A 56,117-nucleotide genomic window follows, 5' to 3' on the forward strand; every position below is an offset into this window, starting at 1 on the left:
CCACGCCGAAGTGGAATTTCTACAAGTACCTGATCGGGCGCGACGGCAAGGTCGTGCAGGCGTGGTCGAGCATGACGGCGCCGGACGAGAACGGGTTCGTGAGCGTTATCGAGAAGCAACTCGGGCCGAACTGATCGCCAGCAGTTTTTACCGACCGGTCGATTTTTGCACCACCCCCCAGCCGGCCATCGGGAACAAACGTTTACAAACCAGACGGGAACCGTGCCGCCGATGCCGCGCTCCTAAATCGCGTGGGCAGTGACTGACTACTGACTTTCTGCCCCGCGGTTTTCATGTTGCGAGGTCTTCCGGGCGCTTGCCGTCTGGTCGAAATCCCGAGGCGATTCTTCTCCTCCTCCCTCCCTCCCTCCTTCGCGTCGGGGCGCCTCGCAGCATTTTTGTATTCGGGCCGGGCCAGGGTGGCGCGACAGCGCGAACCCGGTCCGCGCCACCCTCTCTGCTCGTTCCCCTCTGAATCCGGTTCACGCCATTGCGCGCAATCGGGTCATGGCCGAAAACGACAATCTCCACCCGCCGGCAGGACGAGCCCGAGGCGAAGCTCCCGGCTGGGACGTCCTGCGCCGACGCCGGGTTGATACACGCTGCGCGATCGCTGAAAGACAAAAAAGGCGCCTCGCGGCGCCTTTCGTAGGGCCCTGCGAGCTCAGGGCTTGGTGTCGATGAAGCTGGGCCGCAGCATCAGCTTGTCGAAAAGCTTCGCGAGGTTGCCGTAGTCCTTGCGCCAGTCGATCTCGGGGAAGCGCAGGTCCAGCCAGCCCAGCGTGCAGCCCACGGCGATGTCCGACAGGCTCAGGTGGATGCCGCTGCAGAAGGGCTTGTCGCCCAGGCCCTTGGCCATGGCGGCGATGCCGTCCTCGACCTTGGCGCGCTGGCGCTCGATCCAGGCGGCGCTGCGCTCGCCATCGCCGCGGCCGGCCCAGGTGGCTTCCAGGCGCCAGAGCACGCCGGCGTCCATGACGCCGTCGGCCAGCGCCTCCCAGGTCTTGACCTCTGCGCGCTCGCGGCCCTGCTGTGGAATCAGCTTGCCTACCGGCGACAGCGTGTCCAGGTATTCGACGATCACGCGGGAGTCGAACATCGCCTCTCCGCCTTCCATGATCAGGCAGGGGACCTTGCCCAGGGGGTTGGAGTTGGAGATGGTGGTGTCGGCAGCCCAGACGTCTTCGATCACGAACTGGTAATCGAGCCGCTTCTCGGCCAGCACCACGCGCACCTTGCGCACGTAGGGGCTGGCGGCGGATCCGATCAGTTTCATGAAGGCTCTCTCCCTATGTATTGATGACGTTTGTTAATAGTCATTTTAGGTGAACGGGAAAACCAGAGCCCGAATCGACCCCAAAGCGTCGCGCCGGCCCCACCGGGCGGCGGCCGCCTAAAATTGAGGCATGAGCTTTTCCACCGTTTCCGCCCTTTCCCCCCTTGACGGTCGCTACGCGGCCAAACTCGCGGCGCTGCGTCCGCTGATGAGCGAGCAGGGCTATATGCACCGGCGCGTGCAAGTCGAGGTGGCGTGGTTCATTGCGCTGTCCGACTGCGGTTTCGCCGAATTCAAGCCGCTGACCGGCGGCGCGCGCAAGTACCTGATGGGCCTGGTGTCCCATTTCTCCGAGGCCGACGCGCTGGCCATCAAGGAAATCGAGAAGACCACCAACCACGACGTGAAGGCGGTCGAGTACTGGATCAAGTCGAAGTTCGAGGCCCGTCCCGAGCTGCTCGCGGCCGCCGAGTTCGTGCACTTCGCCTGCACCAGCGAGGACATCAACAACACCAGCCACGCCCTGCAGATCCAGGCCGCGCGCGACAAGGTGGTGCTGCCGGCCATCGACGGCCTGATCGCCAAGCTGCGCGAGATGGCGCACCAGTTCGCCGGCGTGTCGATGCTCTCGCGCACGCACGGCCAGACCGCCAGCCCCACCACCGTGGGCAAGGAAATCGCCAACGTGACGGTGCGCCTGTCGAAGGCCCGCGAGCAGATCGCCGCCGTGAAGCTGCTGGGCAAGATGAACGGCGCGGTCGGCAACTACAACGCCCACCTGGCCGCCTGGCCCGACTTCGACTGGGAAGCCTTCAGCCGAAAGGTCGTGGAAACGCCCGCGCCGCTGGGCCTGGGCCTGAGCTTCCAGCCCTACAGCATCCAGATCGAGCCGCACGACTACATGGCCGAGCTGTTCGACGCGGTGGCCCGCGCCAACACCATCTTGATCGACTTCTCGCGCGACATCTGGGGCTACGTGAGCCTTGGCTACTTCAAGCAGCGCCTGAAGAAGGGCGAGATCGGCTCCTCGACGATGCCGCACAAGGTCAACCCGATCGACTTCGAGAACGCCGAGGGCAACCTGGGCCTGGCCAACGCGGTGCTGCGCCACCTGAGCGAGAAGCTGCCGATCAGCCGCTGGCAGCGCGACCTGACCGACAGCACGGTGCTGCGCAACATCGGCGTGGGCTTCGGGTACGCCACGCTGGCCTATGCGAGCCTGGCCACCGGCCTTGGCAAGCTCGAGCTGAACGATGAAGCGCTGGCCGCCGACCTCGACGCCTCGTGGGAAGTGCTGGCCGAGCCGATCCAGACGGTGATGCGCCGCTTCGGCGTGCAGGGCGCCTACGAGCAGCTCAAGGAAGTGACGCGCGGCAAGACCGTGACCGCCGAGGCGCTGCACGGGCTGATCCGCTCGCTGGACATCCCGGAAGCCGAAAAGGCCCGCCTGCTGGCGATGACTCCCGCCAGCTACGTGGGCAAGGCGGCGGAACTCGCCAGTAGAATTTAAGCGTCCTGTATCGATGCAACAGCCGCCTGAAGGCGGCTGTTTTGCGTCGGTGGTTATCCTTTTCCAGCCAACGCCCCGCCGGGCGCCAGCCAGCAACATTCTGCGAGGGGCCCGCCGCCCCTCTGTTGGTCATGCGCGCCCCTCTGAGACGCCTCTGGCTCAAGGTCCATCGCTGGATCGGCCTCACGCTCGGTCCGATCCTCGCACTCACCGCATTGCTCGGCGCCATGCTGGTGGTGGGGCTGCCGCTCGACCGCTGGGCACATCCCGATTTCTTCATCGCCCATTCGGCGCGTTCGACCCCGGCCGGCGACGCCACCAAGGCCGTGCTGCCGCTGGAGGCCCTGCGCCAGCGCCTCGCGGCCGAGTTCGGAACCGACGCCGACTTCACGCTGCGCCCGCCGCGCAAGCCCACCGACACGCTGCAGGTGCGGGTGCGCGGCAAATGGGAAGGCACGCTCTACCTCGACCCCGCCACCGGCGCCGAGCAGGGACGCCGGGGCACGCACGAGGGCGCCTACAACATCCTCTTCGAGCTGCACAGCAGCCTGCTGCTGGACGACACCGGCAAGGGCGTGCTCGCCTTCGCCGCGCTGGCCTACCTGTTCCTGCTGGTCACGGGCATCGTGCTGTGGTGGCCGGTGCGCTGGCCGCCGTCGCTGCGCATCGTGCTCGACCGCGGGCTGCTGCGCGGATTGTTCGACCTGCACCGCACCGGCGGCGCGGTGCTCGGCCTGCTGATCGCGGTGTCGGTGGCCACGGGCGCGTACATGGCGTGGCGGCCGCTGGGCAACTTCATCTCCAGCGCGATGGGCCAGCAGCCCGTCAAGGCGCCGGTGATCCCCAAGGGTGCGGCGGCCGGCCCGCTCCTGCCGCTGGACGAGCTCGTGGCGCGCGCACAGCAGGTCTACCCCGGCCAGCCCATCGGCTTCATACAAGTGCCTGCCAAGGCCGGCCGGCCGATGCGCGTGCGCTTGCGCCTGCCGGACGATCCGCATCCGAACGGCATCGGCTCGGTGTGGCTGAATCCGGTGACCGGCGAGGTGCTCGCCGCGCGCAAGTGGCAGGACCTCGACGCCGGCAACGGCGCGGTGGCGGTGATCTATCCGCTGCACACCGGCGAGCTCGGCGGGCCGCTGCACGAGGCGGTCACTGCCCTGCTCGGCCTCGCGCTCGGCAGCCTGGGCCTCAGCGGCGTCTGGCTCTGGTGGCGCCGACGCGCCATGGCGAGCGCCGCCCGCGGCGACGACACGCTTTCCCAAGGCACGACCGCGCCCTGAGCGGCTCCACGCCGCGCACGACCTGCTTCTTCATCATCAGAAAACCCGTAGGAGGGATCTCCCTTGTCGTTCACGCACAAACGCACAGCCATCGCGATGGCGCTGCTTCCCCTGAGCCTGCAGGGCTTCGCCGCCGAGGCCGAGCCAGCAGCAGCAGCCGACGCGGCCAAGTCGCTGGAAACCATCACCGTCACCGGCGACTGGCTGGGCAGCCCCAGCGAAACCAAGGTGCTCGAGCACCCCGGCGCGCGCAGCATCATCGAGCGCAAGCAGATCCAGGAAAGCGGCTCCTCCAACGTGCGCGACGTGCTGCGGCAGATGCCCGGCGTGCAGGTGCAGGAGAGCAACGGCACCGGCGGCAGCGACATCTCGCTGAACGTGGGCGTGCGCGGCCTGACCTCGCGCCTGTCGCCGCGCTCCACCGTGCTGCTGGACGGCGTGCCGCTGGCCTACGCGCCCTACGGCCAGCCGCAGCTGTCGCTGGCGCCGCTGTCGCTGGGCAACCTCGAAGCCGTCGACGTGGTGCGCGGCGCGGGCTCGGTGCGCTACGGCCCACAGAACGTGGGCGGCATCATCAACTTCGTGTCGCGCGCGATCCCGAAGCGGTTCTCGGGCGAGGTGAGCGTGGGCGTCGAAAGCGCCGGCCACGGCGGCGGCACAAAGACCACGCCCAATCTCTTCATCGGCGGCACCAACGAGAACGGACTGGGCCTGGCGCTGCTGTACTCGGGCACGCACGGCGACGGCTTCCGCCAGAGCAACGACCGCACCAGCATCGACGACCTGATGCTCAAGGGTGCCTACCGCATCTCGAAGACCGACGACGTCGCCATCACGCTGCACCACTTCGAGGGCAAGGGCCGCATGCCCGGCGGCCTGACGACGGCGCAGTTCGCGGCCAACCCCTTCCAGTCGGACCGCCCCTTCGACGAGTTCACCGGCCGCCGCACCGACGGCTCGGTGAAGTACACGCACAACGACGGCGTGAACAAGTTCGAGATGCTGACCTACTACACGGACTCGTACCGCAGCAGCTTCCTCGAGCAGGAAGGCACCGGCGCGAACAATGGCCGCCGGCGCCTCACCTCGGCGCCGCGCAACTACAAGACCTTCGCGGTCGAGCCGCGCTACTCGCGCCTGATCGATTCGGGCAGCGTGGTGCAGGAAGTCAGCGTCGGCTACCGCTACCTGAAGGAAGAGGCATCGGAAGTCGCGACGCGCAGCGCCTACTACCAGCCGCGCCCGGGCTTCAACGCCTTCGGCCTGGCCAACCCCGCCTACCAGACCAGCAAGGGCGGCACGACCGCGCATGCGTTCTACATCGACGACCGCATCGACTTCGGCAACTGGACGATCACGCCCGGCGTGCGCCACGAGTCGATCCGCTCGTTCAACGACGTCTACACCATCACGAACGGCCGGGCCACCGGCGCGATCTATCCGAAGATCGATTCGGACGAATGGCTGCCCACGCTGTCGGTGCTCTATCGCATGAGCGACCGCTGGTCGGTGTTCGCGAACGCGGGCGTGTCGTTCGGGCCGCAGCAGTACGCGCAGCTCGCTCAGTCGACCACCGGGCTGCACCCCGAGAAGGCCAAGACGTACGAGATCGGCACGCACTACAAGGGCGAGGCCTGGAGCGGCGAGCTCACGCTGTTCAACATCAACTTCGACAAGGAGCTGCTGCTGGCGCGCTCCATCACCGGCGACGTCGGCCAGTGGACCGACCTGGGCGCGACGCGCCACCGCGGGCTGGAATCGGCGCTGCGCTACGACCTCGGCACGCTGAGCGAATCGCTCAAGGGGCTGTCGGTATCGGGCACGTACACCTACACGCAGGCCATCTCGAAGGCCGGCGCATTCGCCGGGCGCGACCTGCCCTTCTACTCGCGCCAAGTGGCGACGCTGGGCGCGCGCTACGAGCGCGGGCCGTGGACCTTCAACGCCGACATCTACGCGCAGTCGAAGCAGCGCTCGCCGGGCTCGCCTGACGACGGCGCACGGTACGTCACGCTGGAAGACGCCACCGGCCGGCTGGGCGACATTCCCGGCTATGCCACGATGAACCTGCGCGCGGCCTACGACTTCGGGCCGTCGATGAGCAACCTCAAGGTCGCGGTGGGCGTGAAGAACCTCTTCGACCGCCGCTACTTCAACCGCTCGGTGGACAACAACGGCGGCAAGTACGTGGGGCAGCCCCGCACGGTCTACCTGCAGGCCTCGGTGGCGTTCTGAGGCTTCGCCCGAGGGGTGCCGGCGGGCGCCGGGCCTAAACTCGCGCACCCATGGCCCTCAAATCCACCATCTTCAAGGCCACCCTCGCGGTGGCCGACATCGACCACGGCTACTACGCCGACCATGCGCTGACTCTGGCGCGCCACCCCAGCGAGACCGACGAGCGGATGATGATCCGGCTCGTCGCGCTCGCGCTCAACGCCCACCAGCTACAGGACGTGTGCAACGGCGACGGCACGCTGGCCTTCGGCGCCGGCCTGTCGAACGTCGAGGAGCCCGACGTGTGGCTGCGCGACTTCACAGGCGAGGTCAAGCTCTGGATCGAGGTCGGCCAGCCCGAAGACAAGCCCATCATCAAGGCCTGCAACAAGGCCGACGAGGTGATCGTCTACGCCTTCAACCACGCGGCCGAGATCTGGTGGCGCGGCATCGAGAACAAGCTCACGCGGCCGCAGAACCTCAAGGTGTACCGCGTGCCGACCATTGCCTCGCAGGCGCTGGCCGCGCTCGCGCAGCGCAGCATGCAGCTGCAGGCGACGATCCAGGAAAATACGCTGACGCTGGGCGACGGCGTCAACAGCGTCGACATCGAACCCTTGCGCTGGAAATAAGCCTCCGCGCAGCTAGGCGAGCGGCATCATCTGGCCGCACTGCCAGCACTGCTCGAAACCGCCTTCGACCTGCTCGCCGCACACGCAGCGCCAGCTGCGCTGCGGACGGTGCTGCAACTCGTGCAGCAGTCGCTTGGCAAGATCGAACTGGTTCTCGTCGTCGATCCAGATCTCGGGCAGGCACTGGTCGGGCGGCAGCTGGCCCATCACCGCGCCGAGGAATTCGCGCTGCACGGTGGCGGCCACGCCCTCCTCGCGCAAGGCATGCGCCCACACGGTCGCGATCGCGAGATTGGGAGCTTGCGCGAGGCGGCGCATGGTCAGGGGGCCCAGTTCTTCTCGTCGTCGGGATCGAACTCGGGCTCGTCGGCCGACGCAGACGAAGACGGATCGCGCTCCGCCTCGCGTGCGCGCTCGGCATATCGGTTGAAGCGCCAGGCCGAGTCTTCCATGGTGATGCGGCGCCATGTGGCGCGCTTCTCGACGGGCGACATGCCGGGCCAGAACTGCACTTCGTCGAAGCTGCGGCCGCAGCCCTTGCACTCGTCGTCGCCCTGGCTGGTGGAGCAGATGGCGATGCAGGGCGTGTCGGGCGTGCTGTCGTACCAGGCCATCCAGGCGGCCCAGGCCTTCTGCGGAAAGCCGACCTCGTCGACCTCGTCCTCGTGGTGGAAGACCATGAGCGCGTAGACCTCGGCCAGCGCCCGCAATTCGGGACCCAGCGTGACGCCGTCGGGCGAGGGAGTCCTGTCGCGCCAGTAGTTGATGGCGGCCTCGATGTCGGTGATGTGTATGGCGGCCATGGAGCGTGAAAAAGCAGCGGACGGCGATCATAGTCCGGCAATGTCCCGAAGCATCAAAGGGACATGATCGCTATGAAAACAAGAGCATCACACCTTGTATTCATGCGCATCTTGAAGCGGTTCTCTTTAAATTTCTGAAAACTTTCGATTGCGCCACCTGGAGCTTGGATGCTCTAATCCGCCGCACGAAGGGGAGTAGCTCCCGAGCGCTGTCGGCCACGACGGCGCGAATCGTCAGGTCGTCAATACGAAGCAAAACACTTCCGGCCTGCCGGGCAACGTACGCGCTCTATTTTTCGCGCGCACGCTGTCGAGCAAGACCTTCGATTTGAACCTGTGCAGGTTTGGTCGAAGCGTTCGCAAGTCCCCGGAATCACCCGGCCTTCATTCCTCGCTTTCGACCCGCCCCGCACGGGATGAATCGAAACGCATAGACATGCGCCTTCCGTCGTCACCCCTGAAGGGAGAGGCAGGGGCGCGAAGACAAAAGAGGAAAGCTATGGAAATGTTCATGACCCCGGAGTTCTGGGTCGCAGTCGGTCAGATCATCATGATCGACATCCTGCTGGGCGGCGACAACGCCGTGGTGATCGCGCTGGCCTGCCGCAAGCTCCCGCCGGCCCAGCGCACGCAAGGCATCCTGTGGGGTACCGCGGGTGCGATCGCGCTGCGCGTGATCCTGATCTTCTTCGCTCTGACCCTCCTGGCCATTCCGTTCCTGAAGCTGGTGGGCGCGATCCTGCTGCTGTGGATCGGCGTCAAGCTGCTGGCTCCCGAACACGACGACGCGCACGGCAACATCGCCGGCAGCGACAAGCTGTGGGGCGCCGTCAAGACCGTGATCGTGGCCGACCTCGTGATGAGCGTCGACAACGTGATCGCCATTGCAGGCGCCGCCCAGGGCGCCGGCGACAGCCACCAGATGCCGCTCGTGATCTTCGGCCTGCTCGTGAGCATCCCGATCATCGTCTGGGGCAGCCAGCTGGTCATCAAGCTGATGGACCGCTTCCCGATGATCATCACCGCCGGCGGCATGCTGCTCGGCTGGATCGCCGGCACGATGGCCGTGTCCGACCCGGCTCTGGCGAACACCGCCGCCTGGACCTGGGTGCCGAAGGTGCCGCAGACCGACGTGATCAAGTACGCAGCCGGCGTCCTCGGTGCGCTGCTGGTGCTGGTGATCGGCAAGTGGGTGGCCGCGCGCCATGCCCGCAACAAGCACGAGGAACCGGCGGTGACGACCGGCTGAGCGCCGGTGGTCATTGCCCCCGACCGCGAACGAACTTCCTGTCCAACCCAGTCTCTGTCACTCTAACTACCTGAAGGAGCACGCCATGGAAAAGATCATTCTTTACGTCGACGACGCCACCTACGCCTGCGAGCAGTTCGCCGAACTGGCGCCGGATGCCAACAGCGTCGTGGCGCGCCATTGGGTGCTCGTGGCCTGCGCTCCGCGCATGACGCATCGCATCAGCAAGTGGGTGAGCCACAGCGCCCGCGAGAACTGGCGCGCCAAGTGGTTCAGCAAGGTGCAGGCGCAGATGACGCCGCTGCTGGAGCGCAACGGCGGGCAGGTGACGGCGGTGCTGGCCAAGGGCCCGCTGGCCGAACTCACGGCGCAGCTCAAGCGCGAGCATTCGGCCGCCCACGTGGTCGATGCGCGTCGTCCGAAGGTCGGCGTCGACCTGGAGCCGGTGACGCCGGACCAGACGCCGCCGCACCAGTCGGGCTGGGCATTTCCCGGCGCAGTGATGGGCATGGGCGCGCTGCTGGTGCTGGCGAACGAGCTGGCCGAGTAAGACCGCAGGAAGCAGCCTCCCAAATCGACGAGCCCCGGCGCGGCAACGCACCGGGGCTCGTTGTCTTTTGCGGGCCCTGGTGGGGTATCCTGCCGCCATGCGCATCATCCTCAAATGGCTGCTCAGCGCCGTGGCGCTGCTGGCGGTCGCCTATCTCTACAGCGGCGTCCAGGTCAACAGCTTCGGCTCCGCGCTGATCGCCGCGGCGGTCATCGGCCTGCTCAACATGATCGTGCGGCCCGTGCTGGTGATACTGACGCTGCCCGTCACCATCGTCACCCTGGGGCTCTTCCTGTTCGTCATCAACGCGCTGCTGTTCTGGGCCGCCTCCGGCCTGCTGGGCGGCTTCCACGTCAACGGCTTCCTGGCCGCGCTGATCGGCTCGCTGCTGTATTCGGTGCTGGGGCTGCTGATCGAGTCCGCGCTGGGCGGACTGCTCTCCAAACGCTGAGCGCCCGGGAGCGCTCGAGTCACTTGAGCGGCGGCTCCGCCGCCTGCTCCTTCACCAGCACCTCCACCGCACGAGCGCGGGTGTCGATGATCGACGCCTCGTAGTGATCGACCACCTTGGACTGGCGGACGATCTCCTGCGCGGCCTTGAAGCGGTCGCGCGCCGCGGGGTAGTCGAGGATCGCCACGTTCGCCTCGGCGTCGGCGCGCACCGCGCGCAGCGTGTCGTTCTGCGCGCCATAGAGGTTGCCGAGCGCGCGCCAGACCGTCGCGTCGCGCGGGTTGGCGGCGACCCAGTCGCGCAGCACGGGAATCATCGGCGCTGGCTGGCGCATCGCCGTGGCGGCCTCTGCCGACAGCAGCATCTCGGGCCGTTCCTTCGACCTGGCGTCCAGCAGCGCGGCCGCCCTGGGCGCCGCACCCGCGGCAAGCTCGATCTCCGCGCCGAGCCAGCGTGCCTGCTTTGCCGCGGCAGGGTCGTCCGCCACGCGCGCGGCAAGGCGCTCGGCCAGGGCGCGCGCGGTCTTGTAGTCGCGCATCTCCTTTGCCGACAGCGCCGCCGCGTACAGCGTGCCCGCCTGCTGCGCGGGCGAGCTCTTCGCGAATTCACCGCTGGAGGCCGAATCGATCCATAGCCGCAGCACGTCGACGCCGGGGCGGGTGAGCACGCGGGCGCGCGAGGCGATCATCGCGTGGTCCATGGCCAGCGGCTGCGGCGGCACCGTATCCATGTTGAACTGGAAGCGGCCCTGCATGTCGGAGATGCGCTCGGTCGTCAGCGGGTGGCTGCGCAGATAAGGATAGGAGCCGTTGTCGTTGAGGCGCGAGGCGTACTGCAGCTTCTCGAACATCGTGGCGGCGCCCTGCGGCGCGAAGCCGGCCTGCGTCATCACGCCGAAGCCGATGCGGTCGGCCTCGCGCTCCATGTCGCGCGAGAAGTTCAGCTGGTTCTGCGCGAACATCGCCTGGCTGCCCATGATCATGGCCTGCCCGGCATCGCCGTTGCGGCTCTTGCCGGCGGCGATCATCCCGAGGATCAGGCCGGCGATCATCAGCGGCATCTGCCGGCCCTGCTTCGTCATGATCCGCGAGATGTGGCGCTGCGTGACGTGCGAGAGCTCGTGCCCCAGCACCGTGGCCAGCTCGTCGCGGCTGCCGACCACCGCCACCAGCCCGAGGTTGAGCCCGAGGTAGCCGCCCGGCAGCGCGAAGGCATTGATGTTGCGGTCGCGGCCCAGCAGGATCGTCCAGGCGAAGCGCTCGTCGAGCTCCGGCGTGAGTTCGCCGCGCGCGCGGGCGGCGACCAGCAGGCGCTGCCAGATGTCCTGCACGTAGGCGGCGATCACCGGGTCGTCGATGTAGTCGGTGTCGCGGTAGAGCTCGCGGGCGATCTGGTCGCCCAGATGGCGCTCGGCGCTGGCGGTCATCTCGCCGCCGTCGCCCATGCCGGGGAGCACCTGCTGGATCTGCGCCAGCGCGGGCACCGGCAGCAGCACCTGGGAAGCTATCAAAACACTAGCGCACAAGGCTTGCAGGGTGGGCCTCGGCAGGCTTCTGGAGTGGGGTTGGGGAGTCAAGCGCGGCATTCCTCGTCTGTGGCTCGGGCTCGTATGATGCACCTCCAACCTGATCGTTCACCCATGAGCACCCTCACCCATTTCGACGCCCAGGGCCAGGCCCACATGGTCGACGTCGCCGCCAAGCCCGCAACCCACCGCGTGGCCGTCGCCACGGGCCGCATCGAGATGCAGGCGGCGACGCTCGCGCTGATCGAGTCCGGCACGGCGAAGAAGGGCGACGTCCTGGGCATCGCGCGCATCGCGGGCATCCAGGCGGCGAAGAAGACCAGCGACCTGATTCCGCTGTGCCATCCGCTGGCGCTGACCCGCGTGGCCGTGGCCTTCGCGCTGGCCGACGCGGGAAGCGCGCCCCAGGTGGTCTGCACGGCAACCGTCGAGACCGTGGGGCCGACGGGCGTGGAGATGGAGGCGCTGACGGCCGTGCAGGTGGCGCTCCTGACGATCTACGACATGTGCAAGGCGGTGGACCGCGGCATGCGGATCACCGACGTGCATGTGCTGGAGAAGCACGGGGGGAAGTCGGGGAGCTGGGTGGCGGGAGCCTCCGAGTAGCTCGACGAAGCCTCCTCGAAGCATTCCGTCCCTCGGCCAGGACACGTCGTCCTCGACCGGGTGGCATCGCGCCAGCCACAACAAATGACCGCCCCGGCCAAGCCGCACGCCTGCTGCGCTTGCGCCTGACCTGCCCGGGCAGGCAGAGGCCGCAAGTCGGCTGAAACGCCGATCGTCCCTGAGCCGCTGCACAGCATGTGCTGTGCAGCACGCCCCCTTCCCTTCATCCACTCGCGTCGCGAGCAGGTATCAGCGATGCCTGCGGTACAGCGCCGCCCCCAAATCCGTCGAGCCCGACAACGGATCGACAACGAATGTCTCCTGACGGTTGCCATAGCCCGACGAGCGGCGCACCGATCACGACTCGCGTGCCGCATCATTCATAAACAATTTTAGACAAAGTTAACATCAGTTAACACGATGAAGATCTCTTTTGTTAACAAATCGCTTCCCGATCGATGAACTCCTTTTCCCGTCAAGCAAGAAATGCCGGCCGCGTTGCGGGTTTCACGCTGATCGAGGTGCTCGTGTCCATCGTCGTGTTGTCCTTCGGGCTGCTGGGCATGGTCGCGCTGCAGGCGGCGTCGCTGCAGGCCAATCGCGATGCCCGCCTGCAGTCGACGGCGGTGGTGCTGGCCCGCGAACTGGCGGAAATGATGCGGGGCAACAAGGACCAGGCGCTGCTCGCCACAAACAATCCTTATCTGACTGGCAAGTTGTCGAACCCGTTGGTGGCCCCGAGCGCGTCCTATTGCCTTTCGGTCGGAAGCTCGTGCAACACGCCGGAGAAAGTTGCGCAAGCCGAACTGACCGATTGGCTGGCACGGGTGGACGACGCGCTGCCGGGCGCAAGTGTCCGTATCTGCCGCGACACCGCGCCCTTTGCATCTGACGGCACGGCACAGTGGAGCTGCACCTCCTCCGACAGCAGCGATCCGATCCTGGTCAAGATCGGCTGGAGCCGGCCATCCCTGAAGAGTGGCGACACGAACGTCTGGAAGGCGTCGGACCGGCCTTCCGTGGTGCTGGCGGTGACGCCGGGGAGCACGCTTTGATCGCCTCCTCCCTTCCCGCCTTCTCCTCGTCCCGCCGCGCCGTTCGCGGCCTCACGCTTGTCGAACTGCTCGTGGCCATGGCCGTGGGCCTGGTGGTCGTGCTGGCAGCGGTATCGGCCCTGTCGGTGGCGCAACGTGGATTCACCACGGTCGATGCGGCTTCGCAGTTGCGTGACAACGGGCGGTTCGCGGCGGACATGATCCAGCGCATCGGCGTGCAGGCCGGCTACAAGGATGTGTTCTTCGCGGCGACACGCCCGAAGTCCGCCGCGAGCAACCCGGCGCCCAGCGTCATGGGGTTCAACAACGCCAAGGTCGACCTCTCCGATCCACTGGCCGCATCCAGCGAATGGCCGAGCAGGGAAGCCGGCGCGGGCAGCGACGTGCTCATCCTGCGCTACCAGGTGGCGCAGACCTTCGCTCTCACCGCGGACACCGGTGCCGACAAGTCCATGATCGACTGCGCCGGCAACGCGCCCTCGACGGCGCCGAACGCCAACGACGCGGGTGCGCGGTACACGCGCATGGCCAGCATCTTCTCGGTGGGGCAGAGCCAGGGCGAGCCGTCGCTGCTTTGCACCTACTACGACGCGGCGACGAGTGCGTGGAAATCCACGCCCATCGTGCAAGGCGTCGAGAACTTCCAGGTGCTGTACGGCGTCGATGGCGTCACCGCGGGCCAGGCTCCTGCGAAGAATGCCGCGGTACCCGATGTTCCGAACGCCTATCTGCGGGCAGACCAGATGCACGTCGATGGCGATGCCGCCGCAACCCTTGCGAATTGGCGCCGGGTGCGCAGCCTGCGCATCGGCATGGTGTTGCGCAGCGCCAAGGGTGCCGCGCAGGACATGGATGCGCAGACCTTCCATCCGCTCGGCGCCGCAAAGGGCAGTGACAAAGGTCTACTCGGCAGCGCCTTCGCAGTCGACGACGACGCCGGCACCACCTTCCAGCCGACGCCCGATGGGCGGTTGCGCCAGGCCATGACCTTCACGATCCACCTGCGCAACGACCAGGGGCTCTGAAATGAAGCATGCACTCTTCAGCCGCTGCGCACGGCCCAGCCGCCAGGCCGGCGCGTCGCTGATCGTCGTTCTGCTTCTGCTGGTGATCGTCTCCATCCTCGGCGCGGGCGCGGCGCAGATCGCCACCATGGGCGAGCGCAGCGCTCGCAACGACCGGGACATGCAGGTCGCCTGGCAGTCGGCCGAAGCGGCGCTGATGGATGCCGAGTTCGACATCCACGGCCCTGCCGCCTCCAGCCGGCGTGCCGTGTTCACCGACATGGCCAACACCAACGCCTTCGTCGGCGGTTGCGGCAGTTCGGACAGCAGCAAGGGCCTGTGCGCCCTCGAAACCACCGGCAAGCCCGCCTGGCTGGCGGTGGACTTCACCGCAACCACCGGCGCCAGGACCACCGCCTACGGCGAGTTCACCGGCCGCAGCTTCCCGGCGGGCGACAACGGCATCCAGCCGGCCAAGGCGCCGCGCTATGTCATCGAACCGGTCGAAGACCCCTCCAACCGCGACGCCTCCGGCGGTTCCACCAGATACATCTTCCGCGTGACGGCCATGGGCTTCGGACCCCGGGCCGACATCCAGGGTGTCGCCCAGATCATCTATCGCGACTGACGCGAGCAGCCTTCCATGACAACGTCCTCTTCCCATCCAAGGCCCTGGTTCAAGCGGCCGCGCATGCTCGCGCAGCTCGCGTTCCCACTGGCTGCTGCGGCCTTGCTCGCGGCGTCGATCGCGGGGAGCCGCACGACGGCGCCCAACATCAAGCCCATCGCGCTGGCGAGCGAGCCGCTGTATGCAACCACCTCCGGAGACAAGCCTGCCATCACGCTGGCACTGTCGGTGGAGTTCCCGACCGTCGGCGCGCAGTACACGGCCGGCGGTATCTCCGACAACACGTACAGCAACCTGAACGAGTACATCGGCTACTACGACGCAAATGCCTGCTATGCGTACAACGACGCGCCGAGCGAAACGCCTGCCGCGGGCCTCAAGGCCTCCGACTACAAGCGCTTCGACCGCATCCAGTCCAGCACGCGCAAGGACCGCATGTGCGACGACGGCTTCAGCGGCAACTTCCTGAACTGGGCCAGCAGTTCGGCCATCGACATGCTGCGCCTGGCCCTCTCGGGCGGCGACCGCTACATCGACACCAGCGACCTGACCATCCTGCAGCGCGCCGTGCTCCCCAACGGAAACCCCACCTGCATGTGGAACAAGACCAACTTTCCCTCGAAGAAGCTGCTGCGCGACGGCGGTGGCAGTGGCATGTACTGGGGCGCGGTGCCGCAGCGGATGATCGCCGCGGCCGGCGCCAGCGACATTTGGGTGGCGAACACCTTGAACCGCATCTACTTCGGTACCGCGCTGGGCGGCAGTTGCACTGCCACGGGCAGCTACAGCCTGAGCGCCAGCACGTCGACGGCGCCGTTTCCCTTTAAAGGCGACAAGCCTGCCTACGTCGCCTCGTCCAGTTGCGCCAGTGAGGAAGCCACCTGCAGGTTCACCGATACCAGGGAGGTCTGGTACGGCGCCGGCAACGCCTGGATGGTGGGCCGGTTCACGAGCGGCACCCACTGCAGCGACGCCGTATTCACCAACCCCGCACCGGGCGTTGCCAAAGCTTGCTACACGGCCCCCGCCGGCTCCACCGCGAGGCCGGCCCATGACCTTAACAGCGATGGCTTCTTCTACTCCCGCGTGAGGGTTTGCGAGAAGACCAGCGCCGGCGACCTGGCCGACGTGCGCGACTACGGCTTCTGCACCAGGTACCCGAGCGGCAACTACAAGCCGACCGGTACCGTGCAGAAGTACAGCGACAGATTGCGCCTGGCTGCCTTCGGCTACCTCATGGAGCAGACGTACAGCGCCAAAGGCGGACGATATGGCGGCGTGCTGCGCGCGCCCATGAAGTACGTCGGCGCCAAGACCTTCGACATCAACGGCATCGAGAACACGCCCAGCGGCGGCAACGCGGCAGCCGAATGGGACGCCACCACGGGCGTATTCGCGGCCAATCCGGACGGCAGAACGCTGTCGGGCACCAATGCCACCTTCGGCGTGAGCGGGGTCATCAACTACCTCAACAAGTTCGGTCGCACCGGGCCCGTGGCAGGCCGCTACAAGGTGTACGACCCGGTCAGCGAGCTTTACTACGAGTCACTCCGCTATTTGCAGGGGCTGCAGCCGAGCGACGAAGCCACCAGCAAGCTGACGACGGCTTTGTACGACGGCTACCCGGTATTCACCACCTGGAGCGACCCCTACGGAGATGGGCGCACCAGCTCCAGCAACTACGCCTGCCTCAAGAGCAACATCGTGGTCATCGGAGACATCAACACGCACGACGGCGACTATCGCTTTCCCAAACCCGATCCGGCACTGAACCATCCAAACGTCGACGACTGGACGAAGACGGTCATCGCCTTCGAGAAGGGAACGGCCAAGGAATACCTCGACGGGCAGGGCAAGAAACGAGAGACGAAAGGCAACCCTGCCCCCAACGCCGATGTACGCACCCACTCGATCATCGGACACTCGTACTGGGCCCATACGCACGACATCCGCGGCACGGACTGGACTGCGCAACCCGGCATGCAGCGCCCGGGCCTGCGCGTGAAGAGCTTCTTCTTCGACGTGAATGAACACGGCGCCCAGAACACCGCGAGCACCCGCCGCAACCGCAACCAGTTCTTCACCTCGGCCAAGTACGGCGGCTTCGAGTCAGACCCCTCCAACCCAGGCCACAAGCCCTTCAACACCTTCGGCAACCCCTTCCAGCGCCAGGACGGTACGGCCGATGACAACGTCTGGCAGGACAGTGCCCGGCCCGGCGAGGCCAGCACCTACTATCTGCAAAGCAGCGCGCGCAGCGTGCTGAGCGCGTTCGACAGCATCTTCAGCCGCGCCTCGACCTCCGCGCGAAGCATTGCCGGCAGCGCGGTGCAGTCGAAGTCGCTGCAGACGAGCAACGCCGTCTACCAGGGTGCGTTCGACACCAGCGACTGGAGCGGCGACCTGTTTTCGCAGGCGATCACGATCAGCAATGGCAAGGCCAGCATCTCGCCCACCCCGACGTGGTCGGCCTCGAGCCGCCTGGCTGCGCTCTCCGCGCCTGCAACTTCACGCAACATCGTGATCGGGCGTCCGGGCAATGCCGTGCCCAAGGCCAGTCCGTTCCTGTGGGACTCGCTGACCGACGCGCAAAGGGCCGACCTGGGCAAGCTCACGCCCTCGACCGCGGCCGACTCGCTAGGCTCCGACCGCGTGAGCTATCTGCGTGGCAGCAATGCCCTCGAAGGCTCGCCATTCCGCCGCCGCAACAACAAGCTGCTCGGAGACATCATCAATTCGGGCGTGGTGTTTTCGGGCGCACCCGCCAACAACATCAACTCGACCTCGTACGCCGCCTTCCGGACGGCCAACCTCGACCGCACTCCTGCTGTCTTCGTGGGCGCCAACGACGGCATGCTGCACGCATTCAACGCCAGCAACGGCGATGAACTGTTCGGCTACATCCCCAGCTGGATGTCGCCCAGGCTGGCCGCGCTGACCGACGTGAACTACGTGTCCCACCACCAGAGCTATGTGGACGGCCCGCCGGTGGTGGCCGAAGCGCAGGTGGGCTCCGCCGGCACTTCGGCCGACTGGAAGACGGTGCTGGTTTCCGGCACCGGTGCAGGCGGGCGCGGCGTCTTCGCCCTGGACGTCACCGACCCGACGGCCTTCGATGCATCGAAGGTGATGTGGGAATTCACGGCGGACGACGACGTCGACATGGGATTCGTCGTCGGGCAGCCGCAGATCCTGAAGATGCGCACCAGCGCGCCGACGGCCACGACCGCCACCTACAAGTGGTTCGCGGTGGTCGCCAGCGGGGTGAACAACTACACCAAGGTCAACTCGGCCAACAACTACAGCACCGGCAACCCTGCCATCTTCCTGCTCGATCTGTCGAAGGCGCCGGAAACAGCCTGGACGCTCGGCACCAACTACTACAAGGTGGAACTGCCCTACGACGCTACGTTGGCCGTGACCAAGCCCACCGGCGTGCTCAACTTCAAGGCAGCCATCGCCACTGGCGGCAATCGCGAAGTGGCCCACATCTTCGCGGGCGACCTCCACGGCAACATGTGGAAGCTCGACTTCCGCAGCCACGGCACCTCCGGGTGGAACATGGCGAACCTGTCGGCCTTCAAGAAGGCCAGCGACAACGCCCCTTACCCGCTCTTCGTCGCCAAGGACAGCGAAGGCAAGGTGCAGCCCATCAGCATGGCGCCCACGCTGGTGACCGCGACGAATGACCCCAGGGCCATTCTGGTGGCCTTCGGCACCGGCAAGTACCTCGAGATGGACGACCGCTCGTCGACGGCGCAGAACTCCTTCTACGTGATCTACGACGACGGCACGGCCACTCCCGATGCGACGCCGAACAGCTCCGGCGCCATCAGCGGGCGCGCCCGGCTGAGAGCGGCCACCATCGACTCCAAGGGCGCGATCACGGTGCCCGGCTTCACCTGGGGCCGCGCCACGAGCGACCTGACGACAGCATCGAGCGTGAGCTCGGGCTGGTACATGGACTACGCGAGTTCCGAACGGCAGGTGAGCGCGGCGACGCTGCGCGGCGACACGCTCGTATTCGCCAGCCTGATCCCGGCGGCCGCGGGCGACTCGAGTTCCTGCGGCGCGAGTGGAGGCGGTGGCAACGCCTACATCGTCAACGTGGACACGGGAATCGGAACGCGGAGCGCATCGACGGTCGGCATCACGGGAGAGCCGCTGGTGATCGAGGTGGCCGGCACGGTCGTCGCCATCAGCAACGGCACGGGCCAGCGCACGAGACGGATCACGAGCCAGGCGATTTCGCAAGGCTCCGGCGGCATCGACAACGTCGGCGGGGGAACCGGCGAAAACGGACGGGTGGAAGTCACCCTCATCGGAGGGCGGCTGAGCTGGCGGCAGATCAACAACTACCTGGATCTGAAGCGCGGATCGTGAGCATGAACCACACAACGAAGCGCGCCGCGGTGCGCGGATTCACGCTGATCGAACTGATGGTCGTCGTGGCCGTGATCGGGATCCTGGCCGCCATCGCCTATCCGTCGTACACGGAGGCGGTCCTGAAGGGCAGGCGGGCACAGGCGCGGACTGCGCTGCTGGAGCTGATGCAGCAGCAGGAGAGGTACATGACGCAGCGGAATGCCTACCTGGCGTTCAGCACCAATGTCGCGAGCGGCGCCACGACACCGGCCGGCGCCTCGAGCACGTTCAAGGTCCATTCGGGCGACAACTCCTCCGCCCCGGCCTACTGGCTTTCCGCTGACAAATGCGGCAGCCAGCCGATCACCGATTGCGTGCTGCTCACCGCCACGCCCACCGGCACGGACGCCGCAGCCGGTTCGCTGACCCTCAGCAGCACAGGCACCAAGGGCTGCACGGGTACGGCCGCGAGCACGAACTTCCGGGTCTGCTGGCCATGAACGCCCGTAAGCTGCCTCCTCGGAAAAAGGGCTTCACCCTGATCGAATTGATGGTGACGATAGCCGTCGCCGCAATCCTGATGATGGTCGGCGTGCCGAGCTTCGTCGCCTTTCACCGCAACTCCCAGCTCACCTCGGCGGCGAACTCGTTCATCGCGGCCTTGAATGCGGCCAGGGGAGAGGCGATGAAGCGAGGCAGGCAGGCGGTCGTCGTGCCGCGCGCGGACAACGACTGGGCGACCGGCTGGACCGTCTTCGTCGACACCGACAACAACCGGAAGCTCGATGATTCGGACATCCTCATCACGCGGCAGGATGCGCTGCCCGCCTACTTCTCGGCGACAGGCCAGGGTACGGCGAAGAGCAGCCCTGCGTACATCATGTTCAACCCTTCGGGCTACACGCAGACCAGCGATTCGACCTTCCAGTCCGCCACGCTGAAGATCGAACGCAACGACATCCCGGACGCGGCGAAGACCCGGCAGACCCGCATCGTGGTGATCGCAAAGACGGGGCGGGCAAGGGTGTGCCAACCCGCGACGGATACGACGTGCACGACGTCGGCGAGCGAGTGATCGATTGACGGCCGCGAGCGTGCGCGGCACCTCGATCGGGCCGGCTCGCCGGTCTTGCTCTATGGCGGCGGCGCCAACTGCTCCGGCCCGCGATCGGCTTCCTTCAGCCAGTGGGCGAACTCCTGTGGAAAAGCGTCGCTGAAACGCTCTGCCTGCGCCCTGGCTTCACTCTCGCGCCCCAGCAGTTCGGCGCTTTCGATCAGCTTGACGATGACACGCGGCTCCGGCGAGAAATGAATCACCCGCTGCGCGAGCGAGTGCATCTCGGCGGCATTCGCGGGCGTCACGGTGGTCAGCGTCAGTTCCGCGAACTCGGCCTGGCGCCCGAAGAACCACGTGCCCCGCACCTTGGCGAGCGTGTCCTGCCTGTACGCGGAAAGCCGTTCGTCGGGTGGCAGGTAGATCTGGCTGACGCGGACGTAGTCCCAGCTGGCGAGCCCCACGCCCGCCAGCATGACGCCCGCCGCCAGGGATGACAGCGCAGGCCGGACCGCAACGCCGCCCGCGCCCGGCCAAAGAATGCCGAGGCACAGTCCGAACACCAGCTGGAACGGTCCATACCAGAGCGGATATTCGAGCAGGCTGTGCAGCACGATCGCACCCAGCATGCCCCAGGCCATCAGGCGCGCAGGGTCCCGCTCCCGCCAGGGCCGCGCGGCCAGCACCATCCAGAGAAAGCCGCCGCAGATCAGCACGGCGGCGGGAATGCCCAGCTCCACCGCCAGGTGCAGCGGGAGGTTGTGCGCGTTGTCGAGAATCTCGACGAACCGGGGGCCGTCGTAATGGGTGCTGTAGTGGGCGAAGCTGAGCTCGCCCCATCCCCAGCCGGTCCAGGGGTGCTGGGCGATCAGCGCGAGCACGTTGCGCCACAGGATCAGGCGGCTGTGGTCCTGGGGGGCGCCGGTTTGCAGGCGTTGGAGCATGCTTTCTACAGGGCCGTCGCCGCCGGTGGCCAACTGGGGGAGGAGCCAGGCGATGGTGAAGTAGAGGGGGATGGTGGCGAGCAGCCACTTCGGATCCGGCAGGCGATAGGTGGTAGCGCTGCGTTGCGGCGCGCCTCGCCTTTCCCGCATGGCGATGAAAGTCGCCACGGCGATGATCGACAACAATTGCAGCAGACCGGTGCGCGAGGTCGACGCTGCCGCCGCGACCAGCAGGAGCCCGGCCGCCGCCATCAAACGCCGCCGGACGTGAATTGCATCGCTGGTGGCATATAGCCACAGGGCTGCGCACCAAGCCATGCTGATCAGGGTCGCGAACTGGTTGCGCTGTCGAAGGTTGCCGTAGGCCTGTCCCAGCGCCGGGGAAGTGGTCCAGGGGACGAGGGGGTCGGCAAGTCCGTAGTACTGGAGCAACCCCAAGACGGCGCTGACGAGCCCCGCGGCCAGCACGCCCCTGGCCAACGTCAGCGTAACGCCTCCCCTGTCGCGCGCCGACGCACTGCCCACGTTCGCGGCCGCAGCGATGCCGGCAATCGCGAGGCAGGCACCACCCCATGCCGTCGGCCCTCCCGATCCGGAAAGCGCCACGAGCAGACCACCCAGGCCCAACAACACCCAGATCCGCAAGGCAGGCGAGCCGACAGGCCCCGTCAACAACAGCCCCGCCATGCATGCCCAGGAAACAAGCAATTGCCAAGCACTGGCTGATGGCCCGCCGACCCAAGGACAAACAAAAGTTAACGCAACCAGAGCTGTGCGGGTCAAGCCAAGCATCTTGTAAACAGGCTGAACGGGGAGGGCGGGCACCGTACTGGTGGTCATCTTGCCCATTCTGCGGGGCGGCATTGCCGACGAGTGGTCATCGGCGGCAGATGAGAGGCTTTGTAAAAGTAAACATTTGAAGACACGATCTAACAAATATGTTCAATTGTTTCCAACCCGTTTCCGGTTCTGCCGAGCGGGGCTGAAAGGCGTCTTCTGATGAAACAGCAACCTGCTCGCGGCCGGATCGGCAGTTCCCGGGCGCACGGCTTCACGCTGATCGAAATCATGATCACGGTGGTGATCATTGGCGTGCTGGCGGCCATCGCCATCCCGAGCTATCAGGACTATGTGCGGCGCGGATACGTGGTGGATGCCACGAATGGGCTGGCGACCATGCGGGCGAACATGGAGAGGTACTTTCAGGACAACCGAACGTACAAAAAAGTCGGATCGATTGTCCCGCCTTGCCAGAACACGGACGCGAAGACCCGCACCTTCGGCAACTTCGTGGTGAGTTGCGCCGGCGATACCGACACGGGTGACACCAGCTTCCTTCTCACCGCAACGGGAAGCGGTCCTGCCAAGGACGTTATCTTTACGATCGATCAAGCGAACACGCAAGGCACGACCAAGATGCCGACCGGCTGGTCGGGCTGGACATCCTCGTGTAACTCCGCCTGGATCGTCAAAAAGGGGCAAGCATGCCCCTCGTCATGACCGATCGCCGTCGCTCGGCCCGACCCGAGGGCTTCACGCTGGTCGAGATGATCGTGGTGGTGGCGATCATGGCCCTGCTCGCCGCGCTTGCCACGCCATCCATGCTCGGCTGGGTGCGCAACAACAAGATCCGGACGGTCAGCGATTCGCTGCAGAACGCTCTGCGGCAGGCGCAGACTGAAGCCACCCGGCGCAATCGGCAAGTGGTTTTCTCCTTGACCGACAACAGCCCCACCACAAAAACCTACACAACCAAAGCCAACGGCAGCAACTGGGCCATCAGCACAGTGGTGCCGACAGACTCGGATGCGACCGCAACGTTTGTCGAAGCGGGAATCCTGCTCGATGTCGGCTCGAGCGTGGCGATCACGGGCCCCAAGACGTCATCGAACACCGCAACGGCGCTCTGCTTCAGCTCGATCGGCCGCCTCGTGCTGAACGATACGCCAGGACCCACCGGCGCAAAGTGCAAGGCCGAGGCCGCCCAGTACGACATCGCGATGAGCGACACCAAGACAGGCGACCGTCCACTTCGCGTCACTGTCGCAGTGGGCGGACAAGTCCGCATGTGCGATCCAGCCAGGACTCTTTCAGCCACCCAGCCCGACGGCTGTGCTTCGCCATGAAAAAGCTTCGCGAAACAACTCATCCGCACCGCGGCCAGGCCGGTGTCGCACTGCTCGAGGTTCTTGTGTCGGTGCTGCTCTTTTCGCTGGGTCTGCTAGGCCTGATCGGCCTGCAGGCGCGGGCCGTCAGCTTTTCCGTGGATGCCGAAGACCGCAATCGTGCAGCGTTGCTCGCGAACGAAGTTGTTGCCCTGATGTGGCTCAATCAATCGACCACCGTACCCACTGCCGCCTTGGACGCCTGGAAAACGCGCGTCGGCACCCCTGCGAATGGTGGGCTCCCGAAAGGAGAAGGAACCGTAACGCCAGTTGGCACTGGCAAAGCCGCCGACATCACCATCACCTGGCAAGCCCCCTCGCAGAGCACGAGCAGCAAACTCACAACCCACGTGGAGCTGCCCCAATGAACGCCCAAGCACTCCGGCCCGCCGTGCGGCAACGCGGCCTCACCCTTATCGAGTTGCTCGTCGCCATGGTCATCGCGCTGGTGGTGACTCTGGCGATCACGAGCGCCGTGATCTTCGGCGAATCGACCAAGCGCACGACGACGTCGGTCAACGACATCAATCAGTCGGGGTCGTACGCCGCCTATCTGCTCGATCGCGCCGGCCGCAGTGCCGGCTCCGGCTTCACCCAGTCCTGGGATCTGGGTGTCTTCGGATGCAAGCTGCAGGCAAAGCAGAACAACACGGCGATCCTGCCGCGCACCACTGTCTTTCCGGCGCCATTCGAGAAGTTCCTCACCGACGCAGCTGGGGTCGCGGACCTGCGCATCGCGCCGCTGCTGATAGGCAAGGGCCAATCTTCGGACGGCAAGTCCGACGTGCTGATGATGATGGGCGGCAATGCGGCGGCCGGTGACGTGCCCCGTCCGATCATCTCCGCGGGTACCGACCCCAAGATCATTCGCCTGGACAACACGGTTCAGCTGAAGGCGAACGACATTGCGCTGGTCAGCCAGGTCGGCACCACGGACTGCCTGCTCGAACAGGTCGACTCGGCCTTCGCGGACAGCGCGAACAACGAACTCGTCACGCTCAACGGCAAGTACTACACGGCAGGCGTCGGCACGACTCTGACGTCGCTTGCCGCCAGCGGCACGGCGTACTTCACGCCGCTGGGCAGCAACACGGCCAACAACGTGCAGTTTCAGCTTTTCGGCATCGGCCCGAACAACACGCTGGTCAGCTATGACCTGCTGCGCAGCGACGGCACCGACACCATCCAGACCCTGGCCGACGGCGTCATGGAGCTGCACGCGCTCTACGGTCTGGACACCAACAAGGACGGCATCATCGACACGTGGAAGGCACCCGACGCAACGGGGTTCGACGTCAAGACCATGATGAAGGACGGCAACCTCAGCAGGCAGGTGGTGGCCGTGCGCGTGGGCCTCATCCTGCGCAGCGCCACGCTCGAACGCGATGTTGTCTCGCAGACCATCCCCGCGATGTTCGGCGATACGGGCCTGCAGCGCGACGCCGTCACGCTGACTGGCGACGACCGCCGCTACCGCTACCGCGTCGTCGAATTCACCATTCCCCTGCGCAACATTCTGCTGCTGCCCAAATCATGACTACTACCTTGCGCAGCCAGCGCCGCGAGCGCGGCGTGGTGCTGCTGATCTGCCTGATCGTTCTCGTCATCCTGCTCGCGGGTGGCGTTGCCGTGATGCGCTCGATGAACACGACCCTCTCCAGTGCCGGCAACCTGGCTTTCAAGCGCGACCTAGTCAACCAGGGGGAGCAGGCTGGGGTCAAGGCGCTGGCATTGTTCAACACTGGAGCCTTGTCTGCCGTTGGCGCCGACTACAACGACGCGAAGGCGTCGAACTACAGCGCGGTGAGACTCGACTCCAACGACCGCGGAATACCGCTCGCGCTTCTGAAGGACGATCTCTACAACGCGAAAGCGGCCGACACCATCGAGCGGACGTCGGACGCAGTGAAGATCCGCTACCTCATCGACCGCCTGTGCAACGCCTCTGGCGCCGCGAGCAAGAGCACCTGCGTCTACGCGCCAGCCACCACCGACGTGCGCGGCGGCAGTGTCCAGGAGTCGGGGCGCCCGCCTCCGCCCAAGGCGCTGGTCTATCGATTGACCGTGCGCGTCGACGGCCCCCGCGACACACAGGTCTTCCTGCAGTCCTCCTTCACGAAGCCCGAATAACGCATCGCGAAAGAACCATGAACAACATCTCGATATTCGCCACGCGCGTGGCCGGCGCGGTCACGCTGGCCGGCGCACTCCTGGGCATTCACACGCCGGCCGATGCAGCCAGCCTCGCCGACCAGCCGGTCTTCGCCACCTCGAACGTGCCCGGCAACCTGGCGCTCACGCTGTCCGTGGAATGGCCGACGGCCTCGCGCACCGCGCACACCGCGGCCTACTCCAGCGCCAGCACCTTCCTGGGTTACTTCGATCCCAACAAGTGCTATTCGTACGTGGTGGACACCACGTCCAACGAAACCAACACGGGCGACAAGAGCTTCTTCGACCCGACGGCCGTGGGGAGCAGCCACAAGTGCGACGGCACGAAGTGGAGCGGCAACTTCCTGAACTGGGCGGCCACCGCAACCATCGACCCGTTCCGCTGGGCCATGACCGGCGGCAGGCGCGTGGTGGACACGACCACCGACACCATCCTGGAAAAGGGCTACCACTCCGGCCAGGGCCTGTTCGACGATCGCAACCTCCCGGCGAGCGAGATCGCAGGCGCCACGCCGTTCAGCACCGCGACCAGCCTCGGCATCTCAGTCAATGGCCGCAAGTATGCGATGCGCATCACGGCATCCGGCGCATCGCTGAAAGGCGAGTACTTCAACAATGCCAACAAGACGCTGACCGGCACGGCGACCACCACGGTGGCACAAGACACGGTCGACCATGACTGGGGTAGCGGGGCACCCGTGTCAGGCGTCGGCGCAGACAACTTCGCGGCCCGCTTCACCGGTACGTTCGTCGCCCCTTCGACAGGCACCTATACGTTCCGGGTACGGGCGGACGACGGCGTACGCCTGTGGATTTCAGGGCTGCTGGTCATCGACAAGTGGATCGATCAGGGCCCTACCAACTACGACGTCACGGTTGCCCTCGTTGCCGGACAGAGCTTCGACGTGAAGATCGAGTACTACGAGAACGGCGGTGGCGCGGTGATGCAGTTTCTGTGGAAGAAGCCCAAGGACAAGGACTTCAGCACTTTCACCAGCGACATCGGCGGCGCGGTTACCAACGACTACACGATGCGCAACAGGGTTTGCAACCCCAACGCACCCGGCGGCGTGGAGAGCAACTGCGTGCAGTACGGGAACAACTGGAAGCCCGAGGGCCTGATCCAGCAGTACGCGCGGCGCATGCGCTTCAGCGCCTTCGGCTATCTGAACGAGGATGGCAACGGCCGCGATGGCGGCGTGATGCGCGCCCGCCAGAAATTCGTGGGCCCGATGCAGCCGGTGCCGGGGCTTCCCGATACTGCGAACGCCAACAAGGAATGGAACGAGACCACTGGCGTTTTCATTCGCAATCCTGATGCAACCGACGCGAGCGCGACCTCGGCCAATGGCGTGACCATTGCGGACAGCGGAGTGATCAACTACCTCAACAAGTTCGGCCAGATCATTCCGGGCACCTACAAGTCGAACGACCCGGTGAGCGAGCTCTACTACGCCGCGCTGCGCTACTACCGCAACCTGGGCAACGTGCCGGAGTGGAGCAACCTGAACACCACCGACACCAACACCACAGCGAAACGGCTTGACGGCTTCCCGGTCATCACCAATTGGGATGACCCCATCCAATACTCGTGCCAGCGCAACTTCGTTTTGGGTATCGGCGACATCTATACCCACGCTGACAAGAACGTTCCTGGTAATACGAACACCGCCAATGAGCCGACGATGCCTGCATTGGTCACGTCCGACAAGACGGTCAACGCAGTGACAGCGACGACCAAGGTCGGCCAGTTGCAGGGGATGACGGGCGATCTTGGTACCCGCACCAACGTCTCGAACAATTGCTGCAGCAACAACTCGGCACTCATGGCAGGCCTTGCCTACGATGCGAACACCAAGGACATCAGGCCGGACGATGCGACCAAGCCGAACACGATCGGCAAGCAGACGGTCCAGACCTATTGGGTCGACGTGCTCGAACAAGCCTTCCAGGCGAACAACCAGTTCTACCTGGCCGCAAAGTTCGGCGGGCTCAAGATACCCACCAACATGCAGAGCACGTTCGATCCATATACGTTCAACGATGCCATTCCGCAAACCTGGTGGGCGACAAGCGGCGACATGCTTACCGATACCCGCAACGGCGGCACCACCCAGCCGAGGCCGGACAACTACTTCACGGCCGGTCGGCCCGACTCGATGGTGGACGGCTTGACCAAGGCCTTCGCGAGCATCGCTAACGCGATCAAGTCGTTCACCACGTCGTTCTCGCTGTCAAGCCCGCAAGTGTCGGCCGCAGGTGCAGCTTCCTACTCTTCGCAGTACGACTCGAACGGGTGGACCGGCGTGCTGTCCGGCAGCCAGCTCACGTTTCCAAATAATGTGCCGACACTCACCGAAAAGTGGAACACGTCGAGCACGCTGGAAAGCCAGTTGTCTGGTACCGGGTGGGATACCGCGCGCCGAGTGCTTACCTGGAACGGCACAGCAGGCGTGCCTTTCCGCAAAGCCAATCTGACTGCGGCGCAATCAACCGCCCTCGACACGCCCTGGGCGACGGGCGACGACAGCGGCGACTTCCTCAACTACCTGCGCGGCGACCGCAGCAAGGAAAAGACGACCACTGACGACACCAAGCCCTATCGCCGTCGCGCCTTGCTGCTCGGCGACATCGTGAACGCGAAGGTCACACCAGTCGGTCCGCCTTCGAGCCAGTTCTCGAACACGGTCAACCCGGGCTATGCGAAGTTCAAGACGGACTACGCCTCGCGCCCGACCATCGTCTATGCAGGCGCCAACGACGGCATGCTGCATGCGTTCAACGGCGCCCTGACCGGAACAGGCGCTGGCAACGAGTTGTTCGCATACGTGCCGAGCATGCTGTTCTCGGGTCCCAGCAGTCCGGCCACGCCCACGGTCGACGGACTGCAACAGCTCGGCAACCCGGACTACCAGCACCACTACTACGTCGACGCATCGCCCAAGGCGTTCGATATCGACTTCAATACCGCTGGCGGCGTCTTCACCACGACGGCAACGGGCAACAACTCGGATTGGCGCACCGTGCTGATCGGCGGGCTCGGCAAGGGTGGCAAAGGCTTCTATGCCATCGACATCACCGATCCGGCGAGCATGACGAGCGAGGACACCATCAAGACCAAGGTTCTCTGGGAGTTCTCCAGCGCAACTACCGGCGTGGGCAACACGCTGGGCTACAGCTTCGGCACTCCAGTGGTGTTGAAGACCAAGAAGTACGGATGGGTCGTGGTCTTCACTTCGGGCTACAACAACAGCGACGGATTCGGCTATGTGTACTTCGTGAACCCGAAGACCGGCGCACTGCTGGAGAAAGTGCAGACCGGCACCTCGGCGGCAGGCCTGGCACAGCTGACGGCCTACATCACCGACTTCACGGACGGCACCGCCGACGCACTTTATGCGGGCGACCTGAACGGGCAACTCTGGCGTTTCGACGTGACCGCAGCGAAAGGCAGCACTGCCGCCTACCCTGCCCCCTTGAAGCTGGCCACCCTGGCGGACACCAGCGGCGCACAACCGATCACAACGCAGCCGCTGGTGGAGATCGACCCGAAGAGCAAGAAGCGCTACGTGCTCTTCGGCACCGGCCAATTGCTCGACACCGTGGACATCAATTCGAAGGCGGGCCAGTCGTTCTACGCCATCATCGATGGCACAGCGACGGGCTTCGATAGCGGTAGAACCGCTGCGATCACGCGCAACGACCTGGCCGCCCTGACTGAAGACAACCTCACAGGCACCACGGTGTTCAGCCTGGGAACGAAGCTGGGCTGGTACCTCGACCTGGGCAAGGACGCGACGTCAGGAACCACCTGGCGCGTGACGCTCGGCGCCACGTCGTTCAACGGCGTCGTGGTGTTCTCCAGCCTGATGACGACCGGCGACGCATGCAGCCCCTCAGGCCAGAGCCGGATCTACGCGGTGAACTATGGGTCTGGCACGACGGCGCTGACGACAGGAGCCGCCTATGTCGGCTACACCAGTGCGATCACGGACATGCAGATCATCAACAACAACGGCCGCATGCAGGGCATCGCGGGCAATGTGAGAGGTGAAGTGAACCAGCCGCCGATCGACTTCGGGAAGGGGACGGGGCTGCGGCTGTTGAATTGGCGAGAGGTGCCGACGATTGATTGAAGTCACAATAAATGGAACAAGGCCTCTATTGCTCACGAAACGCAGGTGACAAGGGGCCACTCCTTAAATGTTTGCAAGGCACAGATGGGAAATTCTCAACAGGACGTCACCCCGATCAGCAAAAAGGCCAGCCTGGAAAGGTCGCGGATCTCTGAATCAAGCGATTCGACGTTACTCTCGCGCGCCCAGGTCGAACGCAGCTATCGACGCTACGCGCCGGTGTATGACCTTCTTTTCGGCGCGTCGCTAGGGCCCGGCCGCGTTGCGATGACCCGCCTTGTGCAGACGCTCGCTCCTAAGCACATTTTGGAAGTGGGTGTTGGTACGGGACTTACGCTCTCCCAATACCCCGCCGCATCCCGGATCACCGGTATCGATGTCTCTCAGGAAATGCTCGCTTCGGCTCGGCAGAGAGTGTCCCCGGAGGATGCCGAGCGCATCGATCTGCATGCGATGGATGCGGAGTCTATGGACTTCGCGGATGGAGCGTTTGATTGCGTGACTCTGCCCTATGTCCTTTCGGTAACGCCGAATCCTGATCGTCTCGTAAGGGAAGTACGGCGCGTTTGTCGACCCGGCGGGCACATACTGATCGTGAATCACTTCAGCGGCCAAGCTCCTTGGCGGCTTTTGGAATCAATCGCGCGGCCACTTTCGAGTTGGCTGGGGTTTCGCTCCGAGTTCAGCCTTGAACGACATGTGCTCAGCCACGATTGGAGCGTGTTGTCCGTTACACCGACAAATCTACTTGCACTCTCTCGCTTGATTCACATCAAGAATGATTAAGCAGCAACGGAGTTGGTCGGTTGCCTTTCGCCGACTGGGCGTTGCGCTCGGCGCTTCTGCTTTGCTGCCGAGTGCGTTTCTGGCCGGCTACATCTGGATTTTTGGTGCACCGGAGTCGGCCATAACCCCCCATCTTTGGGTTGTAGCGAGCTTGGTATCAGCCTTGGCTGGCCTACGGCTCGCCATAGGCTTGTTGCCTCTCCCACAAGCTGCGCGTTTGACAATCTCTTCACTGCTCATAGCCTGCACAGGCTTGGCAATGGTCTTGTTCTACGGTCTGGTGTTCGTTGGGTTGAAGCACTGGAAGCGCGTGACGACCTTCGACATGGCAGGCAGCTATGCTTTGCAAGCACCCGACCTGCTACGAGCTTTGGGCTACTCCCCGCTACTGGTAACCGCCCTTTGCGCTTCTCTCTTCGCTTTGGCCTGGTACACCGCATACGTCTTTCTCAGAAAAGGTGACTGGGTTACCTCCTTTTATCGAAACATCTCGCGCAGCGTAATTGGCGTGATGGCAATCGGCCTTCTCGCCATCTCCACAGTCTCTGCAATGGCCCTCCCTGATCGCGATTGGGGAGGAGTAGGGGAGCCGCTCAGCTTGAGCCTTTTCCCTTTGCAGAGTCAGCGAGCCATGCAGAGTCATGCAATCGACGTCTTCCACGCTGCACAAATTGATCGAGACGAAGATACAGTGCGCTCGGCATATCGCCCTAATGAAAGGGCTCGACATAGCAATGTCATCGTGATCGTCGCGGATGCGCTACGGGCGGATCATTTGTCCTTGTTTGGCTATCACCGGAAAACGAGTCCCAACCTGGAGACGCTGAATCAAGCCGGGCGCATGCGACTCGCGACATCTGCCATCACGGTGTGCAATGAATCCTCATGCGGCCTGCGCGCGCTCGCAAGCTCACACTATGTCGATCGGCAAGCGGCCCGCCCGATTACGCTCCACGAAGTTCTGAAGCAGCACGGCTATCAAGTTCATTTGATTTTTTCCGGCGACCACACCAATTTCGACGGTTTGAGTGGCATCTACGGCAAGGTCGATAGCTATTTTGACGGCGCCTCTCAGTCAAAGCTATACCTTAACGACGATCGATTGGTTACTGATCGACTCCAAGACTTCGGCCCGTGGGACGGAAAGCCGACGATGTTTCAGTTTCATCTGATGTCGTCGCATGCACTCGGCAAACGTTTTGACGACACGCCGGAGTTTGGGCCCGGCGAAAATTACACTGCAGTTCGCTGGGGCTCTGGAGACGCCCAGATGCCGCAGCGCGCAACGAACTTCTACGACAGAGGCATCCTGCAGGTTGATCGCGTGATTCGCGACATCCTCAGTATGCTGGAAGCGCGAGGGTACCTACAAGATGCCCTTGTCCTTATTACTGGCGATCATGGTGAATCGCTTGGCGAGCGAGGCCTCTACAGTCACACGCATAGCGTATGGGAGGAGTCGCTTCGTGTGCCGTTTGTGCTTCTCTCATACGGCACTGCTAACGCAGACGGACTCAGGCCCAATCCAGTGATATCGCAAATCGATATCGCGCCCACGCTGCTGAGGTTTTTTGATATGCCGATTCCTCAATCTTGGGACGGCGTGCCTCTGCAAACGTCAATTCAATCCCGTATTGTGTACTTTCAACAAGCTCAACTAATAGGGTTAGTCGATGGACACACATCGGGGAAACTCTACAAGCATTGGATTGATGTTCAGACGAACAAGCAATTCACGTTCGATTTGCTATCTGATCCTCGAGAGACCAAAAATGTGACTTCCGAAGTCGAACAATCGATGCAGAAGGAGTGGCGGCAACTTTTGACGAACCGTTCCGCTGCTCTAGCGCCAGAAGTCAGGGAGCGCCTTGAGCGCCAATCCAGCCGTGGGTCCGCCCACTAAGTGCTGGTGGCTCAGGATGGAGTTGCTGGATACCGTGCCTTCAAAGAGGGCAAGCAGGGCTGACATATTTGGGATCGATGCTCGCTGACTTGCAAGTCCAGGAGCCATCAAGATCACGCTTCCACGTAATCGATCCTGCAGTCGCTCCTTGCAGCGGTGCTCCGGCTAGATTTCCAAAGGTCGCCACAATCGACGACGGAGCGGTAGTGGACAAGGACACCTGTGGAACACCTGAGCCAACTGTCGACCAAGTCTCTGCAATAGAGGGGGCTGCGTTGCCGCCCGTTGCCTGTAGATTGGAGGCTGTTGCTTGAGGATCGCAATTGCCAGTGATTCCCGGATTCCCCACGTTGGTCTTTCCGCTTGCGAGACAAGTTTCGAGTGCAGATTTGATTGCTGCAGATTCGGCTACAACACGCTGAACTTGTGACCTTAAAACATAGCTCTGATACTGAGAAACGGCAATTGCTGCGAGCATCCCAATGATCGAAACAACAATCATCAGTTCAATAAGCGTAAAGCCTCTAGCCGTGGACTTTGAGCAGGACATGATTGTGTTGAAAGATAAAAAAAGCCGCCCAAAGGCGGCTTTTTTAGTCTTGTAGGCGTGAATTAGGAGCCGCTCGAAACACAACCAGCAGGCGTGTATTTCTTCGCCACCGTCGTGGCGCAGGTCCAGCTGCCGTTAGCGTCGCGGTTCCAAGTGAGCGTCTGAGTCGTCAGAGCTGCAGAAGCAGAGCTACCAAACGTGGCGACCAGCGCGGCGGTCGGGCCTGCGCCGTTGGCGCCAGCGGTGATCGTCAGAGCGGGAACACCACCCTTGCCAGCGGCCGGAGCAGCGCCGTTGAGCGTATTGCCGTCAGCGTCCTTCAGCAGATTCGAAGCGCTGGCCGTGCCGCCGCAGTGCGTTGCATCGGTCGCACCACCAGCAGTCATTTGGCCGTTGTTCAGGCAGTCTTCAACGGGAGTCTTTTGTGCAGCCGTTTCGCCCATCACACGCGAAACCTGGGATTTAGCAACATAGGTCTGATATTGCGGAATCGCAATAGCAGCCAAGATACCAATGATCGCCACAACGATCATCAGTTCGATAAGGGTAAAGCCGGCCTGAGCGCGGCGGGCAACGGTACGAACGTTCATTTAGGAACTCCAGGTAGGTTGGTTGTTACGCCCGGGAACCTGCCCGGAGCGAGGTACCTTCCGCAGCATCCGTGCCACCCGTCTCCAAGCCCTCCCACCGACCGAACACGTCACTTGGAGTCACTTCGGTGTTACACCACGTGACACAACTTGCCTCAAGATGCGACACTTCGTGACAAATTTGTCATGCCAATGTACCCACTGACCGGCGGTCAGAAAGTCAGGACACCATCCACCTTCAGCCAGCGAATGTCCCGCTGCCCCATGCCTGCCGCGTGCTCGGTCACCAAGGCTTCGATCTGGCTCATGATCTCGTCGGTCTCGGCGGGCTTGGTGTGGGTGATGTAGATCGGGTACTGCTTGCCCGGCGCGATGCGGGCGAGTTCACCGGCCAGAACGGCGGGCGACAGGTGCAGGCTGCGCTCGGCCAGCGCCTGCTCGCGGCTGCTGAATGCCGTTTCGATCACGAGCATTGCCACCTCGAGCTCGTTCACGCGCTCCCAGAAGGGCGCGTTGCGCTCGGTGTCTCCGCTGAACACCCAGTGGGCGCCGCCCTCGGCTCGTCGCACGGCGAAGCCGCAGGCCGGCACGGTGTGGAACGCGGGCAGCACTTCGACCATCTTGGGCTCACGGCTGCCCAGTGGCAGTTGCTGGCCCACCGCGATGTCGTGAAAGCTCACGAAGGGCGCCTCCTGGCTGGGAATGCTCTCGAAGTCCGGCCAGATGACGTTGTTGAACACGTGCGTGCGCAGCGCGTCGATGGTGGCGCTCAGCGCGTGCACGCGCAGCGGCTGCGTGCGGCGGCTGCCGATGGCGTCGAGCATCAGAGGGAGCGCTGCGATGTGGTCGAGGTGGCTGTGCGTGAGCACGACGTCGTCGATGCAGGCCATTTCATCGAGCGTGAGATCTCCGACACCGGTGCCCGCATCGACGAGCAGGTCCGTGTCGACCAGGAACGAGGTGGTGCGGCAGTCTTTGGCGATGGCGCCCGAGCAACCCAGCACACGAACCTGCATTGTGAAAGACCCCTTTTATGTGTCTGTCGTCATTTGGTCTCGAACCGGGTCGCGCCGTCCCAGTTCGGGTCTTGCGGTCGCAACGCCATCGAGGCTAAACGCTGGGCGTAGAGCTGGTAAAGGACTTTTTTCGCATCCGCGGCGAGCAGGGGAGCCAGCAAGTTTCGGCCCATGGCCCAGTCCTGGCGACGATATGCAGCCAGCACTTCGCCCCAGCGTTCGAGCAGCTGCCGCGTCTGCTGCTGCGCTTCGGGCGTGCTTGCGGACAAGGGCGTAAAAACGGCAACGGCCTGTGCTTTTCCCTTGACCCGCACGCTGTCGAGCTCCTGCCAGACGAAGCCCGGCGCCAACTCGCGCGTCGCGCCGCTCGCGACCACTTCAACGCCGTAGTGTCCGCTCAGGCCCTCGAGGCGAGACGCGAGGTTGACCGCATCGCCGACCACGGTATAGCTGCGCCGCGCGGTCGATCCCATGTCGCCCACGCTCATCACGCCGCTGTTGATGCCGATGCCTACGCTGATCTCGGGCCGGCCGCTGGCGCGATGGAAGCGGTTGATGTCGTGCACGGCATCGGCCATGTCGAGCGCGGCCCGCACGGCGAGCGTAGCGTGGTCGGGCGTATCGATGGGCGCGCCCCAGAAGGCCATGACGCAGTCGCCCATGTACTTGTCGACGGTGCCGCGGTGGGCGCTGATGACGTTGGTGAGCCGGCTGAAAACGGTGTTGAGAAAGGCCTGCAGTTCGGCCGGCGCCATCTGCTCCGACAGGCGCGTGAAGTCGCGCATGTCGCAGAACATCACGGTCATGGGCTTGCTCTCTGCGCGCATGCTGTAGCGGCCGGGGTGCTCCATCATTTCGTTGACGAGCTGGGGCGGCACGTAGGTGCCGAAGAGCCGCACGAGGCCGCGCCGCGCGCGCGATTCGACGAAGTAGCCCCAGCTCATGTTGAACGCGAAGGCCAGGGCCGCCATCGCCAGCACAGACGCCAGCGGCAGCACGAGGCTGGAGCCCACGTAGAGCCACACGTTCAGCCCGATCAGCGCCGCGATCGCGCCGGCGGCGAGCAGCAGGGCGCGCGGCGCTGACAGCAGAGACATCCCGAAGGCCAGCAGGAGGCCGGTCACGGCGACGAGCAGCACCTCGTAGCCCGGCGCGTAGTCGGGCACGCTCAGCAGGCGCCGGTCGAGCAGCGCGGAGACGATGTTTGCATGCACTTCCACGCCCGGGAACGCGGCTTCGACCGGCGTGGCGCGCAGGTCCTGCAGCCCCGGCGCGGTGGCGCCCACGAGCACGATCCTGTCCTTCAGCTCGCCTGGCGCGAGTCTGCCTTCGAGCACGTCGGCGGCCGGCACGTAGCGGAACGATCCGCCGTCCGCGCCGCCCTGGCCGCGAAACGGCACCTGCATGCTGCCCGTGCCGTCGACCGGAATGCGCAGCCGCCCCACCCTCAGCGATTCGAGCTGGGGCGCATTGCCGCCGCCCGGCGCGAAGGCCGGCTGCACGGGCGGCGATCCGTTCGCGAGGCGGTAGACCGCAAGGCCCAGCGACTCGTAGTAGCCCGGCTGCGCCTTGTCGCCGTCGTAGCGGGCGATGAGCGGCACGCTGCGGATGACGCCATCGCCGTTGATGCCGACCAGCGTGTTCAGGAAGCCCGCAACCGGCGCCGCCTTCGCCAGTTCGGGCAGGCTGGCACCGAAGCCGTTCCAGCCCGTGGCGTAGGTACCGTCCTGCGGGAAAGCACCGGCCGGCAGCAGGGGTGCCGCAGGCAGCTGCCCCTTGGCGCTCGGCGCTTCCGTGCGCGTGAAGTAGTAGCCCAGCGCCACGCGCCGGCCGCTCAGCGCGGCAGCGAGCGTGGCATCGTGATCGAGCGAGGGCGCCAGCCGCTCGACCTCGGCGGCCAGGCCGGGCACCTTGCCCAGCGGGCCACCCATGATTTCCCTCAGCCTGTCGAGGCCCGAGCTGCGGTCAGGCTCGAGGAACATGACGTCGAAGCCGAGCACGGCCGCCTGCTGGCGGGTCATCAGCTCGGTGGTCAGGCGGGCGATCTTGTCGCGGGCCCAGGGCCACTGGCCCTGCCGTGCGAGGCTGGCGTCGTCGACGTCGACGATCACCACCCGCGCATCGGGCGTGCCCGGCATGGTGGCACGCAGGCGGACGTCGTAGATCAGCTGGTCAAAACGTTCAAGAGCGGTCAGCCGCCAGGCGCCGGTGGCATGCGCCAGCGCCAGCAACACCGGCAGCAGCGTGATCGCAATGCGCGGCCAGTGCCGCCGCAGTTCTTCTCTCACGGCGCCCGGTCCGTGAAGGCGCGGCCGCGGCGAGCCAAGAGGGAAAGCGCCTCAGATGCGCACGAACTGCATGCGCGTGGCATCGCCCAGCTCGAGCACGTCGCGCTCCTGCAGCGCGACGGCCTCGGCCCCCAGCTGCAGGCCGTTGAGCGTGACGTTGCCTTCGACACCAGCCGCCACGTAGCCCTGGCGCCGGCGAGTGACCACCGCCACGGCAACGCCGGGCTTGCCGACGGTGGTGACCACCTTCTGCAAGCCCACGTCCTGCCCTTCGTTGGCGCCGGAGAGCACGCGCAGCACCGGAATGCCGAGCTCGACCAGCGCGCCGGATTCCGTGGGAGCCGAAGACAGCGGCATCGCGCCCGACGGGTATTCGCCCGAGGCGGTGCGGATCGAGCCGGCACCGGTGTCGAGGTTGCTGCGCGCGCGGAAATGGATGCGGCAGCCTCCGACCTCGATGACATCGTTGTCCTTGAGCGCCTGCCGCTGGACGGCGAGCGCGTTGACGTAGGTGCCGTTGGTGCTGTTGAGATCTTCAATTTCGACTTCGCCGCCAGTCATGTGCAGCACGGCGTGCTCGCCGCTGACCGCCAGATTGTCGATCACGATGTCGTTGTAGGCACGGCGTCCCAGCGTCGTGCGCTCCTTGGCGAGCGCAACCTGCCCGATGACAACGCCATCGACCGAAATGATCATCTTCGGCATTGCCGACTCCCCGAATCCAAAGCATGAATGACGACGGCAGGCAGGCCGCAGGGCCGCTGCCTGCGGAACCTGCTAGCTGCCCGAGCGCGGCGTTTCCGCAACGCTCGCGCTGGCCAGGACAACGGAGATGTTGTCCCGTCCGCCATTGTCATTGGCTGCCGCAACCAAAAGTGATGCTTTTTTCTGAAGCCCGACATCGTGTCCTAGAAGCGTGAAAAGCTGCTCATCCGAAACCATCTCGCTGAGCCCGTCGGAGCAAAGCATATAGAGATCGCCGGGTCTTGCGCTGTGTTCGTGCATTTCCAGCAAGACTTGGGCCTCCACGCCGACGGCGCGCGTGACGAGGTTGCGGGTGGGCGAATTCAGCGCCTCCTCGGCGGTGATGGCGCCGGCGTCGAGCTGCTGCTGGCGCAGGGAATGGTCGCGGGTGAGCAGTTCCAGCTTGCCGTTGCGCAGGCGGTAGCAGCGCGAGTCGCCGATGTGGCCGACCACCACCCGCTGCGGCCGGAACGCCGCCAGCACCAGGGTCGTTCCCATGCCCTGCAGCTCGGGGTTGGTGGTGCCTTCATGCAGGATCGCGCCGTTGGCCTCGTCGGTGGCGGCCTGCAGCGCCCGCCGGACCACGCGGGCCGGTGCCTGCATGCCGGCGTGAGCGAACCAGCGCCCGAAGCTGCCGTGCAGCAGCGACACGGCCATGGCGCTGGCCACCTCGCCGCCCTTGTAGCCGCCCATGCCGTCGGCCAGCAGGGCCAGGCCGAGGGCGGGGTCGACGTGCACCGCGTCCTCGTTGTGGGAGCGCGTCCGCCCGACGTCGGTCAGGAAGGCGAATTCCCAGGTCAGCGGAGGGCGAGTGGAGAAAAGGGAGACGCCGACACTCGCCATGGTCTGTCAGCGCCGATCTCTCTTGGGCTCAGTGTTGTGCAGCGGCGTGCGCACGCCGCTGCAGGAGACGGCCTACGGCCACCACGAACACGGCACCGGCAGCCGCGGCCGCGTAGTGCAGCCAGGGGTTGGCCGCCAGCGTGTCGCGCAGGATGGCGTCCTGCACGATGGTTTCGCCGCCGACCCAGCCGATCAGCGCGGCGCCCAGCATCACGATGATCGGGAAACGTTCCATGAGCTTGATCATGAGCGTGCTGCCGAAAATCACCAAGGGAATACTGATCGCCAGGCCAAGAATCAGCAACACCATGCTGCCTTGTGCCGCGGCCGCCACGGCGATCACGTTGTCCAGGCTCATCACCAGGTCGGCCAGCAGGATGGTGCGCACGGCGGCCATCATGCTGCCGTATTCCTTGGACTCGCCGTCGCCCTCGTCTTCCTCGCCCAGCAGCTGCAGGCCGATCCACAGCAGCAGCATGCCGCCGATGATCTGCAGGTAGGGCAGGGCGAGCAGCTTGGCCGCCACCACCGTGAGCACGATCCGCAGCACCACGGCCGCGCCCGAGCCGAAGAGCACGGCCTTTTTCTGTTGGGCGGGCGGCAGCGAGCGCGCCGCCATGGCGATCACCACCGCGTTGTCCCCCGACAGGATGATGTTGATCCAGATGATCTTGAGCAGACCTATCCAGAAATCTGTGCTTTGAAGAAATTCCATGTCTCTGATCCCACTGTGTTTTATTGAAAAAAGCGCCCGCAATCCAGTGCGGGCGCTTTTTTGTTTCTGCGTGGTCCTCTCATGACCCGGCTCTGCGGCCGGTGTCGCGGAGCCGTCTCTTTACAGCTTGGCCTTGAGCAGCTTGGCCAGTTCCGAGAAGTTGCGCGTCACGGTGAAGCCGCATTCTTCCATGATGGACAGCTTGGCCTCGGCCGTGTCGGCGCCGCCGGAGATCAGCGCGCCGGCGTGGCCCATGCGCTTGCCGGGAGGGGCGGTGACACCGGCGATGAAGCCGACGACCGGCTTCTTCATGTTGTCCTTGCACCAGCGGGCAGCGTCGGCCTCATCGGGGCCGCCGATTTCGCCGATCATGATGACGGCGTCGGTGTCCGGATCGTCGTTGAAGGCCTTCATCACGTCGATGTGCTTCAGGCCGTTGATCGGGTCGCCGCCGATGCCGACTGCCGACGATTGGCCCAGGCCGATTTCCGTCAGCTGAGCCACTGCTTCGTATGTCAGCGTGCCGGAGCGCGAGACCACGCCGATGCGGCCCTTGCGGTGGATGTGGCCGGGCATGATGCCGATCTTGATCTCGTCGGGCGTGATCAGGCCGGGGCAGTTGGGGCCCAGCAGCAGCGTCTTCTTGCCGCCGGCGGCTTCCTTGGCCTTCATCTTGTTGCGCACTTCGAGCATGTCGCGCACCGGAATGCCTTCGGTGATGCAGATCGCCATGTCGAGGTCGGCTTCCACCGCTTCCCAGATGGCGGCCGCGGCGCCTGCCGGCGGCACGTAGATCACCGAGACGGTGGCGCCCGTCTGCTGGGCGGCTTCCTTGACCGAGCCGAAGATCGGGATGTTGAAGATCGACTCGCCGGCCTTCTTCGGGTTCACGCCGGCCACGAAGGCGTTCTTGCCGTTCGCGTATTCCTGGCACTTCTCGGTGTGGAACTGGCCGGTCTTGCCGGTGATGCCCTGCGTGATGACTTTGGTGTCTTTGTTGATGTAGATCGACATGACTTGTTCCTTAGGCCTTCTTGACTGCTGCCACGACCTTCTGGGCCGCTTCCGCCATGGTGTCGGCGCTGATGATCGGCAGGCCCGATTCGGCCAGCAGCTTCTTGCCTTCGACTTCGTTGGTGCCCTTCATGCGCACGACCAGCGGCACTTGCAGGTTCACGGCCTTGCAGGCTGCGATCACGCCGGTAGCGATGGTGTCGCACTTCATGATGCCGCCGAAGATGTTCACGAGGATGGCTTCCACGTTCTTGTTCTTCAGCATGATCTTGAAGGCCTCGGTGACCTTCTCGGGGGTGGCGCCGCCGCCCACGTCCAGGAAGTTGGCCGGCTCGCCGCCGAACAGCTTGATGGTGTCCATGGTGGCCATGGCCAGGCCGGCACCGTTCACCAGGCAGCCGATGTTGCCGTCCAGCGAGATGTAGGCGAGGTCGAACTTCGAGGCTTCCACTTCGGCCGCGTCTTCCTCGTCGAGGTCGCGCAGGGCGACGATCTCGGGGTGGCGGAACAGCGCGTTGCTGTCGAAGTTGAACTTGGCGTCCAGGGCGATGATGTTGCCCTTGCTGTCACGGTTGAGCGGGTTGATCTCGACCAGCGAGGCGTCCGTCTCCATGTAGCAGGTGTAGAGCTTCTTGAAGATGTCCACGGCCTGGGCGGTAGAGTCGGCCGGGATGCCGATGCCGTCGGCGATCTGCTTGGCCTGTTCGTCGGTCAGGCCCTGGGCCGGGTCGGCGAACACGGTGATGATCTTCTCGGGCGAGGAGTGGGCCACTTCCTCGATGTCCATGCCGCCTTCGCTGGAAGCGATGAAGGCCACCTTCTGGGTGGCGCGGTCGGTCACGGCCGAAACGTAGTATTCCTTCTGGATGTCGGCGCCGTCCTCGATGTACAGGCGGCGGACCTTCTGGCCTTCGGGGCCGGTCTGGTGGGTCTTGAGCTGCATGCCCAGGATCTCGCCGGCGAGCTTCTTGACGTCCTCGATGGACTTGGCGACCTTGACGCCGCCGCCCTTGCCGCGGCCACCCGCGTGGATCTGGGCCTTGACGACCCAGACCGGGCCTCCAAGCTTCTGGGCGGCTTCAACCGCCTCCTGGACCGTGTAGGCCGGGATGCCGCGCGGCACCGGCACGCCGAACTTGGCAAGGATTTCCTTGCCTTGGTACTCGTGAATCTTCATGAGGGATGTCTCTCGGAAGGAGGAAGTTGAGAAATCGGGAGATCTGGGCTGGAGAGGGTCTATGCTCTGTTGTCCGCGGGCGACGGCAGCCTGACGGCTGGGGGCGGCGAACAACCGCGGACTGTATCATGGTGCGCCGCACCAATACTGTGAGTGTGGTTGCGGGCAATACGTACCTACCGTACTTCTCTTTCAGCTACCCAGGGGCACTTCCACCATGGCCAAGGTTTTCATCGACGGCGAAGCCGGCACCACCGGCCTCCAGATCCGCGAACGTCTGCAGGCGATGCCGCAGGTCGAACTCGTGAGCATCGCCCCCGAGCTGCGAAAGGATACCGCCGCCAAGCGCGAACTGATGGCCGGCGTCGACCTGGTGGTGCTGTGCCTGCATGACGACGCCGCGCGCGAGTCGGTCGCGCTGATCGACCAGCTGCCCGGCGCCAAGCCCAAGATCATCGACGCCTCCACGGCGCACCGCATCGCCCCGGGCTGGGTGTTTGGCTTTCCCGAACTCACCGAAGGCCACTGGCAGGCCGTCGCCAAGGCCGAGCGCGTGGGCAACCCCGGCTGCTACGCCACCGGCGCTATCGCCATGGTGCGCCCGCTGGTCGACGCGGGCATCCTGCCGGCCGACTTCCCCATCTCGCTGCCTTCCGTGAGCGGCTACTCGGGCGGCGGCCGCACCATGATCGAGGCCTACGAGAAGGGCGAAGCCCCGGCCTTCGAGATCTACGCGCTGGGCCTGAAGCACAAGCACATCCCCGAAATCATGACCTACACCGGCCTCACGCGCCGGCCGGTCTTCATCCCGTCGGTGGGCAATTTCAAGCAGGGCATGCTGGTGCAGTTGCCGCTGCACCTCGACCTGCTGCCGGGCAAGCCCAAGGCCGGCGACCTGCAGGACGCGCTGGCCGCGCACTACGCGCGCAGCAATACGCCCGAGCAGTTCGTGAAGGTGCTGCCGCCCACCGAAGACGGCAAGCTCGAGGCGCTGGCGCTCAACGACACCAACAAGCTCGAGATCCGCGTGTTCCCGAACGAGGACCATCGCCATGCCGTGGTGATCGCCCGCCTCGACAACCTCGGCAAGGGCGCCAGCGGCGCCGCGGTGCAGAACCTGAAGCTGATGCTGGGGCTCTGAGCCCCACGCCTCGCACCGGCCTTCCGGCCGATCAGCTCACCAGCCAGAGCCCCACGCCCAGCAGGGCCGCGTGCGCGCCCAGCGCGATGTACAGCGGCTTGCGCGAGGGCGCGGCCATGTCCTGAAGCGTCTCGTGGATGCGCCGCGTGAGCAGCGCGCGCAGTGCCGGGTCCTGCGGCGCCGAACCGCCCTCGCCCGCCACCAGTTCATTTCCGCTCTCTGCGCGGCTGCGCTGCCACTCGGCCAGCATCTCGCTCAGCGGCAGCCTGTCGATCACGAAAGCCACGACAGCCCGCACCGCCTTGCCTTCGCCCAGCACCGGGGCGAGCTGCTTGCTCAGCGCGTCGACCGACAGCCAGTCGGCCACGCGATGCAAGGCGCCGTGCGCCTTCGGCATGGCCTCGATGCGGCTCGCGATCGCGCCGCCCAGCCGTTGCGACACAGCTTCGCCGCGTGCCGCTACCAGATGCTGCATCGCACGAGCACGCCCTTGCTGCACACCCAGCGCCACGTAGACGACCACGAAGAACAGCAGCAGCAGCGCCACCAGCAGCGGCGGCGAAGTGACGAGAGCGAGCACTGCGCCGACTCCACCCGCGCGCGCGGCCACGTTGCCCGGCCCCTGCAGCTGGCTCAGGTAGAAGAAGAAAACACCGCCGCCCAGGAAGACGCCGAGCAGGCCGCCCTTGATCACTGAACCGGCGAAGGACAGCCCGGCCTTGGCACCGGTGCGCACGAGCGACTGCTGGGCCGCGGGGTCGGTCGACGACGACATATGGGAAGACTCCTCCATTGTTGTTGATGCTGACGGCCGCCTCGTGCGATTGCTTCTGCTGCGCAAACGCCGGCCCGGCGCGGATCATGCCACCGGCGCCGCTCCACCATAATCGCGCGCAAACCATACGAGGAGAATCCCATGGCCGTCAGATTCCAGAAACCGACCGCGGCATTCGTCGCCGCTTCCTGGGCCGCGCTTTTCATCGGCGCCGTCGTCTACCTGATCGGGCTGTGGAACGCCTCGATGCAGCTCAACGAGAAGGGCTACTACTTCACCGTGCTGATGTACGGCCTCTTCTCCGCCGTGTCGCTGCAGAAGACGGTGCGCGACCGCCTCGAAGGCATCTCCGTCACCGGCATCTACTACGGCCTGTGCTGGGTCTCACTGCTGCTGTCGGTGGCCCTGCTGGCCATCGGCCTCTTCAACGCCACGCTCGCTTCCAGCGAAAAAGGCTTCTACGCGATGGCCTTCCTGCTGAGCCTGTTCGGCGCGGTGGCGGTGCAGAAGAACGTGCGCGACATCGCCGCACACAAGAGCGAGGCGCCCTCCGCGCTCGACGAAGCTCCCGACCCGAACTGAGCCCCGCTATTCGTTGTCGTTGTAGCCGCTGGCGCCCATCAGCGCCGAAAGGCGCGCGGCGATATTGCCCACGATCTCGCGCACCTGCGTGACGTCGGGCGCCGACTTCTGGTCGATGCGCTCGATGTACGGCACGTTGATCGACGCGATCGCATGGTCGGCCGCGCCCATCACCGGGAACGCGATGTTGGTGATGCCGCGCGTCTGCTTGCTCGGCATGGCCGAGTAGCCGCGCTCGCGCACCTCCTGCAGGATGGAGAAGAGCTGGCCGGGGTCCATGTCGAGCTCGCCCTCCACGCCGATGTGGGCGCGCAGCATGCGGGCCCGGTCGATCTCGTCGCGGAAGGCCAGCAGCACGTGGCCCGAGGAAGTGTCGGTCAGCCCCATCACCACGCCCACCTTCAGCCCGAAGGACCAGCGCTCCGGGCTCTCGACCTGCGCGATGACCACCACGCGTCCGCCCTGGTACATGGCGAGATGGCACGACTGCCGCGCCCGGTTGGCCAGCTCGCGCAGCAGCGGCAGCGCCGCGCTCACCAGGCTCTTGAGCGGCTGCTGGCGGTGCGCCAGCTCGAACATGCGCAGCGTGAGCGTGTAGCGGTCGTTCTCGTCGACCTGCACGAAGCCGCGGCGCTGCAGCGTCACCGCCATGCGGAAGATCTCGCTGACCTTGCGCCCGACCTTCTGGGCGAGCTCGTTGAGCGTGTAGCCGGAGGGGCTGTCGGCCAGCGCCTCCAGGATGTCCAGCCCCTTCTCCAGGGCCGGCGCGGCGTAGCGCAGCGCGCCCTCGCCTTCCGTCACGGCCTCCTCGAGGCCGTCCTGTCCTTGCGGCCCTAGCTGCTCTTCTTCCGGCGCCGTTGCTGCTCGCTTCATCTTTCCCCGTTCAGTTCGACCATCCACCGTCGATCATATGGATCGCACCGGTGGTGAAGGCCGACTCGTCGGAAGCCAAATACACCACCAGCGCGGCGATCTCCTCCGGCTTGCCGACGCGCCCCAGGGGCTGGCGCGCCACGAAGGCGGCGCGCACCGCGGCCTCGTCGGTGCCGGCCTGCTCTGCCTGGGCCGCGATGCGGTCGCGCAGCGAGGGCGACTCGACAGTGCCCGGGCAGATGGCGTTGCAGCGCACGCCCTGCTGGATGAAGTCGGCCGCCACCGCCTTGGTCAGCCCGATGACTGCCGCCTTCGAGGCGCCGTAGACGAAGCGGTTGGGCACGCCCTTCACGCTGGAGGCAGCCGAGGCCATGTTGATGATCGAGCCGCCGCGCTCCAGCATGGCGGGCAGGAAGGCGCGGATGGTGCGGTACATGGACTTCGCGTTGAGATCCATGCTGAAGTCCCAGTCCGCCTCCTCGCAGGCCAGGATGTTGCCGGCGTGTACGTAGCCGGCGCAGTTGAAGAGCACGTCCAGCCGCCCGGTGGCCTGGGCGAAGGCCTGCACCGCGGCGGTGTCGCGCACGTCGAGCGTGGCGGTCTTCAGGCTTGCCAGGCCCTCTTCGCGGGCCAGCTCGGCGAGCTCGGCCAGCGCCGCCGTGTCCACGTCGGTGGCCCACACGGTGCCGCCTTCGCGGGCCAGCGCCAGCGCGCTGGCGCGTCCGATGCCCTTGCCGGCTGCGGTAACGAGGATGTTCTTTCCTTGAACGCGTGAAGTCACTGGGAGGTCCTTTGGTTGGGAGTTGCTGCGTACATGTGAAATATTAATTTCACTGATGAAATGAAATATACGCGAGCCGGGTGCATCGCCGTCCCCGTCACAACCCCTATTCGCCGACTCCTGACTCAGTGGTTACCCGCGAACTCGCGCAAACCCCAGCCTTTACCAGCGGCCTGATCGTTAATCTCGTTCGTGAAAAGTGTTTTTATAAAGAAAACAGGATTCACACATGGCCCAGACTCCCGACACGCCGCCGGCCTCCCTGCTCACCCGCCTGCAGGCCTGCTACACCGGCGTCCTTCATGACGTGATGCGCGCCGCAGGGCTGCGCGACTTCACGCTGCCGCCCACGCTGCGTCCGCTGATCCCCGGCCAGAAACTCTGCGGGCCGGCCTTCACGGTGAACGGCCGCGTCGACCCCGCAGCCGATCCGCACGAGACGCTGATGGCGTGGACCGGCTTTCTCTCGCGCGCCAGGCCGGGCCACATCGCGGTGATCCAGCCGAACGACTCGACCGTCTCGCACATGGGCGAACTCTCGGCCGAGACGCTGGGCCGCAAGGGCGTGCTGGGCGTGATCGCCGACGGCGGCGTGCGCGACGCCGAATTCATCATCCGGCAGGGCTTCCAGGTGTGGCACCGCTACTTCACGCCGCGCGACATCGTGGGCTACTGGCTGCCCGAGGCGATGGAGGTGCCGGTGCGCATCGGCGAGGTCACGGTGAACCCGGGCGACCTGCTGCTGGCCGACACCGATGGCGTGATCCGCCTGCCGCTCGCGCAGGCCGAGTCCATCATTGCCGAGGCCGAGCACATGATGGGCCGCGAGAACCTCGTGCGCACCGCCATCCTCGCGGGCACCGACCCGCAGGAGGCCTACCTGAAATACCGCAAGTTCTGAGCGCCGCCGGCTGCCGCGCCTGCGATCGGACAGTCAATCTGCCTCGAGCAGGTCGCGCAGGGTCCGCAGGTCGCGGGCGATCCACTGCGCATCGCGCTCGAAGGCCGCGTCGTCCATGTGCGGCTGGCGCAGCAGCGTGAACTGCAGCTCGCAGGCATCCGGCGCGACGCCGATCACGCGCAACGGCAGGTAGACCTCGGGCACGCCCTCGGGCGCGACCCAGTGGTCGAGCACGCCGAAGTCGTTGCGCGGCGCGAAGCGCATGCGGGCCTCGCCGCTCTCGGGCGTGCGCACGATCCAGTGGTCGCCGTGCGGTACCAGCGCGCTTTTCGCGAGGCCACTAGCCCATTCGGGAAGCCGCCTCGGATCGGCCGCCAGCACATAGGCGCGACGCCACTCGCAAGCGACGCGCTGCGTGATGACGCGGGACTGCGCCGCGCCCTCTTCACTGTTCTTGTGCTGCTTCATCGAAATCGCTCCTGAGCACCTTGGAGACGACGGCGCCGGAGAAGCCGCGCGCCATCAGGAATCGCATCTGCTTCGCGCGCTCCTTCGCATCGGCGGGCGGGGCGTCGAAGCGGCGGCGCCAGACGGCCGTGGCACGCTCGACCTCTGTTTCCTGCAGGCTGGCCACCGCCTCGGCGACGGCTTGGGGCGCGATGCCCTTGGCCTGCAGTTCCTGCCTCACCCGCAGCGCGCCCGAACTGGCCGCGCGCTGGTGCAGCACCGAAGCCACCACGCGCGACTCGCTGATGAAGTCCTTGGCCTCCAGTTCATCGAGCGCCTTCGCCAGCGTGCCGGGCTCTTCCTCGTGCTTCGCCAGCTTGCGCTCCAGCTCTGCGCGCGAATGCTCGCGCTGGCTCAGCAGGCGCAGCGCGCGGCCTTTGAGGGATGGGGCGTCGAATGCCATGCGGGTCGCCGGCGCGGTCCCGGAGAGCCGCGCCCTGACTGGTTACTCGCCCTTCTCTGCCTTGTCGGCCTTGGCCGCCTTCTGCGGCTTCTCGGCGACGTCGTCGGCATCGGCGGCCAGCAGCGGCACGCCCAGCGACTCGCGCACCTTGTTCTCGATCTCGCGCGACAGCGAGGGGTTCTCGCGCAGGAACTCGCGGGCGTTGTCGCGGCCCTGGCCGATCTTCTCGCCGTTGTAGGCGTACCAGGCGCCCGACTTGTCGATGATCTTGGCGTTCACGCCCATGTCGATGATCTCGCCCTCGCGGCTGATGCCTTCGCCGAACAGGATGTCGAACTCGGCCGTCTTGAACGGAGGCGAGACCTTGTTCTTCACCACCTTCACCTTGGTTTCGTTGCCGATGGCCTCGTCGCCCTTCTTGATGGTGCCGATGCGGCGGATGTCCAGGCGCACCGAGGCGTAGAACTTCAGCGCGTTGCCGCCGGTGGTGGTTTCGGGCGAGCCGAACATGACGCCGATCTTCATGCGGATCTGGTTGATGAAGATGACCATGCAGTTGGTCTTCTTGATGGTGGCGGTGAGCTTGCGCAGCGCCTGGCTCATCAGGCGGGCCTGAAGGCCGGGCAGCGAGTCGCCCATCTCGCCTTCGATTTCGGCCTTGGGCGTGAGCGCGGCGACCGAGTCGACCACGATCAGGTCGACGGCGCCCGAGCGCACCAGCGAATCGACGATCTCGAGCGCCTGCTCGCCGGTGTCGGGCTGGCTGATCAGCAGGTCCGACAGGTTCACGCCGAGCTTCTGGGCGTATTGCACGTCGAGGGCGTGTTCGGCGTCGACGAAGGCGCAGGTGCCGGCCTGCTTCTGCATGGCGGCGATGACCTGCAGCGTGAGGGTGGTCTTGCCCGAGGATTCAGGGCCGTAGATTTCGACGACGCGGCCGCGCGGCAGGCCGCCGACGCCCAGGGCGATGTCCAGGCCCAGCGAGCCGGTAGAGACCACCTGGATGTCCTCCAGCGCCTCGCCCTCGCCCAGCCGCATGATGGTGCCCTTGCCGAACTGCTTTTCGATCTGGGCCAGCGCGGCCTGCAGGGCTTTGGCCTTCTCGCTGTTGGCGCCGATGTTCGAACCCTTGACTGCTGCGTCCATGTGAAAAACTCCTTGAAGATCAATGGCTTGTCTGTGACACCATCCATCTGCGTTTAACTACAGGCTGGATGCTTGAACAGTAGTGTAGGGGCTGATTCCTCGGCGTAAACCTGTTTTTTGGTCAGTTTGCTTTACCATTCGGCGCCATGGCCGAAGCCCCCTTCCCCGCCGACCAAGACGCCTGGCGCCAGACCCACCTGGGCCGCCTGCTGGGCCACGCCATGCGCCGCTTCGACGAGCGCGTGCTGGAGCTGATGGCGCACGACGTCGAAGTGCCGCTGGCCCTGTCGAACCTCGCGGCGCGCGCGCAGGTGAGCGCGGCGCACATCCACATCACGCGGCACCTGTCGCGCGAGGGCTCGCGCCTCACCGAACTGGCCGAGCGCGCCGGCATGACCAAGCAGGCGATGGGCGCGCTGGTCGACCAGTGCGAGGCCTGGGGGCTGGTCACGCGCGGGCCCGATCCGCTGGACGCGCGGGCGCGGCGCGTGCTCTTCACCGCCGACGGGCTGGCCTGGCTCGACGCCTTCCGCGGCGCCGTCATGCAGGCCGAGAAGGAGTTCAGGAGCAGCGTGGGCGACGAGATCGCCACCGTGGTAACCATCGGACTCGAAGCCTATACGGCGGGCTAGACTCCTGCGAAGAGACAACCGTGAACGGCGCCCCGAGGACGCCCGACACCTGAAACAGGCCGGAGGTGACGCATGCGGATTCTGATTGCCGAAGACGACCAGGTGCTGGCCGATGCCCTGCTGCGCAGCCTGCGCACCTCGGGCGCGGCGGTCGACCACGTGGCCAACGGCTCGCAGGCCGACACCGCGCTCATGACCCATGACGAGTTCGACCTGCTGATCCTCGACCTCGGGCTGCCCAGCCTGCACGGCATCGAAATCCTCAAGCGGCTGCGCGCGCGCGGCTCGCAGCTGCCGGTGCTGGTGCTCACCGCCGCCGACAGCGTGGAGGAGCGCGTCAAGGGCCTCGACCACGGCGCCGACGACTACATGGCCAAGCCATTCAGCCTGCAGGAGCTCGAGGCACGCGTGCGCGCCCTCACCCGGCGCGGCATGGGCGCCACCAGCAACACCATCCGCCACGGCCCGCTGGTGTACGACCAGGCCGGCCGCGTGGCCACCATCGACGGCAAGATGATCGAACTCTCGGCGCGCGAACTCGGCCTGCTCGAAGTGCTGCTGCAGCGCGCCGGCCGGCTGGTGAGCAAGGACCAGCTGGTCGACCGCCTGTGCGAATGGGGCGAGGAGGTGAGCCTCAACGCCATCGAGGTCTACATCCACCGGCTGCGCAAGAAGATCGAGAAGGGCCCGGTGCGCATCGCGACGGTGCGCGGGCTGGGCTACTGCCTCGAAAAGATCCAGTGACGACCACACGGCAGCCGCCACGCGCGGGCGGCGGCACGCCGGAGGAATCGGCGCGATGAAGTTGTTCCAGCGCGCGCAGCGCTCCCTGTTCGGCGAGATCCTCGACTGGATGCTCACGCCGCTGCTGCTACTGGTGCCGGTGAGCATCGGCGTCACATGGCTGGTGGCGCAGGGCATCGCCAACGCGCCCTACGACCGCGCGCTGGAGCACAACGTGAAGGCGCTGGCCGAGCTGGTGACGGTGAGGGAAGGGCATGCGCAGTTCGTGCTCTCGCAGTCGGCGCGCGAGATCCTGCGTGCCGACGAGAGCGGCCACGTGTACTACCAACTGCTCGACGGCTACGACAACCTGCTCAGCGGCGAACGCGACATTCCGCAGCCCGGGCTCGACGAGCCGCTGCCGCCCGGCCTGGTTTTCCTGCACAACAGCGACGTGCACGGCCAGCCGGTGCGCGTGGCCTCGATGTGGATCGCCAGCGGCACCGACGACGTGCCGCCCACGCTGCTGCAGCTGGCCGAGACGCGCGAGAAGCAGTCGGTGCTGGCGGCCGAGATCATCAAGGGCGTGCTGCTGCCGCAGTTCGCCATCCTGCCGCTGGCGGTGCTGCTGATCTGGCTGGCGCTGGTGCGCGGCATCAAGCCGCTGTCGGTGGTGGAGGCGCGCATCCGCGAGCGCCGCCCGGGCGACTTGAGCCCGCTGGACGAGTCCTCGGTGCCGCTGGAAGTGGTGCCGCTGGTGTCCTCGGTGAACGAATTGCTGGACAAGCTCAACGACTCCATCGGCACCCAGAAGCGCTTCCTGGCCGACGCTGCGCACCAGCTGAAGACGCCGCTGGCGGGCCTTCGCATGCAGGCCGACCTGGCGCAGCGCGAGGGCGCCAACGCCGACGAGCTGAAGCAGTCGCTCAAGCAGATCGGCCGCGCGAGCAAGCGCGCCACGCACACGGTGAACCAGCTGCTGTCGCTGGCGCGCGCCGAGGGCAACAGCGCCAACGCGCACCACCAGCCCTGCGACCTCGCGAAGCTGACCATCGAGGTGGTGCGCGAGGCTGTGCCGCGCGCGATCGAGAAGCGCATCGACCTGGGCTACGACGGCGTCGAGCCCGGCGCGCCGGGCGTGGTGTTCGACGGCAACGCCACGCTGCTGAAGGAGCTGGTGCGCAACCTGGTCGACAACGCGATCAACTACACGCCCTCGACGCCCGAGCGCCCCGGCCTGATCACCGTGCGCGTGCTGGCCGACCCCTTCGGCCACGTGCTGCTGCTGCAGGTGGAGGACAACGGCCCCGGCATCGCCGAGGCCGACCGCGAACTGGTGTTCGAGCCCTTCTACCGCGTGCTCGGCAACGAGGCCGACGGCTCGGGGCTGGGCCTGCCGATCGTGCTGGAGATCGCGAACCAGCACCGCGCGCAGGTGAAGCTGGAAGACGCGCATCCCGGCAAGCAGCCGCCGGGGGCGCTCTTCACGGTGCGATTCGAAGGCGAGCAGCCGTCCTGAGACGGCAGCGGGAGTTCGTCAGGGCGCCGGTGCGGCGGCCTTCGGCGCTTCCTTGCGGATCTGCAGCCACTCGGGGTGGATCTGCCGCGCCATGCGCTGCGGCTCGCGCTCCGCGAGGCTGGCCGGCGCGAGCCCGAAGCCCGCGAGATCGCCGCGCGCCCAGAGGAAGTAGCCGGCATTGGCCAACAGCAGGACGACGAGGAGCAGGCGCAGCTTCATGGTGAAGATCAGAAAGACATGCCGCGAGGGCGCACGCTCACTTCATCGCTGGAGATCAGCTGCAGGCCGGCGTCGGTGCGCACCTGCAGCTCGCCGCCCCAGGCCACACCCTCGCACAGGCCGGCGGTGCCGTCGCTGAGCGTCACCTCGCGCCCGCGCAGCACGTCGCGCGCGGCGAAGCGTTCGGCAAAAGGCGCGAAGCCGCGGGCCTCGAAGTCGAGCACCGTGCGCACCAGCGGCTCGGCCAGTTCGGCCAGCACCCCGGGTGCGCTGGCCTCGGGGCGCCACTGGTGCAGCCAGGCCGGCGGCGTGCGCATGCCGTCGCCCTCGCGCGCACCGATGTTGATGCCGATGCCGATCACCACATAGCGCGACGCATCCGGGCCGCCGTCGGAGGGCAGGGCGGTCTCGATGAGGATGCCGACCAGCTTGCGGTCGTTCACCCAGACGTCGTTGGGCCACTTGAGGCCGACCTTGTGCTCGCCCGAGGGATCGAGCCCCTCGGCCACCGCCACGCCGACGGCCAGCGACAGGCCCGACCAGTCTGCGGGTGCGAGCGACATGCCCAGGGAGAACATGAGCGAGGCCGACTCCGGCTGCCGCATGTCGCTGCTCTGCCAGGGGCGTCCCATCCGGCCGCGGCCGGCGGTCTGCCGCTCGGTCACGAGCAGCACCGGCTCGACGCGGCCGGCGCGCGCGCGGCGCATCAGCTCGGTGTTGGTGGAATCGATTTCCGCCACGGCCTCGACCGCGAAGCCGGGCAGCAGCGGCGCTACCGCCGCGGCGATCCGGTCCTGGAACCAGTCGGCGGTGCTGCTGTTGTTCATCGCTCAGTCCTTGGCGGACTTGGCTTTCTTTGCGGATTTCTTTTCCGCTTTCGCTTCAGCCTTCTTTTCGGCCTTCCTGGCTTCCTTCTTCTTCGCCTCTTTTTTCTCGGCCTTTTTCTTTTCGGCCTTCTTTTCAGCCTTTTTCTTGGCCTTCTTCTTCTTTTTCTTTTCCTCGTCCTCATCCTTGGGTGTCAGCAGCGTGCCGCGGCATTGCTCGGAGCCGCACCAGCAGGGAAATTCGGAAAGCAGCTTCGGCGTGTACGGCTCGTCGATGATCAGGCCGTAGTCGTAGTTGAGTTCTTCGCCGGCGGCGATGTTGCGCAGCGCCTTGATATAAACGCGCCCATCGACCTCGTCGGCTTCGCAGTTCGGCTCGCACGAGTGGTTGATCCAGCGCGCATCGTTGCCCTTGACGTTGCCGTCGATCACGCGGCCGTCGTCGATGTGGAAGTAGAAAGTGTGGTTCGGCTGGGTCGGGTCGTGCGGATGGCGGCGCAGCGCCTCCTTCCAGCTGATGACCTCGCCCTTGTATTCGATCAGCGTTTCGCCTTCGGCCAGGTCCTGCACGGCGAACACGCCGTTGCCGTGGACATCGGAGCGCCGCATCTGGATGCGGCGGCCGCCGGAACGATCCTTGCCGGGCTGCGCGTCCGCCTCTGGGAGCGCGGTGGCCTGCGTATCACGACCGGCCGGAAGTGGGGATTTGGAAGGCATCGCCGAAGTCTGTTAGTTTGAATATGCACACATGCGTGTGCGCGCGTGCGCACGCGGGAAGCCGCAGAGTATAGAGAGCCCTTAGATGACAAAGACGTTGGTAATCGCAGAAAAGCCGTCGGTGGCGCAGGACATCGTCCGCGCCCTCACGCCGGTCGCAGGGAAATTCGACAAACATGACGAGCATTTCGAGAACGACAGCTATGTCGTGACCAGCGCGGTCGGTCACCTGGTCGAGATCCAGGCGCCCGAGGAATTCGACGTCAAGCGCGGCAAGTGGAGCTTCGCCAACCTGCCGGTGATCCCGCCGCACTTCGACTTGAAGCCCGTCGACAAGACCAAGACGCGCCTGAACGCGGTGGTCAAGCAGGCCAAGCGCAAGGATGTGACGCAGCTCATCAACGCATGCGACGCGGGACGCGAGGGCGAACTGATCTTCCGTCTCATCGAGCAGTACGCGGGCGGCAAGTCGGGCCTGAACAAGCCTGTGAAGCGGCTGTGGCTGCAGTCGATGACGCCGCAGGCCATCCGCGACGGCTTCGACGCGCTGCGCACAGAAAAGCAGATGCAGGGCCTGGCCGATGCCGCGCGCTCGCGCTCGGAAGCCGACTGGCTGGTGGGCATCAACGGCACGCGCGCCATGACCGCCTTCAATTCGCGCGACGGCGGCTTCTTCCTCACGACCGTGGGCCGCGTGCAGACGCCGACGCTCTCGGTGGTGGTGGAGCGCGAGGAGCAGATCCGCAAGTTCGTCTCGCGCGACTACTGGGAAATCCACGGCACCTTCGCGGCCGAAGCCGGCGAATACCCGGGCAAGTGGTTCAACCCCGACTGGAAGAAGGCCAACGCGCCGCTCTTGCCCAACGGCGAGCCCGACCCCGAGCAGCGCGCCGACCGCGTGTGGAACGAGCAGGAAGCCCGCGCCATCGCCGACGCTGCGCGCGGCAAGCCCGCTACCGTCACGGAAGAGAGCAAGCCCACCACGCAGGCCTCGCCGCTGCTGTTCGACCTGACCTCGCTGCAGCGCGAGGCCAACAGCCGCTTCGGCTTCAGCGCCAAGACCACGCTGGCGCTGGCGCAAAGCCTGTACGAGCGCCACAAGGCGCTGACCTACCCGCGTACCGATTCGCGCGCGCTGCCCGAGGACTACCTGCCGGTGGTCAAGCAGACCATGGGCATGCTCGCCAACAGCGGCATGAAGCACCTTGCCCCCTTCGCCCAGCAGGCGGTGGACGGCAACTACGTGAAGCCCAACAAGCGCATCTTCGACAACGCGAAGGTGTCGGACCACTTCGCCATCATTCCGACGCTGCAGGCACCCAGCGGCCTGAGCGAGGCCGAGCAGAAGCTCTACGACTTCGTCGTGCGGCGCTTTCTGTCGGTGTTCTTCCCGAGCGCCGAATACCAGGTCACCACGCGCATCAGCACGGTGGAGCAGGGCGGCAAGAAGTACGCCTTCCGCACCGACGGCAAGGTGCTGGTGAAGCCGGGCTGGCTCGCCATCTACGGCAAGGAAGCGCAGGACGACGAGAAGGAAGACGACAAGGACGGCAAGCGCCTCGTGCCGGTGAAGCCGGGCGAGATCGTGAAGGCCGAGTCGGTCGACACCAAGGGCCTGAAGACGCGCCCGCCGGCACGCTACTCCGAAGCCACGCTGCTGGGCGCCATGGAAGGCGCGGGCAAGACCATCGACGACGACGAGCTGCGCGAGGCCATGCAGGAGAAGGGCCTCGGTACGCCAGCCACCCGCGCGGCCACCATCGAAGGGCTGATCGCCGAGAAGTACATCCTGCGCGAGGGCCGCGAGCTGATCCCGACGGCCAAGGCCTTCCAGCTCATGACGCTGCTGCGCGGCCTGGGCGTGGAGGAACTCTCCAAGGCCGAACTCACCGGCGAATGGGAATACAAGCTCGCGCAAATGGAGAAGGGCGCGCTCAGCCGCGACGCCTTCATGCGCGAGATCGCCGAGATGACGCAGCACATCGTCAAGAAGGCCAAGGAGTACGACCGCGACACCGTGCCCGGCGACTACGCCACGCTGCGCACGCCGTGCCCCAACTGCGGCGGCATCGTGCGCGAGAACTACCGCCGCTACGCCTGCACCGGCAAGAGCGGCACGGGCGAGGACGCCTGCGGCTTCTCGTTCGGCAAGTCGCCGGCGGGGCGCACCTTCGAGGTGGCCGAGGCCGAGGCGCTGCTGCACGACAAGCACATCGGCCCGCTGGAAGGTTTCCGCTCCAAGGCCGGCTGGCCCTTCACCTCCGAGATCGTCATCAAGTACGACGAGGAAGCGAAGAACTGGAAGCTGGAGTTCGACTTCGGCGACGACAAGAACGAGGAAAGCGGCGAGATCGTCGACTTCAGCGAGCAGGACACCGTGGGCCCCTGCCCGGTGTGCGGCGCGCCGGTGTTCGAGCACGGCAGCAACTACGTCTGCGAGAAGTCGGTGCCGACCAACTCGCAGCCCACGCCGAGCTGCACCTTCAAGACCGGCAAGATCATCCTGCAGCAGCCGGTGGAGCGCGCGCAGATGGAGAAGCTGCTGGCCACCGGCAAGACCGACCTGCTCGACAAGTTCGTGAGCATGCGCACGCGCCGCGCCTTCAAGGCCTTCCTGACCTGGAACGCCGAAGAAGGCAAGGTGACCTTCGAGTTCGCGCCGCGCGAGGGTGGCAGCAAGTTCCCGCCGCGCAAGACCTTCGCCGGCAAGACCGCCGCCGCCAAGAAGACGGCAGCGGCGAAGAAGACGCCTGCGGCCAAGAAGGCACCGGCCGCGAAGAAGGCCGCCGCGCCGCGCAAGACCGGCGCGGGCCTGAAGCCCAGCGACGCGCTGGCGGCGGTCATCGGCAACGAGCCGGTCGCGCGCACCGAAGTCGTGAAGAAGCTCTGGGACTACATCAAGGCCAACGGCCTGCAGGACGCCAAGGACAAGCGCTCGATCAACGCCGACGCCAAGCTCAAGCCGGTGTTCGGCAAGGACCAGGTGACGATGTTCGAGCTCGCGGGCATCGTGGGCAAGCACCTCTCGGCGGCCTGAGCCATGCGGCGCAGACACTTCGGTGCGAGCCTGGCCCTGGCCATTGCGGTGCTGGGCGGCGCGGGACTGGCGCATGCCGCCGCATGGCCCGA

54 protein-coding genes (2 of these 54 running past the window's edge) are annotated in these 56,117 nt (G+C 65.6%); 31 read left to right on the forward strand and 23 right to left on the reverse strand.

Annotated features, from left to right (window positions below):
* Positions 1–134 carry the 3' end of a glutathione peroxidase gene (locus ABL838_RS30585; RefSeq protein ID WP_184639364.1) on the forward strand. Its footprint begins 481 nt before the window's first position, so only the last 134 of its 615 coding nucleotides appear in the window; its start codon lies off the left edge, out of view; its stop codon occupies positions 132–134.
* 530 nt (positions 135–664) lie between these two features.
* Here the strand turns inward: ABL838_RS30585 and ABL838_RS30590 are convergent.
* Positions 665–1,276, reverse strand: a complete 612-nt coding sequence (locus tag ABL838_RS30590; protein WP_418123366.1) for a glutathione S-transferase N-terminal domain-containing protein — start codon at positions 1,274–1,276, stop codon at positions 665–667.
* A 130-nt stretch (positions 1,277–1,406) separates the two neighbouring features.
* On the opposite strand from ABL838_RS30590, the gene purB reads away from it, so the two are divergent.
* The 4 genes from purB (at position 1,407) to ABL838_RS30610 (ending at position 6,912) form a co-directional block, all read left to right on the forward strand.
* Positions 1,407–2,786 carry an adenylosuccinate lyase gene (gene purB / locus ABL838_RS30595; RefSeq protein WP_126021062.1) on the forward strand — a complete coding sequence of 460 codons (1,380 nt, stop codon included), beginning with the start codon at positions 1,407–1,409 and terminating at the stop codon, positions 2,784–2,786.
* Between the two features lie 131 nt (positions 2,787–2,917).
* Entirely contained in the window at positions 2,918–4,066 is a 1,149-nt protein-coding gene (locus ABL838_RS30600; RefSeq protein WP_418123368.1) for a PepSY-associated TM helix domain-containing protein, read from the forward strand.
* A 96-nt stretch (positions 4,067–4,162) separates the two neighbouring features.
* A complete protein-coding gene (locus ABL838_RS30605; protein ID WP_418123370.1) occupies positions 4,163–6,301 on the forward strand; it encodes a TonB-dependent receptor family protein in 2,139 nt (712 codons plus the stop codon).
* Between the two features lie 50 nt (positions 6,302–6,351).
* Complete coding sequence (locus tag ABL838_RS30610) at positions 6,352–6,912, forward strand: YaeQ family protein (RefSeq protein ID WP_184639358.1); 561 nt, start codon at positions 6,352–6,354, stop codon at positions 6,910–6,912.
* Positions 6,913–6,924: 12 nt separating this feature from the next.
* Here the strand turns inward: ABL838_RS30610 and ABL838_RS30615 are convergent, their stop codons facing one another.
* Both ABL838_RS30615 and ABL838_RS30620 read right to left on the reverse strand, forming a co-directional pair.
* Complete coding sequence (locus tag ABL838_RS30615; protein ID WP_126021059.1) at positions 6,925–7,230, reverse strand: putative signal transducing protein; 306 nt, start codon at positions 7,228–7,230, stop codon at positions 6,925–6,927.
* A 2-nt stretch (positions 7,231–7,232) separates the two neighbouring features.
* Positions 7,233–7,715 carry a DUF3717 domain-containing protein gene (locus ABL838_RS30620; protein ID WP_184639356.1) on the reverse strand — a complete coding sequence of 161 codons (483 nt, stop codon included), beginning with the start codon at positions 7,713–7,715 and terminating at the stop codon, positions 7,233–7,235.
* Between the two features lie 499 nt (positions 7,716–8,214).
* Between ABL838_RS30620 and ABL838_RS30625 the strand changes: the two genes are divergently transcribed.
* From ABL838_RS30625 to ABL838_RS30635, 3 genes are all read left to right on the forward strand, one after another.
* Positions 8,215–8,964: a TerC family protein gene (locus ABL838_RS30625; RefSeq protein ID WP_126021057.1), complete on the forward strand. Its 750-nt coding sequence runs from the start codon at positions 8,215–8,217 to the stop codon at positions 8,962–8,964.
* A gap of 85 nt (positions 8,965–9,049) precedes the next feature.
* Positions 9,050–9,514, forward strand: a complete 465-nt coding sequence (locus tag ABL838_RS30630; RefSeq protein WP_369660365.1) for a hypothetical protein — start codon at positions 9,050–9,052, stop codon at positions 9,512–9,514.
* Between the two features lie 97 nt (positions 9,515–9,611).
* Positions 9,612–9,965 carry a phage holin family protein gene (locus ABL838_RS30635; protein WP_126021055.1) on the forward strand — a complete coding sequence of 118 codons (354 nt, stop codon included), beginning with the start codon at positions 9,612–9,614 and terminating at the stop codon, positions 9,963–9,965.
* Positions 9,966–9,984: 19 nt separating this feature from the next.
* Here ABL838_RS30635 and ABL838_RS30640 read toward each other — a convergent pair whose 3' ends face one another.
* A complete protein-coding gene (locus ABL838_RS30640; RefSeq protein WP_418118460.1) occupies positions 9,985–11,550 on the reverse strand; it encodes a M48 family metalloprotease in 1,566 nt (521 codons plus the stop codon).
* A gap of 54 nt (positions 11,551–11,604) precedes the next feature.
* On the opposite strand from ABL838_RS30640, the gene moaC reads away from it, so the two are divergent.
* The 7 genes from moaC (at position 11,605) to ABL838_RS30675 (ending at position 20,223) form a co-directional block, all read left to right on the forward strand.
* Positions 11,605–12,096, forward strand: a complete 492-nt coding sequence (gene moaC / locus ABL838_RS30645) for a cyclic pyranopterin monophosphate synthase MoaC (RefSeq protein WP_126021053.1) — start codon at positions 11,605–11,607, stop codon at positions 12,094–12,096.
* 458 nt (positions 12,097–12,554) lie between these two features.
* Positions 12,555–13,151 (forward strand): type IV pilus modification protein PilV, encoded by a 597-nt coding sequence (gene pilV, locus ABL838_RS30650; protein ID WP_418123373.1) that lies wholly within the window; start codon positions 12,555–12,557, stop codon positions 13,149–13,151.
* On the forward strand, positions 13,148–14,176 hold the full coding sequence (locus ABL838_RS30655) for a PilW family protein (protein ID WP_418123374.1): 1,029 nt from the start codon (positions 13,148–13,150) through the stop codon (positions 14,174–14,176). Before pilV (ABL838_RS30650) ends, ABL838_RS30655 begins: the two co-directional genes overlap by 4 nt.
* Before the next feature lies 1 nt (position 14,177).
* On the forward strand, positions 14,178–14,783 hold the full coding sequence (locus ABL838_RS30660) for a pilus assembly PilX family protein (protein WP_418123375.1): 606 nt from the start codon (positions 14,178–14,180) through the stop codon (positions 14,781–14,783).
* A 15-nt stretch (positions 14,784–14,798) separates the two neighbouring features.
* Positions 14,799–19,166, forward strand: a complete 4,368-nt coding sequence (locus tag ABL838_RS30665; protein ID WP_418123376.1) for a pilus assembly protein — start codon at positions 14,799–14,801, stop codon at positions 19,164–19,166.
* Positions 19,167–19,168: 2 nt separating this feature from the next.
* Entirely contained in the window at positions 19,169–19,648 is a 480-nt protein-coding gene (locus ABL838_RS30670; protein ID WP_418123377.1) for a type IV pilin protein, read from the forward strand.
* Positions 19,645–20,223, forward strand: a complete 579-nt coding sequence (locus tag ABL838_RS30675; protein WP_418118466.1) for a GspH/FimT family pseudopilin — start codon at positions 19,645–19,647, stop codon at positions 20,221–20,223. The genes ABL838_RS30670 and ABL838_RS30675 overlap by 4 nt, the downstream gene beginning before the upstream one ends.
* A gap of 59 nt (positions 20,224–20,282) precedes the next feature.
* On the opposite strand, the gene ABL838_RS30680 is transcribed toward ABL838_RS30675, so the two are convergent.
* Positions 20,283–21,986, reverse strand: coding sequence for a PglL family O-oligosaccharyltransferase (locus ABL838_RS30680; protein ID WP_418123379.1), 1,704 nt, complete (start codon positions 21,984–21,986; stop codon positions 20,283–20,285).
* Positions 21,987–22,145: 159 nt separating this feature from the next.
* Here ABL838_RS30680 and ABL838_RS30685 point away from each other — a divergent pair, with 159 nt between their 5' ends.
* From ABL838_RS30685 to ABL838_RS30720, 8 genes are all read left to right on the forward strand, one after another.
* Positions 22,146–22,646 carry a type IV pilin protein gene (locus tag ABL838_RS30685; RefSeq protein WP_126021049.1) on the forward strand — a complete coding sequence of 167 codons (501 nt, stop codon included), beginning with the start codon at positions 22,146–22,148 and terminating at the stop codon, positions 22,644–22,646.
* Positions 22,631–23,272, forward strand: coding sequence for a pilus assembly FimT family protein (locus ABL838_RS30690; RefSeq protein ID WP_418123381.1), 642 nt, complete (start codon positions 22,631–22,633; stop codon positions 23,270–23,272). Before ABL838_RS30685 ends, ABL838_RS30690 begins: the two co-directional genes overlap by 16 nt.
* The gene (pilV, locus tag ABL838_RS30695; RefSeq protein ID WP_369660355.1) at positions 23,269–23,679 is read left to right on the forward strand and encodes a type IV pilus modification protein PilV; all 411 of its coding nucleotides are present in this window, start codon (positions 23,269–23,271) and stop codon (positions 23,677–23,679) included. The genes ABL838_RS30690 and pilV (ABL838_RS30695) overlap by 4 nt, the downstream gene beginning before the upstream one ends.
* A complete protein-coding gene (locus ABL838_RS30700) occupies positions 23,676–24,848 on the forward strand; it encodes a PilW family protein (protein WP_369660354.1) in 1,173 nt (390 codons plus the stop codon). Before pilV (ABL838_RS30695) ends, ABL838_RS30700 begins: the two co-directional genes overlap by 4 nt.
* The gene (locus tag ABL838_RS30705) at positions 24,845–25,441 is read left to right on the forward strand and encodes a pilus assembly PilX family protein (RefSeq protein ID WP_369660353.1); all 597 of its coding nucleotides are present in this window, start codon (positions 24,845–24,847) and stop codon (positions 25,439–25,441) included. Before ABL838_RS30700 ends, ABL838_RS30705 begins: the two co-directional genes overlap by 4 nt.
* 17 nt (positions 25,442–25,458) lie before the next feature.
* Positions 25,459–29,619, forward strand: a complete 4,161-nt coding sequence (locus ABL838_RS30710) for a PilC/PilY family type IV pilus protein (RefSeq protein ID WP_418123384.1) — start codon at positions 25,459–25,461, stop codon at positions 29,617–29,619.
* A gap of 84 nt (positions 29,620–29,703) precedes the next feature.
* Entirely contained in the window at positions 29,704–30,405 is a 702-nt protein-coding gene (locus ABL838_RS30715; RefSeq protein ID WP_369660351.1) for a class I SAM-dependent methyltransferase, read from the forward strand.
* A complete protein-coding gene (locus ABL838_RS30720; protein ID WP_418123386.1) occupies positions 30,398–32,308 on the forward strand; it encodes a sulfatase-like hydrolase/transferase in 1,911 nt (636 codons plus the stop codon). Before ABL838_RS30715 ends, ABL838_RS30720 begins: the two co-directional genes overlap by 8 nt.
* Positions 32,309–32,348: 40 nt before the next feature.
* On the opposite strand, the gene ABL838_RS30725 is transcribed toward ABL838_RS30720, so the two are convergent.
* The 9 genes from ABL838_RS30725 to sucC form a co-directional block, all read right to left on the reverse strand.
* Positions 32,349–32,858 carry a pilin gene (locus ABL838_RS30725; protein WP_418123388.1) on the reverse strand — a complete coding sequence of 170 codons (510 nt, stop codon included), beginning with the start codon at positions 32,856–32,858 and terminating at the stop codon, positions 32,349–32,351.
* 62 nt (positions 32,859–32,920) lie between these two features.
* The gene (locus tag ABL838_RS30730) at positions 32,921–33,448 is read right to left on the reverse strand and encodes a pilin (protein ID WP_418123389.1); all 528 of its coding nucleotides are present in this window, start codon (positions 33,446–33,448) and stop codon (positions 32,921–32,923) included.
* Positions 33,449–33,660: 212 nt separating this feature from the next.
* Positions 33,661–34,464, reverse strand: a complete 804-nt coding sequence (locus ABL838_RS30735; RefSeq protein WP_418123391.1) for a 3',5'-cyclic-nucleotide phosphodiesterase — start codon at positions 34,462–34,464, stop codon at positions 33,661–33,663.
* Positions 34,465–34,493: 29 nt separating this feature from the next.
* Positions 34,494–36,752 carry a CHASE2 domain-containing protein gene (locus tag ABL838_RS30740; protein WP_418123392.1) on the reverse strand — a complete coding sequence of 753 codons (2,259 nt, stop codon included), beginning with the start codon at positions 36,750–36,752 and terminating at the stop codon, positions 34,494–34,496.
* Positions 36,753–36,803: 51 nt separating this feature from the next.
* The gene (locus tag ABL838_RS30745; RefSeq protein ID WP_126021038.1) at positions 36,804–37,457 is read right to left on the reverse strand and encodes an FHA domain-containing protein; all 654 of its coding nucleotides are present in this window, start codon (positions 37,455–37,457) and stop codon (positions 36,804–36,806) included.
* A 72-nt stretch (positions 37,458–37,529) separates the two neighbouring features.
* On the reverse strand, positions 37,530–38,339 hold the full coding sequence (locus ABL838_RS30750) for a Stp1/IreP family PP2C-type Ser/Thr phosphatase (protein ID WP_126021037.1): 810 nt from the start codon (positions 38,337–38,339) through the stop codon (positions 37,530–37,532).
* A 28-nt stretch (positions 38,340–38,367) separates the two neighbouring features.
* Entirely contained in the window at positions 38,368–39,054 is a 687-nt protein-coding gene (locus ABL838_RS30755) for a TerC family protein (RefSeq protein ID WP_126021036.1), read from the reverse strand.
* Between the two features lie 120 nt (positions 39,055–39,174).
* Positions 39,175–40,068 (reverse strand): succinate--CoA ligase subunit alpha, encoded by an 894-nt coding sequence (sucD, locus tag ABL838_RS30760; RefSeq protein WP_126021035.1) that lies wholly within the window; start codon positions 40,066–40,068, stop codon positions 39,175–39,177.
* A 10-nt stretch (positions 40,069–40,078) separates the two neighbouring features.
* Positions 40,079–41,245 (reverse strand): ADP-forming succinate--CoA ligase subunit beta, encoded by a 1,167-nt coding sequence (sucC, locus tag ABL838_RS30765; RefSeq protein WP_019653821.1) that lies wholly within the window; start codon positions 41,243–41,245, stop codon positions 40,079–40,081.
* Positions 41,246–41,462: 217 nt separating this feature from the next.
* Between sucC and argC the strand changes: the two genes are divergently transcribed.
* Positions 41,463–42,386 (forward strand): N-acetyl-gamma-glutamyl-phosphate reductase, encoded by a 924-nt coding sequence (argC, locus tag ABL838_RS30770; protein WP_184639300.1) that lies wholly within the window; start codon positions 41,463–41,465, stop codon positions 42,384–42,386.
* Between the two features lie 31 nt (positions 42,387–42,417).
* Here the strand turns inward: argC and ABL838_RS30775 are convergent, their stop codons facing one another.
* Positions 42,418–43,161, reverse strand: coding sequence for a hypothetical protein (locus ABL838_RS30775; protein WP_184639298.1), 744 nt, complete (start codon positions 43,159–43,161; stop codon positions 42,418–42,420).
* Positions 43,162–43,302: 141 nt separating this feature from the next.
* Here ABL838_RS30775 and yiaA point away from each other — a divergent pair, with 141 nt between their 5' ends.
* Positions 43,303–43,743 (forward strand): inner membrane protein YiaA, encoded by a 441-nt coding sequence (yiaA, locus tag ABL838_RS30780; RefSeq protein WP_418123394.1) that lies wholly within the window; start codon positions 43,303–43,305, stop codon positions 43,741–43,743.
* Positions 43,744–43,749: 6 nt separating this feature from the next.
* Here the strand turns inward: yiaA and ABL838_RS30785 are convergent, their stop codons facing one another.
* Positions 43,750–44,616, reverse strand: a complete 867-nt coding sequence (locus ABL838_RS30785; protein ID WP_418123396.1) for an IclR family transcriptional regulator — start codon at positions 44,614–44,616, stop codon at positions 43,750–43,752.
* A 10-nt stretch (positions 44,617–44,626) separates the two neighbouring features.
* A complete protein-coding gene (locus tag ABL838_RS30790) occupies positions 44,627–45,397 on the reverse strand; it encodes an SDR family oxidoreductase (RefSeq protein WP_126021030.1) in 771 nt (256 codons plus the stop codon).
* A gap of 229 nt (positions 45,398–45,626) precedes the next feature.
* On the opposite strand from ABL838_RS30790, the gene ABL838_RS30795 reads away from it, so the two are divergent.
* Positions 45,627–46,298 (forward strand): RraA family protein, encoded by a 672-nt coding sequence (locus ABL838_RS30795; RefSeq protein ID WP_418118487.1) that lies wholly within the window; start codon positions 45,627–45,629, stop codon positions 46,296–46,298.
* A 33-nt stretch (positions 46,299–46,331) separates the two neighbouring features.
* On the opposite strand, the gene ABL838_RS30800 is transcribed toward ABL838_RS30795, so the two are convergent.
* The 3 genes from ABL838_RS30800 to recA are packed head-to-tail and all read right to left on the reverse strand — an operon-like array spanning position 46,332 to position 48,354.
* Positions 46,332–46,766: an SRPBCC family protein gene (locus ABL838_RS30800; protein ID WP_418118488.1), complete on the reverse strand. Its 435-nt coding sequence runs from the start codon at positions 46,764–46,766 to the stop codon at positions 46,332–46,334.
* Positions 46,744–47,208: a recombination regulator RecX gene (gene recX, locus ABL838_RS30805; RefSeq protein ID WP_418123398.1), complete on the reverse strand. Its 465-nt coding sequence runs from the start codon at positions 47,206–47,208 to the stop codon at positions 46,744–46,746. Before recX ends, ABL838_RS30800 begins: the two co-directional genes overlap by 23 nt.
* A 42-nt stretch (positions 47,209–47,250) precedes the next feature.
* Positions 47,251–48,354, reverse strand: a complete 1,104-nt coding sequence (recA, locus tag ABL838_RS30810) for a recombinase RecA (protein WP_184639288.1) — start codon at positions 48,352–48,354, stop codon at positions 47,251–47,253.
* Between the two features lie 146 nt (positions 48,355–48,500).
* Between recA and ABL838_RS30815 the strand changes: the two genes are divergently transcribed.
* From ABL838_RS30815 to ABL838_RS30825, 3 genes are all read left to right on the forward strand, one after another.
* Positions 48,501–48,986, forward strand: coding sequence for a MarR family winged helix-turn-helix transcriptional regulator (locus ABL838_RS30815; protein WP_418118490.1), 486 nt, complete (start codon positions 48,501–48,503; stop codon positions 48,984–48,986).
* A 72-nt stretch (positions 48,987–49,058) separates the two neighbouring features.
* Complete coding sequence (locus tag ABL838_RS30820; RefSeq protein ID WP_126021024.1) at positions 49,059–49,730, forward strand: response regulator transcription factor; 672 nt, start codon at positions 49,059–49,061, stop codon at positions 49,728–49,730.
* Positions 49,731–49,785: 55 nt separating this feature from the next.
* Entirely contained in the window at positions 49,786–51,228 is a 1,443-nt protein-coding gene (locus ABL838_RS30825; protein WP_418123399.1) for a sensor histidine kinase N-terminal domain-containing protein, read from the forward strand.
* Between the two features lie 18 nt (positions 51,229–51,246).
* Here ABL838_RS30825 and ABL838_RS30830 read toward each other — a convergent pair whose 3' ends face one another.
* Genes ABL838_RS30830 through ABL838_RS30840 form a run of 3 tightly spaced genes read right to left on the reverse strand, consistent with a single transcriptional unit; the run spans position 51,247 to position 52,988 of the window.
* Positions 51,247–51,447 carry a sporulation protein gene (locus ABL838_RS30830; RefSeq protein ID WP_126021022.1) on the reverse strand — a complete coding sequence of 67 codons (201 nt, stop codon included), beginning with the start codon at positions 51,445–51,447 and terminating at the stop codon, positions 51,247–51,249.
* Between the two features lie 8 nt (positions 51,448–51,455).
* Positions 51,456–52,274: a biotin--[acetyl-CoA-carboxylase] ligase gene (locus ABL838_RS30835; protein WP_418123401.1), complete on the reverse strand. Its 819-nt coding sequence runs from the start codon at positions 52,272–52,274 to the stop codon at positions 51,456–51,458.
* A 3-nt stretch (positions 52,275–52,277) separates the two neighbouring features.
* Positions 52,278–52,988: an SET domain-containing protein gene (locus ABL838_RS30840; RefSeq protein WP_418123402.1), complete on the reverse strand. Its 711-nt coding sequence runs from the start codon at positions 52,986–52,988 to the stop codon at positions 52,278–52,280.
* 85 nt (positions 52,989–53,073) lie between these two features.
* Here ABL838_RS30840 and ABL838_RS30845 point away from each other — a divergent pair, with 85 nt between their 5' ends.
* Both ABL838_RS30845 and ABL838_RS30850 read left to right on the forward strand, forming a co-directional pair.
* Entirely contained in the window at positions 53,074–56,025 is a 2,952-nt protein-coding gene (locus tag ABL838_RS30845; protein ID WP_418123403.1) for a DNA topoisomerase III, read from the forward strand.
* 3 nt (positions 56,026–56,028) lie between these two features.
* Positions 56,029–56,117, forward strand: the beginning of a protein-coding gene (locus ABL838_RS30850; protein WP_418123404.1) for a tripartite tricarboxylate transporter substrate binding protein. The gene runs 895 nt beyond the window's last position; only the first 89 of its 984 coding nucleotides appear in the window; its start codon is at positions 56,029–56,031; the stop codon falls past the right edge of the window.

Source organism: Variovorax sp. 160MFSha2.1 (assembly GCF_048305075.1).
Classification (GTDB): domain Bacteria; phylum Pseudomonadota; class Gammaproteobacteria; order Burkholderiales; family Burkholderiaceae_C; genus Variovorax; species Variovorax guangxiensis.

Bases quoted from the DNA above. Each gene is read 5' to 3' on its own strand.
- ABL838_RS30795 (WP_418118487.1), top strand. From the start codon at position 45,627: ATGGCCCAGACTCCCGACACGCCGCCGGCCTCCCTGCTCACCCGCCTG.
- ABL838_RS30720 (WP_418123386.1), top strand. From the start codon at position 30,398: ATGATTAAGCAGCAACGGAGTTGGTCGGTTGCCTTTCGCCGACTGGGC.
- pilV (WP_369660355.1), top strand. From the start codon at position 23,269: ATGAAAAAGCTTCGCGAAACAACTCATCCGCACCGCGGCCAGGCCGGT.
- purB (WP_126021062.1), top strand. From the start codon at position 1,407: ATGAGCTTTTCCACCGTTTCCGCCCTTTCCCCCCTTGACGGTCGCTAC.
- ABL838_RS30635 (WP_126021055.1), top strand. From the start codon at position 9,612: ATGCGCATCATCCTCAAATGGCTGCTCAGCGCCGTGGCGCTGCTGGCG.
- ABL838_RS30830 (WP_126021022.1), bottom strand. From the start codon at position 51,447: ATGAAGCTGCGCCTGCTCCTCGTCGTCCTGCTGTTGGCCAATGCCGGC.
- yiaA (WP_418123394.1), top strand. From the start codon at position 43,303: ATGGCCGTCAGATTCCAGAAACCGACCGCGGCATTCGTCGCCGCTTCC.
- ABL838_RS30675 (WP_418118466.1), top strand. From the start codon at position 19,645: ATGAACGCCCGTAAGCTGCCTCCTCGGAAAAAGGGCTTCACCCTGATC.
- ABL838_RS30845 (WP_418123403.1), top strand. From the start codon at position 53,074: ATGACAAAGACGTTGGTAATCGCAGAAAAGCCGTCGGTGGCGCAGGAC.
- ABL838_RS30800 (WP_418118488.1), bottom strand. From the start codon at position 46,766: ATGAAGCAGCACAAGAACAGTGAAGAGGGCGCGGCGCAGTCCCGCGTC.
- argC (WP_184639300.1), top strand. From the start codon at position 41,463: ATGGCCAAGGTTTTCATCGACGGCGAAGCCGGCACCACCGGCCTCCAG.
- sucD (WP_126021035.1), bottom strand. From the start codon at position 40,068: ATGTCGATCTACATCAACAAAGACACCAAAGTCATCACGCAGGGCATC.
- ABL838_RS30700 (WP_369660354.1), top strand. From the start codon at position 23,676: ATGAACGCCCAAGCACTCCGGCCCGCCGTGCGGCAACGCGGCCTCACC.
- ABL838_RS30815 (WP_418118490.1), top strand. From the start codon at position 48,501: ATGGCCGAAGCCCCCTTCCCCGCCGACCAAGACGCCTGGCGCCAGACC.
- ABL838_RS30590 (WP_418123366.1), bottom strand. From the start codon at position 1,276: ATGAAACTGATCGGATCCGCCGCCAGCCCCTACGTGCGCAAGGTGCGC.
- ABL838_RS30825 (WP_418123399.1), top strand. From the start codon at position 49,786: ATGAAGTTGTTCCAGCGCGCGCAGCGCTCCCTGTTCGGCGAGATCCTC.
- ABL838_RS30660 (WP_418123375.1), top strand. From the start codon at position 14,178: ATGAAGCATGCACTCTTCAGCCGCTGCGCACGGCCCAGCCGCCAGGCC.
- recA (WP_184639288.1), bottom strand. From the start codon at position 48,354: ATGGACGCAGCAGTCAAGGGTTCGAACATCGGCGCCAACAGCGAGAAG.
- ABL838_RS30745 (WP_126021038.1), bottom strand. From the start codon at position 37,457: ATGCCGAAGATGATCATTTCGGTCGATGGCGTTGTCATCGGGCAGGTT.
- ABL838_RS30610 (WP_184639358.1), top strand. From the start codon at position 6,352: ATGGCCCTCAAATCCACCATCTTCAAGGCCACCCTCGCGGTGGCCGAC.
- ABL838_RS30615 (WP_126021059.1), bottom strand. From the start codon at position 7,230: ATGCGCCGCCTCGCGCAAGCTCCCAATCTCGCGATCGCGACCGTGTGG.
- ABL838_RS30625 (WP_126021057.1), top strand. From the start codon at position 8,215: ATGGAAATGTTCATGACCCCGGAGTTCTGGGTCGCAGTCGGTCAGATC.
- ABL838_RS30785 (WP_418123396.1), bottom strand. From the start codon at position 44,616: ATGAAGCGAGCAGCAACGGCGCCGGAAGAAGAGCAGCTAGGGCCGCAA.
- moaC (WP_126021053.1), top strand. From the start codon at position 11,605: ATGAGCACCCTCACCCATTTCGACGCCCAGGGCCAGGCCCACATGGTC.
- ABL838_RS30690 (WP_418123381.1), top strand. From the start codon at position 22,631: ATGCCCCTCGTCATGACCGATCGCCGTCGCTCGGCCCGACCCGAGGGC.
- ABL838_RS30630 (WP_369660365.1), top strand. From the start codon at position 9,050: ATGGAAAAGATCATTCTTTACGTCGACGACGCCACCTACGCCTGCGAG.
- ABL838_RS30600 (WP_418123368.1), top strand. From the start codon at position 2,918: ATGCGCGCCCCTCTGAGACGCCTCTGGCTCAAGGTCCATCGCTGGATC.
- ABL838_RS30640 (WP_418118460.1), bottom strand. From the start codon at position 11,550: ATGCCGCGCTTGACTCCCCAACCCCACTCCAGAAGCCTGCCGAGGCCC.
- ABL838_RS30715 (WP_369660351.1), top strand. From the start codon at position 29,704: ATGGGAAATTCTCAACAGGACGTCACCCCGATCAGCAAAAAGGCCAGC.
- sucC (WP_019653821.1), bottom strand. From the start codon at position 41,245: ATGAAGATTCACGAGTACCAAGGCAAGGAAATCCTTGCCAAGTTCGGC.
- ABL838_RS30735 (WP_418123391.1), bottom strand. From the start codon at position 34,464: ATGCAGGTTCGTGTGCTGGGTTGCTCGGGCGCCATCGCCAAAGACTGC.
- ABL838_RS30605 (WP_418123370.1), top strand. From the start codon at position 4,163: ATGGCGCTGCTTCCCCTGAGCCTGCAGGGCTTCGCCGCCGAGGCCGAG.
- pilV (WP_418123373.1), top strand. From the start codon at position 12,555: ATGAACTCCTTTTCCCGTCAAGCAAGAAATGCCGGCCGCGTTGCGGGT.
- ABL838_RS30755 (WP_126021036.1), bottom strand. From the start codon at position 39,054: ATGGAATTTCTTCAAAGCACAGATTTCTGGATAGGTCTGCTCAAGATC.
- ABL838_RS30620 (WP_184639356.1), bottom strand. From the start codon at position 7,715: ATGGCCGCCATACACATCACCGACATCGAGGCCGCCATCAACTACTGG.
- ABL838_RS30665 (WP_418123376.1), top strand. From the start codon at position 14,799: ATGACAACGTCCTCTTCCCATCCAAGGCCCTGGTTCAAGCGGCCGCGC.
- ABL838_RS30730 (WP_418123389.1), bottom strand. From the start codon at position 33,448: ATGAACGTTCGTACCGTTGCCCGCCGCGCTCAGGCCGGCTTTACCCTT.
- ABL838_RS30840 (WP_418123402.1), bottom strand. From the start codon at position 52,988: ATGCCTTCCAAATCCCCACTTCCGGCCGGTCGTGATACGCAGGCCACC.
- ABL838_RS30670 (WP_418123377.1), top strand. From the start codon at position 19,169: ATGAACCACACAACGAAGCGCGCCGCGGTGCGCGGATTCACGCTGATC.
- ABL838_RS30710 (WP_418123384.1), top strand. From the start codon at position 25,459: ATGAACAACATCTCGATATTCGCCACGCGCGTGGCCGGCGCGGTCACG.
- ABL838_RS30705 (WP_369660353.1), top strand. From the start codon at position 24,845: ATGACTACTACCTTGCGCAGCCAGCGCCGCGAGCGCGGCGTGGTGCTG.
- ABL838_RS30820 (WP_126021024.1), top strand. From the start codon at position 49,059: ATGCGGATTCTGATTGCCGAAGACGACCAGGTGCTGGCCGATGCCCTG.
- ABL838_RS30835 (WP_418123401.1), bottom strand. From the start codon at position 52,274: ATGAACAACAGCAGCACCGCCGACTGGTTCCAGGACCGGATCGCCGCG.
- ABL838_RS30750 (WP_126021037.1), bottom strand. From the start codon at position 38,339: ATGGCGAGTGTCGGCGTCTCCCTTTTCTCCACTCGCCCTCCGCTGACC.
- recX (WP_418123398.1), bottom strand. From the start codon at position 47,208: ATGGCATTCGACGCCCCATCCCTCAAAGGCCGCGCGCTGCGCCTGCTG.
- ABL838_RS30685 (WP_126021049.1), top strand. From the start codon at position 22,146: ATGAAACAGCAACCTGCTCGCGGCCGGATCGGCAGTTCCCGGGCGCAC.
- ABL838_RS30775 (WP_184639298.1), bottom strand. From the start codon at position 43,161: ATGTCGTCGTCGACCGACCCCGCGGCCCAGCAGTCGCTCGTGCGCACC.
- ABL838_RS30725 (WP_418123388.1), bottom strand. From the start codon at position 32,858: ATGTCCTGCTCAAAGTCCACGGCTAGAGGCTTTACGCTTATTGAACTG.
- ABL838_RS30680 (WP_418123379.1), bottom strand. From the start codon at position 21,986: ATGACCACCAGTACGGTGCCCGCCCTCCCCGTTCAGCCTGTTTACAAG.